Here is a 57671-nt window from a genome sequence, read left to right as displayed (position 1 = left end):
CCATGCTGCAATCTCCGCTCCGACATTCCGGCCCATACCGACTATGTGATTGGCAAGCTGACACAGCAACCAGATCTGTTCTTGCAATATGCCAGCCGCTTCGCGGCAAACTTTCGTGCCAGTCTCATCAAGAATGGAGTGAAAGAAGGCTTGTGCCGCAACTGCCATTACGCTGAGGAACGGCCTAGCCAAGAACAAACCATACAACTGGCGAATTTGCTAGCAGCAAGGGGGACGTGATGGATATAACCCAGCTTGTTTGCCTGTCCAATTTTTTTTCCAGCTACCGAGCTGCTCCGGAAAGTTTTTTCGCTTTCGTCCAAGAACCGATACGCCAAGGCTGCGGCATTGATCCCGGCTGGCTACCAACGGCAAAAAAGCCATCCGCCTTGTTGCCAGGGTTCAATTTGCAAAAGTTTCGCACGCTTGCAGGTTGGAGCACGATGCATGCCACCCATTTTTGGATGCAGACTTGGCATACTGCGCCAGCATCGGCAGTGGATTATTTATTTGCATACGTGCCGCAAGGAACCTTGATCCTGTCGTACGACATGCCACCCTGGCTGGCTCAAGCATGTGAACAACGCGGCTTTGACTGGCTCGACATGCGCCCTTCGCCCTTGGCTTTCGGGCGTGACTTATATGTGGCGCTACATGCCTCAAATGCCGTTTTGCAACAGCATCTCGTCCGCTGGAGCGTGTCAGATGAAGAACTACGATTGGAAGCTGCGCTACTAGCAGCCAACTTGCACGCACATCGGTTGGACATCGAAGAAGGGTTTCATTACAAGTTCAATTTAGATGGGTGTTTGGTGTTCGTGGGACAGCACCCAGAAGACGCCGCACTCCTTTCACCAGATGGGCACTCCTTGCGCTGTACTGATTTTTCGGAACAACTGCGTGAACTAGCCAAGGGGAAAACCATGCTTCACCTGCTGGACAGGCGCAATCTTGGACGTGCAGCCCTGGCACCGCATATTTCAGATCTGTGGACCCATGTCAAGCGAGAGTGCGAGACTCTGAAAAAAATCGTGAATGCTCCCGTACAAATATGTCAGCAAAATATTTATCAGATTCTCAGTTCAGATGACGATGTACAGCTAGTCGGCATCTCTGCACCCGCTTTGCAAGAAGCCGCATGGTTTGACAAACCAGCCCATGAGTTGTTTCGCCCGCGCACCCCTTTAGCCACTATGCATGCATCGCCGGATGCTGGTGAGAGGAAATACGTGCAAGTGCATTTCACTGATGTGCTGAAGCCCGCTTTCTGGCATGCGGTACTGACTCCCGACGCCCCATACCCAAAACTACCGGCTTTACCCGAACTGGAGCGCAATCAGGCGCGTACGGGACTCAACAACTGGGGGGATTACGAAAAAGTGATGACTTGGGAGCGTCCCTTGCACACTGCAAGTTTCGAGCGATCTGGCGGTGGCCTGCTGCGCAAACGTATTGAAAAACTGGAGCAGTCTCAAAACTCAGTGGCCACCGCCAGCAGCATGGACGATGCGGCTATGCAAGCTAAGATTCGCACCTTAAAAGACACAAAAAAAGGCTTGACGGCTTATGTGCTCGGCAATGGTCCTTCCCTGAACGAACTCAATGCTGTGGCTTTGTTGAAGGAGGAGTCATTCTGGTGCAACCAAGCGTACGAGCTAGAGCGGCAGAACATTTCTTTCACACCCAAATACTATTTCGTAGGCTCTCCTACTGGTTTCCAGGAGTTTGGCCACCAAATGATGGCCGTGAAAGCAGAAAAGAAATTCTTTCGAGATGAAGTGTATCGATTGGCTCAGGCTCGTTTTCCACAATCCTTCCCAGATCAGAACGTAATCAAGTATGGAGGCCCCCCTCGTCCCTTAATGTTTGAAGAGGGAGAGCACTTCTCGGCAGACCCATCTTTATTCGTAAATGCCGGAGCAACGATTCTGGTTGAAGCAATTCAGTTTGCTTTTTACATGGGATACGAACGAGTTTATGTTGGTGGTGTGGATTTAGACTACTCCAGCACTCCCTATTTTTTCGGCGGCCAATCACTGGACTATGTACCTCGTGATGCATGGTCAGAAAATATGCGTCAATCTTTTATTGTCGCCAAGCATTATTTCGAGAAGCATGGCCGTATACTGGCAAAAATCACAAAATCGCCTAATCTCCCTCTGAATTATGTAAAAATACAGGAAATGTGGGCCAAACCATGAATAAAATCAAAGCCCTGATCTTTAATGACACACGCCCGGCAATTCATTTCGGATGCGAGCGTGTTATGGACAACTTATTACTACTACTGAAGCAGTGTAATATCGAGCCGATACATTTACACTCTACATTTGACTTTTGGGAAAATAAAGAGAGCTTCGTTCGAAGCAAAATCAAGGAATGCGACCTTGTGATTGTAAATGGGGAAGGCTCGATTCACCATTCAAATGCAAAAGCTGCATCGCTGGCCGCCATTGGTCCTTTAGCAAGGTCCCTGGGTAAGCCTGCCATTCTTTTGAATACCACATTTTATAAAAATAATTCAGCTATCTACTCCAACATCGCGAAATATAGCTCCATCTATGTCAGAGACGCTTATAGCGCATCTGAATTTATAAAACATGGTGGAACAGCCTTTTATGCTCCAGACCTTACATTCTTTACCGACATCCCTCTCTTACGATGCTCTTCCGATATCACACGCTCTGACAACAGTAGATTACGAATATTAATCGGCGAAAGCGTACTCAAGGACACCAGTACACAGCTTTCACAGTTGGCTGAAAGAAAAGGCTGGGAGCGACTCTACATTCATCATACAGATGATCTTAACCTTTCAATCGACACACATTTCAAAGAGATGCAGCGCACTGATCTCATTATCACTGGACGGTTTCACACAGTCTGCTTTTGTATTAATATGGGCATTCCTTTTATTGCACTGGAATCCAATACAAACAAAATCTCAAATTTACTCAATGATTGCTTCCAATCAACTAGCAGGTTATTAACACATGACTTGCTAAACTGTCCTGATTTGAATACTTTTTCAACATGGACTGCACTTGAAAAAAGATCTATCTTTGAATTTAAAGAACGAGGAAAAAGTAGATTCAATACACTAACAGATGATTTAAAGATGCTAGCATCAACAACTGCATGAATAATTCGCAATATTTATTTGTACGTCCTGACCTCAATAATTCATCTGCGGAGAACCCTATCATTCTTCGTGCTTATGATTCAGGGTTTACAGGCACAACAGCTTTTTTCAGAAACCGGATATTTATCGAGACTTTCTCGGAAATACTAGGAAACTTGAAAAAGGATGTCCGTATTATGATCCATGCCTGCTCAATTGGAGCAGAAGCGTACTCTCTGGCCGCATGGTGGCAACATGAAATTACGCCTCGATTCGGATTTGGCTTGCAAATTTTCGCAAGCGACATGAATAGTCATTTTCTGGCCTATGCACGCGAAGGCCGCTATCCGCGAGAAATTCTGCAAGGAATGACACCAAAGGAACGAGCTTGGTTTCATACCGAAGGTGATCTAGTTGTTATTCCAGCCTCGCTCAAAGCAATGGTGAAATTTTGTGAACCATCGAATTTCATCACTGCCTCCCCTCCCCTGGGAGGAAAGCACTTCGATGCAACACTTCTGATGAACGCACTGACCTACGTTACACCAGCAGAGCAGTCCACTGCAATTATGAATATCGCTTCCTGCACCAGATACATCATGTGTCTAACAGCGTTCCACCCAGATCAGATTAAATCTGATATTTCTCACTCCGGATTCCATCCCTTAAAATTAAATCATCGTGAGATTCACAATGGATGGAGTGAGCGGCTTTCAAGTATTCCATTAAAAGCAGGTGCGCCAGATTACTCATGGAAACTACCCCCATATGAAATTCAATCAAAAGATTATGAATGGCGATACGCTTCTATTTTTATAAAAGACAAATAAATTGATAGATTTTTACTATGAATAAAGCAGCAGAACCTGCCTACTCACTTAAAGATATCCAAGGATTTCGGCAACGATCTGATATTGTCAAGTTGTTAAAGCCGGGTGCTATCGGCGTTGAACTCGGTGTGGCGGAAGGCAAATTCTCCGAGACCCTCCTTAAAACTGGATATTTTACCCACCTCTACAGTATCGACATGTGGGCTGGTGACCGTAATCATGATACGAAAGAATACAAAATCGCATTAAGCCGTTTATTATCTTTCCGTGAAATAAACACCACGCTACGCATGAAATTTGATGAAGCACTGGAATTATTCCCGGATGCATTCTTCGATTTTATTTATGTCGATGGCTACGCGCACACCGGTGAAGAAGGTGGAGCTACATTCGAAAACTGGTGGCCCAAACTCAAGCCAGGCGGCATAATGGCCGGAGACGATTACTCTCCCAAATGGCCACTAGTCATTAAAGCAGTTGATACCTTTATTGCCAATTACCATTTAGAAATGGCAGTATTAGATTTTCAGAAATCGGATGATCGATGGTCACAGTATCCCTCATGGGTAACGGTTAAACCCTTGGAGAATTAACCTCTGCGCAATGCAACGTTCTTTCATTCAGCACTACTATTTACTGATTCAGTGCACGACCTGTTGTAGTACGGCCAGTATTCTCTGACGCTGTACTGCCGTTAAGCTTAAAAAGAACGGCAACCCAAGCAGGGTCTGCGCCAGTTCCACCGCATTCGGCGTCTCCAATGACAAGCACCGCTGCTCCAGCGCCCCCATATGCTGCAGCAATGGCTGGTACCATCGTCGTGTGGTGATATATGCCTGCTTACAGGCTTGCTCGAGTGCATCACGAATCTCGGTATTCGGCAACCGTGTACACAACAGGGTGGGAGCCATCAGTGGGCCACCTGTACCTTGATTCTGCCAAGCCAGGGTGTGACCACTAGCTTGATCCATTTCATGCATCAAATTGTCCTGTAACGCACGTCGTTTCTTCGCATAAAGCTCCCATTTTTGCAGAGAAATCAACCCAAGAGCTGCATGATATTCACTCATCTTGGCATTACTGCCCAGGCTGGCTAAGGCACCCACGGGCATATTGCCCGCGGGGTCCAGATTGATACCGAAGTTGGAGAGCTGGCGCACCTTGGCAGCCAAGCCTGGACGCGTGGAGACGACCAAGCCACCCTCGCCCGCCGGCAGGCTTTTGGTGGTATGCAGGCTGAAGACCAGGGTGCCTTGGGCCCCTTGCAACCATTGGCTTCCGTAGGCTGCTGCCGCGTCAATGACGACGGGTAAGCCCGTGTCCAACTCAAATTGCTGCCAGGCCCGCATATCGTGCGGCATACCGAAGGTGGCGACGGGCAGAACGGCGTCAATGCGCATGCACTCGCAAGCGGCGCGTGCGATTTCAGGGGTGAGCATCCATACCTGGGCGTCTACATCAGCTAGCACGGGCTGATAGCCCACACGTATCACAGCCGTGGCTGTGGCAACAAAGGTAAAGGCGGGCAGCAGAACGCGGGCACCAGGTGCCAAGCCCAAAGTCTGCAATACCAGCTCCAGCCCCTGCGTGGCATTGGCCACTGTGGTGAGTTGCTCACTCGCCATACCGAACTGCTGCGCGAATGCAGCTTCCAACGTCCGCACCAGCGGGCCGAAATTGGAATAGTGCCGCGCCGCATGCATGCGCTCCAGCCAGGGGAGCAACTCTTGCGGAGAAGGCATGTCAGGCACCAGCAAAGGCACCCACTCCCCTTCGCAGACATCCGTCATGCGGCGTTCTCCGATTCAGCGAGCAATTGCTCAAGATCGGCATCGGTATCGCCAATTCCCAGATTCCCGCGCAAATGATTGAGCCACATGAGACGATAGGCTTTTTCCAACTCTGCCGTGCGTGAGGCGTAGTCCATCAGTCCGCAGTTCTGAAGACGATCACGAACTACGGCACGTAACCGAAGCAAACGTTCGGTATCCCTCATGTAATCTAAAGCACGTTCCACATACTCCTGCTCGCTATGAGTGGCCGCTCTCTCCCAACCTAACGCATCCAGAATACGCGCTGAAGACGCCCCCACCCCACGCTCAGCATCCAGCGTAACGATTGGCAGCCCCATCCACAGCGTATGCAAGGTTGTCGTACCGCCCGAGATAGGTGAAGTATCTAGGGCAACATCCGCGATATGCCCCATTTCCATAAACTGGTCGAGTGGCTGCCGGTGCAGCACGAAGACACGATCTAACGGCATACCGGCTGCTTCCACGCGCGGCTGCATATGCGCTTGGGCGGCATCGGCATTTTCTTCCTTGACCATGATAATGAGACGTGCATCCTCACGCGCCTGCAGAATACGCGCCCAGATACGTAGCATCTCATCGGTGATTTTGGCCGAGCTGTTGAGCGATACCAGCGTGGGGTAGCCGTTGCGTAACATAGGCAGTTCTTCGCACAACGGGGCATAGACAGGTGGTGCATAACTGGCCATAGAAGACACTCGAAACAGTGTTTCGCTATAGTGAGATTCATGGCCAACGGGGGCAATACCGTAATCCACCATCCGGTAATCCATCGCCTTCATCCCCAAAGGCAGCATATACCCCAACCACGTCACCTGCACCGGTGCAGCACGGCGGGCAAATACGCCCAGGCGATGGCCGTGGGTAAAGCCGGACAAATCAACCAAAATATCAATTTGATCTTCCCGGATTCGTTTGCAGACCTCCTCGTCGCTCATTTCCATGATATCGAGCCAATGGGGCACCAATACCCGCAATTGCGGGGTAATGTGATCCCAGTGCCCGTTGAAATAGACGTGAACCTCCACGTTGTCGGGGTTGTGGTGCTGTAGCACGGGCAGCATGAAGAAGGCTACCGAATGCTCCCGGAAATCGGCTGTGACGTAGCCGATTTTTAATTTTTTCCGAGGATTGCGGTCTTGCACCTTTAAGGGCTTGGCATTGCGCGTGAGCGGGTCGGCAAAGCGCTTGCCCCAATCGCGGGCGGTTTGCAGCGCTTCCAGCGGGTCGCTGGAGGTGTGGGCGTGGATGTAGGCCCGCAGCATCCAGTCGCCGCTTTCATTGGAGTGCTTGACCACCTTGTCGATCAGGGTACAGGCTTCTTGCTTGCGCCCCAGGCTGAACAGGGCCAGCGCCTTGATACGGTGCGCCTGCCATTGCAGGGGGTCAAGGGCAATGGCGGTGTCCAGCGCCCCCAATGCGTCCGACCAGTTGGCGATGCGGGCATAGACATGTCCGATCAGCATCCACAACTGCGCATTGGTAACGTGGTCTGCTGCCAGCACCATGAGTTGCCGCAGTGCCTCGACAAACTTGCCTTTGGCGACCAGCCCCGTGCTGATTTCATGCAGCTTCTCTTCTACCGAACCAGGCTGTGGGGGGATGGGCTGTTTCTTTTTGGACATAAGCGTGCTGCGGCTCCAACAGGACAACGGGGGTGGCAAACAAAGGGGGTTAAGTCGCCAGCCGCGCCAGATCGGCCACTTGGTTCATGGCCTGGTGCAGGCTGGCGAGCAGGCCCAGGCGGTTGGCTTTGAGCGCGGCATCGTCAGCATTGACCATGACCTGCTCGAAGAAGGCATCCACCGGGCTGCGCAGGGCGGCCAGGGTTTGCAGGTGGGCGGTGGTGTCGCCCGCTTGCAATTGCTGCTGCGCCTGGGGGGCGATGCTTTGCAGGGCCGCAAACAGGGCTTTTTCGGCGTCTTCCAGCAACAAGGCTTCGCTGACCTGGGGCTGCACTGCCGTTTCGGCTTTTTTCAGGATGTTGCCCACGCGCTTGTTGGCGGCAGCCAGGGCGGGGGCTTCGGGCAGGGCGGCAAAGGCGCGGACGGCGGCCAGGCGCTTGGCCACGTCGGCCAGGCGCTGCGGGCGCAAGGCGAGGACGGCATCGACTTCCTGGGCACTGAAACCTTGTTCGCGCAGGTTGACAGCCAGGCGGTCGTACATGAAGTCGGCCAGGGCGCTGCTGGGGTCTTGGATTTTGTCGCCAAAGGCGGGGATGGCGCTGGTCAGGAGCTGGCCCAGGTTCAGCGGCAGATCGCGCTCGACCAGCATACGGATCACGCCCAGGGCGTGGCGGCGCAGGGCGAAGGGGTCGCGGTCGCCGGTGGGCAGGTTGCCGATACCGAACATGCCGACCAGGGTTTCCAGCTTGTCGGCCAGGGCGACGATCAGGCCGACGTTGTCGCGCGGCAGTTCGTCGCCGGCGAAGCGGGGTTTGTAGTGGTCTTCGATGGCGTGGGCCACGGTGTCAGGCAGGCCGTCGTTCAGGGCGTAGTAGGCGCCCATGGTGCCTTGCAGTTCGGGGAATTCGCCCACCATGTCGGTGACGAGGTCGGTCTTGGCCAGCAGGGCGGCGTTGTCCACGCAGGTGAGCAGCCAGTCCTCGGCCACCTCGCCTTCGTGGCTGTTCAGGCTGGCGTGCCGGGCGCCGAGGTTGTCGAACAGTTGCACGGCAATGGCCTTGGCGATGGCACGCACGCGCTGCACGCGCTCGCCCTGGGTGCCCAACTGGTTGTGGTAGACGACCTTGTCCAGTTGCGGCACGCGGCTGGCGAGGGTCTTTTTGCGATCCTGGTCGAAGAAGAATTTGGCATCGGCCAGACGCGGGCGCACCACGCGCTCGTTGCCGCCCACCACGGCGCTGGCATCCTGCGGCGCAATGTTGCTGACGACAAGGAACTGGTGCGTCAGCTTGCCCTGCGCATCCAGCAGCGGGAAGTATTTCTGGTTGGCCTTCATGGTCAGGATCAGGCACTCCTGCGGCACTTCCAGAAATTCCTTTTCAAACTCGCACACCAGCACGTTGGGGCGCTCGACCAGGGCCGTCACTTCGTCCAGCAGGGCAGCATCTTCAATGGGCTGCACGCCGCCGCCGACCTGGGCCGCTGCGGCTTGCAGTTGCCGGGCGATAAGGGCGCGGCGTTCGGCAAAGCTGGCAACCACTGCGCCCTGGTCACGCAATTGGCCGGCGTAGCTGTCGGCGTCTTGCAGCACCACGGGGTGAGCGCTGGCCTCGAACCGGTGGCCCTGGGTGCTGTTGCCCGCCGCAAGGCCCAAGGCAGTGACGGGCACCACGGCGGCCCCATGCAGCGCCACCAGACCATGCGCCGGGCGCACGAAGTGGACGCTGCTCCAGCCATCCTGCAACTGGTAGGTCATGACCTTGGGGATGGGCAGCTTGGCAATGGCCTCGTCCAGCGCCTTTTGCAGGCCTGCAGCCAGGGTGGCGCCCTGGGCGATGCTCTCGAAATACAGCACTTCCGCCTTGCCATCATCCACGCGCTGGAGGCTGGCGACGGCACTGGCGTCCGCACCCAGAGCCGCCAGTTTTTTCAGCAGTGCGGGCTTGGGCTGGCCGTCGGCCTCCAGCCCGACGGCCACGGGCATGAGTTTTTGCGACACGGCCTTGTCCGGCGCCTGCGCCAGCACGGCGGTGATGTGCGCAGCCAGGCGGCGCGGCGAGGCGTAGGCCGTCAGTTGCGAGGCGGCGCTGGTCAGCCCCTGCGCGGCCAGTTGGTCGCGCAGTACGCTGGCAAAGGCATCGCCCAGCTTTTGCAGGGCTTTGGGGGGCAGTTCTTCGACGAACAGTTCAACAAGGAGGTTGGCAGTAGTCATGGCAATCTTGATAGCTTCCAGCGCTTGTTCAGCAAGCCCTGGAGGGTGATTTTTTTAAAAATTTTTCAGGCAGCTTTTTTCTGCTTTTCGGTAGCCTTGGCCAGTTCGGCCAGCACTTCGTCGGCGTGCGCTTTGGGGGCCATGGGGAAGCCCAGGCGGGCGCGGCTGTCCAGATAGCTTTTGCCCACGGCGCGGGCCAGATTGCGGATGCGGCCAATGTAGGCAGCACGCTCCGTCACGCTGATGGCGCCGCGTGCGTCCAGCAGGTTGAAGGTGTGCGCGGCTTTCAGCACCTGCTCGTAGGCGGGCAGGGCCAGTTGCTCGGCAATCAATTGGTTGGCGGTTTGCTCGTGCGCGGTGAAGGCGGTGAACAAAAAGTCCACGTTGGAATGCTCGAAGTTGTAGGTGGACTGCTCCACCTCGTTCTGGTGGTAGACGTCGCCATAAGTCAATTTGGAGCCATCAGGCCCTTCCGTCCACGTCAGGTTGTAGACGTTGTCCACGCCTTGCAAATACATGGCCAGGCGCTCCAGGCCATAGGTGATCTCGCCGGTGGCGGGCTTGCAGTCGATACCGGCAACTTGCTGGAAGTAGGTGAACTGCGTCACTTCCATGCCGTTAAGCCACACTTCCCAGCCCAGGCCCCAGGCGCCCAGGGTGGGGTTTTCCCAATCGTCCTCGACAAAGCGGATGTCGTTTTTCTTCAGGTCGAAGCCCAGGGCCTCCAGGCTGCCCAGGTACAGCTCCAGAATGTTCGCCGGGGCGGGCTTCAACACCACCTGGTATTGGTAATAGTGCTGCAGGCGGTTGGGGTTGTCGCCGTAGCGGCCATCCTTGGGGCGGCGGCTGGGCTGCACGTAGGCGGCCTTCCACGGCTCGGGGCCGATGGCCCGCAGAAAGGTTGCCGTGTGCGACGTGCCCGCGCCCACCTCCATGTCATACGGTTGCAGCAACGCGCAGCCCTGGTTGGCCCAGTAGGTCTGCAATTTCAGGATGATGTCTTGGAAGGTGAGCATGTGCGGTTCTATGTTGATCGTTCTGCCGAGGGGCGGAAGCACCCGCGCTAGGCAAAACGCCCGATTTTAGGCCCGCACACCCCCATCTGCCACACCCAACGACTTTTCAATATTAAGAGCGTCTACCGAAAAGCCTTAGACATTTTCAGGATGTTTATTACCTGAAAATGGCTATATTCAAGCGGAAACAGCTATCAAGATTGCACAACCGCAAAGCTGGTGGTGATCTGCGCGGTTTTGCCCAGCATGATGCTGGCCGAGCAGTATTTCTCGTGGCTCAGGGCAATGGCACGCTCCACCGCCGCTTCGGGCAAATCCTTGCCGGTCACGGTGAAGTGCAGGTTGATGGTGGTGAACACCTTGGGTTCGACCTCGGCGCGTTCGGCCTGAATCTGCACCGTGCAGCCCCGCACGTCATGGCGGCCACGCTTCAGGATCAGCACCACGTCGTAAGCCGTGCAGCCGCCCATGCCCGCCAGCAGCAGCTCCATCGGCCGCGCCGCCAGGTTCTGGCCGCCGTTGGCAGGGGTGCGCTCATCGGGCGCACCGTCCATGTTCACGATATGGCCGCTGCCGGTTTCCGCGACAAAGCCCATGCCCGAACGGGTACCGCTGGCGCCCGTCCAGCTCACTGTGCATTCCATGCAATCTCCTTGTGAATTAAATTTGTTGCAACGCAACACAAATCTACTTAGAATCCCTGACATCGCGAATGTATCGCACCTGTTGTCTCCTCCACCCTCCAAAGGTGGATTCCAACCCTGGGTTTCACGACCCGGGGTTTTTTTTCGCCCATTCCTGCCAATAGAGACTGGCGATGCCCGGCCTCGTACTGCGTTCGCGCAGGCGCCGGGCGTAGTGCCTATGATGTTTGGCTTTGCGGACGGGCACCGGCCCGCCCCCCGTATTCCGAATACTTATGACGACCTTGCCCCCTGAATCTACCGCGCTCACACCCGCCGACTATCTGACCCGCATCCTGAACGCCCGCGTCTACGACGTCGCCCTGGAAACCGACCTGGAAGTCGCCAAAAACCTCAGCCGCCGCCTGTGCAACAAAGTTCTGCTCAAACGCGAAGACCAGCAGCCGGTGTTCAGCTTCAAGCTGCGCGGCGCGTACAACAAGATGGCCAATCTCACCCCCGGCCAGCTGGAGCGCGGGGTGATCTGCGCCTCTGCCGGCAACCACGCCCAGGGCGTGGCCCTGGGTGCCCGCAAGCTGGGCTGCCGCGCCATCGTCGTGATGCCCACGACCACGCCGCAACTGAAAATCGATGCCGTGGCCGCGCTGGGGGGCGAAGTGGTGCTGGCAGGCGAGAGCTATTCCGACGCCTACCAGCACGCCGTGGTGCTGCAGGAAAAGCAGGGGCTGACCTTCATCCACCCCTTTGACGACCCGGACGTGATCGCCGGCCAGGGTACGGTCGCCATGGAAATGCTGCAACAACTGCAAAAGCTGGGCAGCCCCCGCCTGGATGCCGTGTTCGTCGCCATTGGCGGCGGCGGCCTGATCGCGGGCGTGGCCAACTACATCAAGGCGGTGCGCCCGGACATCAAGGTCATCGGCGTGCAGACCAAGGATTCGGACGCCATGCGGCAATCGGTGCTGGCGGGCCAGCGCGTGGAGCTGCCGGATGTGGGCCTGTTCTCGGACGGCACCGCCGTGAAACTGGTGGGGCAGGAGACTTTCCGCATTGCCCAGGCGCTGGTGGATGACTTCGTGGTCGTCGATACCGATGCCGTCTGCGCGGCGATCAAGGATGTGTTTGTCGATACCCGCTCGATCGTCGAGCCGGCAGGTGCCCTGGCCGTGGCGGCCATCAAGCAATATGTGGCCGAACACAAGACGGAAGGCGAAACCTACGCCGCGATCTTGTGCGGTGCGAACATGAATTTCGACCGCCTGCGCTTCGTGGCCGAACGCACGAATGTCGGCGAAGAGCGCGAAGCCCTGCTGGCGGTGACCATTCCCGAGGAACGCGGCAGCTTCCGCCGCTTTTGCCAGCTGATCGACCTGCTGCCGGGCGGGCCGCGCAGCGTCACCGAGTTCAACTACCGCATCAGCGACCAGACCCGCGCCCATGTGTTCGTGGGCCTTTCCACCAGCGCCCCCGGCGAATCCACCCAGATCGTCGAACACTTCCAGACCCACGGCTTTGCCGCGCTCAACCTGACCCACGACGACATGGCCAAGGAGCATCTGCGCCACATGGTGGGCGGTGCCTCCACCCTGGCGCAGGATGAGCGCCTGCTGCGCTTTGTCTTCCCGGAACGCCCGGGCGCCCTGCTGAAATTCCTGAGCCTGATGCACCCCAGCTGGAACATCTCCCTGTTCCACTACCGCAACCAGGGTGCCGACTATGGGCGCATCCTGGTCGGTATCCAGGTGCCCGCCCAGGACAATGCCCAGTTTGCCGCTTTCCTGGACAGCCTGGGTTACCCTTGGGTGGAGGAAACCAGCAATCCAGCCTACCAGCTGTTTTTGCGCTAAACCCGCCACACACAAGAAAAAAGCCCGGATAGACAAACTATCCGGGCCACAAGAACACCTTGGAGGGCGTTAAAACAGGCAGTACATCAATGCAAGGCCGAGCCTGCCGGCGCTGTCCCCATATATTCCAGGGTAGCCAGCCACGGTTCAGCCAGCAGGCGGATTTGGGCATCATTGCGCAGGATGCGCTGCATGATGCGTGTTTTTTCCTTGCGCTCTTGCGACGATAGCGCCTGCTGCTCACCTTGCGCCCGCAGTTCACCGATCAACACGGAACAGGCCTTCTCGCAATCCGCCACCGCATCCCAGTTGCTGTCCATGGCCGCCTGCAACATGTCTGTGCTCTTGTTCTCGATAGCTTTGTAAAAATCCAGCAATTGCATCTCCCTCACTCCTTGGCGCTGTCAGGCGCCAGCAGTTGTGCTGCCCTGTGGGCCAATTTCTTTCCAACCTTGTGCTACGGGCTGCAGCACCCCCATGACTTCCTCGACCAGGGCCGGATCGTTGCGCACGTTGGCCTGGGTGAGCTGTTTGACGCAATAGTCGTACAGCAGCTTCAAGTTGCCAGCCAGCTCCCCGCCCTTTTCCAGATCGAGGCCCGCCGCCAGCCCTTCCTGCAAGATACGCACGGCCTTGCCCAAATGGCGTCCTTTTTCCTCCACCTCGCCACGCTGTATCGCACCGCGAGCAGCATTCAGGCTTTGAAACAGGCCATCGAACAACATTTGTATCAAGGCATGGGGCGAGGCGCTTTCCACCCCCGAATGCGCACCTACCTGGCGGTAGGCATTGGCCCTGTTGAATCCTGGAGAAGAAAACATGCGAATCCTTGGCAATCGTAAAAAGTACAAGCGCGGTGCCGACCTGAATGGGGGTATTAGCTCTTCGAGTTATTCCACGTAGTCACCATTTGCGAGACATAGGAATTCAACGCATTCAGCGAAGACATTTTCACGTCCAGCGCCGAGTACTGCGCATACAACCGTGTCTCCAGCGCTTCGGCGCGTTTATTGACCTTGTCCTGCTCGGCAGTGTTGCTCTTGAGCGTGCGCTCCAGCGAGTCGGTCTTCGTGTTCAGCGTCCCGTCAAACGACAGCAGCTTGTCGGTAAAGTTCTTGAAGTTCACGGCAATCCCGCCGCCCTGCCCCAGACTGTCGGCCTTGTTGGCAAACAGACCTTTCAAACCGTCCAGATTGGTCAGCGCTTTATCCAGCTTGCTGGTGTCCATGCTGAGCTTGCCGCCCTCCTGCATCTGGATGCCGATATCGGCCAGGCGAGTCAGGCCATCCTTGCTGCCTGAAATCCCCTGGGGCAGCATACGCAGCGAGTTCTGCAAGCTCACCGTGGCGCTATCCCCCTGGAGCGCACCAGCCATCTTGGTTTCTTCAGTGTACTTGGTGGATTTACCCAACAGGTCGTTGAGTTCGTTATAGGCGTCGACAAACTCCTGAATGTTCTTTTTCATGGCCTCGGTATCGGCCTTCACCGCCAGAGTAGCGGTGTTTGTGGTCACTTCGGACACGGTGAAAGACATGCCAGGAATGGTTGCCGAAAAGGTGTTGCTGTTGGATTCCACCGCCACGCCATTGAGTTCCACCTTGGCGTTCCGCGCCTCCTGGGCCTCGGTCTGCTCCAGTTTGTTCAGGGCGGAATCAATATCGACGGCGAATCTTTTGTCAGTACCGGTCTCCTTGGAGCGCAGCATCAGGCGCTCCTTGCCGTCTACATCGGTCACCACCGAAGCCTGAATGCCCATCCCCGTCTCGTTCACCTTGGCAGCGATCTTGGTCAGCGTATCGGAACTGGAAATACTCAGTTCCTTGACCTGATCGCCCATCTTCAATGTGATCTTGCCACTGGCCCCCATGGTTTCATCCTTGGCCAGAGCGGCAGCATCAGCGCCACCAACGACAGTCGTTTGCGCCTGTGCCAATTGCGTGACCTTGATGTTGTACGTGCCAGGCGTGGCAATTCCGGTCATGGTGCCGGAAATGGTGCTGTTGCTGGAACTGATGTTCACCCCGTTCCAGGCACTGTCACGCGTCAGCTTGGAGACGATATCGCCCAGCTTGGAGGTCAGCGACTTGATCTCGCCATAGGTGGAGATCTGCGTCTGGATGCCTTCGGCCTTCACCTCCAGCTTTTTCAGCGGTGTTTTCTCGGCCGCAACCATCTGTTCGACGATCTTGCCGACATCCAGACCGCTGCCAATACCTGCGGATGAAATTGCCATGATGAATACTCCTCAAACCGCTATGCAGAACCACAGGCCATGCATGCACTAATGTCTATTGTGGCGCTATTGGTCTTGAAGCAAAAGCCTAAAAACTGCCGCTAGCACCAGCCAATCCTCTTGACCCCAACTACCTGCGCACCTCGGGCTTAGCCCTTTATCGGCAGGTTTTCCGCAAACTTGAACGCTTCAATGCAAACGCATCTTGGTGCGCAATCGGGCAATCGCCTGGCTGTGCAGCTGACTGATCCGCGACTCGGTGACGTCCAGCACGGCAGCGATTTCCTTGAGGTTCATGTCATGCTCGTAATACATGGACATGACGTACTTTTCACGCTCGGGCAAGTTTTCAATCGCCTGCACCAACGCCTGGCGCAAGCGGTGATCACGCAGTTGGGCAAAAGGATCGGCCTCGGCGTCGGCCACATGGCGATCAAGAAAACTTTCTCCCTCATCACCACCTTGCCCGATATCTTCCAGATAAATCAGCTGGGTACCACGTACCCTTCCCAGCAATTCCTGGTACTCGGCCAGCTCCAGCGCCATTTCCTGGGCGATTTCAGACTCCTTCGGAGGTCGCCCCAAAATTTGCTCCAGACGGTGGATCGCTGCTTCGATATCTTTCTGACCTTTGCGGGCACTGCGACTCATCCAGTCATTGCCACGCAACTCATCGAGCATCGCACCCCGGATGCGCTGGCTGGCAAAGGTCTCGAATTGCACGCCCTGGCTGGCCTCGTAGCGCGACAGTGCATCGGCCAGACCGATCATGCCCACCTGAATCAAGTCGTCCAGTTCGACACTGGGGGGCAGTTTGGCCATCATGTGCTGCGCAATACGCCGCACCAGCGGCGCGTGCTGGCGTATCAGAGCATCAAGACTTAACTGTCCGTGAACGGTGTACATCAACTCAATGATTCCACACTGAAGATAAAGCGGGAGAAGGGGCAGAAAATGGGAGCGGCGCAGCCGCCTGCCCAGGCATGGCGACGATCTGGCTTTGCTCTAAGCATTGTAGCGCCCAGCGCTGCAATCCCCGTGGATCGCCCGGATCGACCTGCTGGGCCAGCGGTTCGGTACGCAAATGATGATGCGCACACTGCGCGATCGATTTCAACAAGGGGTCGAGCCCGGTATGGGCCGGACGCAAGGCCAGCAACTGCGGCATGACCCCCGTATGCATGAACATATGCTTGAGCGCCCGGTAGCACGGAACGACACTGCTGCGCCGCCCCGGCACCAGCACCCAGGGCGCTTGCTGTATTCCCTGCAATACCGGTGCCAGCAAGGGCGCAGGGGCCAACAGCACGACCAGCGCATGGTTGCGCAAATGCCGATACAGCAGACTCAACGGGCGCTGGCCGCTCGCCAGCCCCAAATGTGCCAATTGCACCAATCCCCGCGCGGCCGGCAAGCTGGCAATCGCATGGGGACGCGTAATATCTGCCGACAATGCGGTCGAGCCGCAATCGGCATGGCCTTGCAGGATGTCCTGCAGTCCAGGTGCCTGGTCTGTTTCTTGTTCCAGGCCATCCAGGATCACCACTGGATAACCTTGCTCCTGCAGCACGGCACAGGCACTCCAGAGGGCAGACAAGTCTTCTGCCTCCCCAGATGGAATGATGCTCAAAACCCGCAAACCACGGGTGTACCAGCGCAGGCTGCTGCCTTGGTGCAAGCTGCTCTCAAGCATGGAAACCTCCCGTCGCGGCCCCCAATGGAGAATCTGCGTAGAAAAAATCCAAATCCAGGCTGCTGGGATCAAAAGCCGATTTGCTGTGTGTACGCATCGAAGTAGCAATCAACTCGCTGGCCACGGCACGCTCAAAGTCTTCTGGCACCCGTTGCCCCGTAGTGACACCCCGCAGCACCATCTGATGGCGGATCAAGGCATCGAGTGCAGGCCCAAGCTTGACGGCCTCATCGACCTTGGAAAGGATGGCCTGACGGCAGTTGCCATGTTTGAAGGCGGCCAGCGACTCATCCAGGGTATCGCCATGGCAACCGGCATTGGTCACCAGCAATTGCTGGACGCCCGGGAGATCCAGCACCTGCAGGATGTCGTCCTTGCGAGGGTCGCGGGGAGCCACGCCCGTCGTGTCGATGATGACCATCTTCTTGCCAGAGAGCAGGCCCAGCAAATCTTGCAATGCAGCCTTGTCGTGCGCCAGATGGGCGACCACGCCCAGCATCCGGCCATAGGCACGCAGTTGCTCATGGCCGCCAACGCGGTAAGTGTCCAGCGTAATCAGGCCCACGCTTTGCGGGCCATGCTTCTGGGCACACAGGGCTGCAAGCTTGGCGGCGGTGGTGGTTTTGCCCACGCCAGTAGAGCCGATCAGCGCAAAGACGCCGCCCACTTCGTAAATCGGGGACGCAGCAGCGTCGGTGCGCAAATTGCGCTCCAGCACCTGCATGAGCCAGCGCAGGGCTTCGGCCGGGCCGCTGTTTTGCGGTACCCGTTCGATCAGCGTGCGGGCCAGGGCAGGGGAAAAACCGGCGCGGATCAGCTTCAGAATCAGGTTGGACTGCAAGGGATTCTGCCGCGTCTGCCCCAGCCAGGCCAAGGTATTGAAGCGCTCTTCAATCAGGCTTTTGACCGATTGCAGCTCGTGCAACATGCCCGGGCTGACGGCAGGCAGCGCCTGCAGCGCTTTGGCCTGGGGTTGCTCGGTCGTCATGGCTCGCAGGGGGTTCTGGCGCACGGGCTGAGGAGCCGCCGCCGCTTGCAAGCTTTCCTGGCGGGCCTTGCGGGCAAAAGTGGGCAATTGCGCGTCGGGCAAGTCTGTTGCCTGGATGCCCTCGCTGCGGCGACGCAACATGCGCTCGCGCACGTAGTCCTGAAACGACAAGGTACTCATCGCCAGTTGCTCGGTATCCTCGGCCACGCTTTGGCGTGGGCTGACTTGCACGGGGGCTGCTGGCCGTACCGGTGCTGCCGGGGCGGCCACCGGGGCCGGGGCTTTGCGCAGGGGGCGTGTTTCCTCGGCTTCCCGGGCCTGGATGGCGGCCCGCAGGCCGGAACTGGTCGTCTGGCCACTGTCCATGTGGTGCAGGTTGTCTTCTGCCGTGGCCATCACCTCGACCCCTTGGGCCGTCGCGCGGTTGGACAGGATCAGGGTGCCTTCGCCAAAAACAGACCGTGCTTTGGCTAAAGCTTCACGCGAGGTGGGAGCAATAAAGCGTTGGATGTTCATAGTCATGCACCTTTAAGAATCGGGCCGATGCGGATGGAATGCGTTTCGGGAATTTCACTGTGCGCCAGCACTTGCAGGCGCGGGGCCACGCGCCGCACCAGGCGGGCAATGGCATTACGGATTTGGTCGGGCACCAGCAGGCAGGCCGGCATACCCAGCTCTTCCTGCTGATTGGCCACTTCGGCAGCACGCTGGGTGAGCACATCGGCCACGCCAGGGTCCAGAGAGGGGCCGTTGGCATTGGTCAGTGCCTGCACCAACAGGCGCTCCAGCCCTGGTTCGATGGCAATCACATTCAGCTCGCGGGTCGGCCCGTAGATTTGCTGGACGATGGCCGGTGCCAGGGCAATGCGCACGCGCCGCGCCAGCTCCGCCGGGTCTTGCGTCACGCCAGCGTTTTCTGCCAGCGTCTCGATGATGGTGCGAATATCACGGATGTGCACCGCGTCCTCCAGCAGCAGCTGGAGAACTTTCTGGAACACGGTAATAGGCACCATCTTGGGAATCACTTCTTCAATCAACCGGGGAGCGGACTTGGCCACATGGTCCACCAGTTGCTGCACCTCGGAACGGCTCAACAACTTGGCAGCATGCATTTGCATCAAGTGTGACAAATGTGTCGCCATGACAGTTTCCGAATCAACGACGGTAAAACCCGCCATTTGTGCCGCTTCCTTCTGGCGCTCATCGATCCAGTGCGCAGGCAGGCCGAAAGCAGGGTCGGTGGTGGGTGTGCCGATCAGCGGCGTGGTGATGCCACCCGGATTGATCGCCAGGTACATGCCGGGGAAAGCTTCACCCTCGCCAACCATCACGCCGCGCAAGGTGATGCGATAGGCACTGGGCTTCAGTTCCAGGTTGTCACGCACATGCACCGCAGGCGGCAGGAAGCCCACTTCCTGGGCAAATTTGCGACGCACCCCCTTGATGCGGGTGAGCAGATCCCCCTGCCGTTTTTTATCCACCAGGGCAATCAGGCGGTAGCCCAGTTCCAGACCCAGCAAGTCCACAGGCTGCAGATCGTCCCAGGTCGCCTCGGTTTCCTGCTGGGGAGCGGCCAGCGCCTCCTGAGCGGCGGCAACCTGCGCCTCTGTCTCCTGCGGCTTGTTCTGGGCCTGCATGGCAAGCCAGGCGCCATAGCCGAAGACGCTGCCCATCACCAGGAACACCGTGTGCGGCATACCCGGAATGCAGCCCAGCAGAATCAAAATTGCCGCCGTAATTCCCAGGGCACGGGGCGACATGAACATCTGGGCAGCAATCTGTTTGCCGGTATCGTTGTCCTTGCCGACGCGGGAGATCACCATGGCCGCCGCCACCGAGATCAGCAGGCCAGGAATCTGTGCCACCAGGGCATCGCCCACCGCCAGCAGAATGTAGCTGTTGGCCGCTTCCCCAGCCGACAGCCCGTGCTGGGCCATGCCGATGGCAAAGCCGCCAATGATGTTGATGATCAAAATCAGAATCCCGGCCACCGCGTCCCCGCGCACGAACTTGCTGGCACCATCCATGGAGCCGAAGAAATTGGCCTCTTCCTGCACTTCCAGACGACGGCGCTTGGCCTCGGCTTCATCGATCAGTCCTGCATTCAAATCGGCATCGACGGCCATTTGCTTGCCGGGCATGGCATCCAGGGTAAACCGGGCCGACACCTCGGCAATCCGCTCGGCCCCCTTGGTCACGACCATGAAGTTGATGACCACCAGGATGGCAAACACGATCAAGCCCACGGCAAAGTTGCCGCCGATCAAAAAATGGCCAAACGCCTCGATCACCGCCCCTGCAGCGCCGGGGCCGGTATGCCCTTCCATCAGCACCACCCGGGTCGAGGCCACGTTGAGCGACAGACGCATCAGGGTCGTCAGCAGCAACACCGAAGGGAAGGCGGCAAAGTCCAGCGGCTTGATCATGTACGCGGCGACCATCATCACCATCAGCGCCACGGCAATGTTCAAGGTGAAGAAAGTGTCCAGCAACCACGGCGGAATGGGCAGCACCATGAGCGCCAGAATCGCGATCACCAATACCGGTGCAGCCAGCCCTTGCGCAGCCAGTCCACGCTGGCCGACCCATTGCTGGAGATTTTTCAGACTTGCGGTACTCATAGCACGACCACCTTCTTCGATTTATCAAACGTTCTGCGCCGGGGGGCGCTTTTTGCTGTGCGGATCCAGCTCTTGCGGCACGTCCGGCTGCACCAGCACCCCCGGCGCAGGGGCATCCCCACGCAGGCTGGCTTTCAGGCGATAGACATAGGCCAGCACCTGGGCGACGGCGGTATAAAGCTGTGCCGGTATGGCCTGGTCCAGCTCGGCATGGGCATACAAGGCCCGGGCCAGCATCGGTGACTCCAGCACCGGCACGCTGTGGGCCTTGGCCACTTCACGGATTTTCAAAGCGATCAAATCCGCCCCCATGGCCACCACTTGAGGCGCTGCCATGGTCGCTTCGTCGTAGCGCAAGGCCACGGCATAGTGGGTCGGGTTGGTGACCACGAAGTCGGCCGTCGGCACGCGGGAGACAGAGGCACGGTGCGCCATCTCGCGCTGCTTTTGGCGAATCTTGCCCTTGACCTCCGGGCTGCCTTCGGACTCCTTGTGTTCCTGTTTGACTTCCTGGTGGCTCATCTTCAAGCGCTGCAGGAACAGGAATTTCTGCAAGGGCACGTCAATCAGGGCAATGATGAACACGACCAGCATCAGCATGGCAAGGCCGGACAGGATCCAGTTGCCCACCATGGCCAGCGCCATCGGACTGCCCTGGGCGGGCAGCTTGGCGACATAAGGGATGCCATCGCGGATATGCAGCCAGGCGACAAAACCCAGAATCAGCGTGAGTGCCACGTTTTTCAGCGCCGTTATCAGCTGCTGCTTGGAAAACACATTGCCCAGCCCGGCCAGGGGATTGAGCTTGCTGAACTTGGGCATGATGGGCTTCCAGCTGAAGACCCAGCCGCCAGACATCAGACTGAGCAAGATAGAGGCGATATTGATGCACAGGGCAAACACGCACACCCCGACAATGCCAAGGCCCATCATGCTTGCCAGGCGTTCCAGCATCAGCTGCGGCACCAATACGCTGGCCCCATCAAAGGTCAGTTGCCGCCCCATTTCAATACGCATGTGCTGCAGCAAAGTCGGCCCCCCTGCCAGTACCACGGCACAGCCGACGCCCAAAACCGCCAGATGCGACAGATCCCGCGAACGTGACGTCTGTCCGTTCTCGCGGGTTTTCTGCAGCTTCCTGGCGGTTGCTGGAAGGGATTTATCTTGGCTCGATTCCATGGTGGCATGAGAGGTAAGGTCTCATGCCATTGTCCGGATCCGCCTTCCCGGTAAAGCAGGAATAAGCGCTTGTTAAGCGGCGCTTATTCTTTCACCCGGATACAAAAAAGTCCGAAATAGCTTAAAAACAGGAGCTTATACCGCTTGCTCCACAAGGGTTTAAGGCGCTTTTTATTAAAAACCCAAGCTGGCAAGCAAATCGTCCACTTCGGACTGCGAGGACACCACATTGGGCGAGCCTTGCGGGTCGACCACCGGGCCGCTGAGTTCCGGGTGTGCCGGTGACGCCACTTCCCCGGAAGCGCCTTCTGCAAGGGCTGCGGCCCAGGCATCCTCGGCATTCGCCGCTTCCGGCACAGGCTCGGTAGCCGGTGTCACAGGCACCGCACCAGGAGGCGCGGTTTGCAGCAGCAGCTCGACCAGTTGACTTTCCAGGTTCGAGGCAAGGCTAACCACCTTAGCAATAACCTGTCCGGTCAGGTCATGAAAATCCTGCGCCATCATGATGTCGGTGAGCTGCTGATCCACGATTTCCGTGGATTTTTCCATCTCCTCCAGGTAATTCATGATGTGGCCCTTGGCCACAGCCGCCACAGGATCGGCAATCATGGACTGCCGCATCCGTTTGGTTTCACTGACGATAGTAGTTTGCCGTACCTTCGCGTCATCGACCAGGGTGAGGACTTTTTCCGCCGCTTCGCCTGTCAGGCGGGCGATATAGGACAAGCGATTCTGGGCGTCGGGCAGCTTGTCGGCAGAACTGCGCAGGCGGTCGGCATACCCCAACTCACGCAGAGCATCGTGCAACTGGCGCGTCAGCAAACCCAGTTTGTTGTGCACCCCGCCTTGGCCCAGACTGGCTGCGGGGGCATCCACAGGGGGGGGAGGGGACTGTTCTTCTTGCATAACGCTTTACGCCAGACCCTGCTTTTTCAGGATCAGGTTTACTTTCTCTTCCAAGGTCGCCTTGGTAAAGGGCTTGACGATATAACCGGCCGCTCCGCCCTGGGCGGCAGCAACGATATCCTCCTTGCGGGCTTCGGCCGTCACCATCAGCACCGGCAGGTGCTTGAGCTTTTCGTCCGACTTCACTTCAGCCAGAAGCTGAAAGCCGTTCATGTTCGGCATGTTGATGTCGGTTACGACAAAATCGAACTTGCTGCTGCGCAGCTTCTGCAGGGCAACGACACCATCTTCGGCTTCATCAGCTTCGGAAAACCCGCTTTCCTTCAGCAGGTTGCGCACAATACGGCGCATGGTGGAGAAGTCGTCGACGATCAAAAAACGAAGGGCAGTATTCGCCACACGGGCCCCTTTCGGTCAAAAGTTATTAGTCAAGGTGCAGTCGAACTGGTCGCAGTCGGCTGCGCTGCCAATCCATCTGCCAATGCCGGTATTGTCTCCGGTTCAGAGGGTGGATTGTCCGGGGTTTGCCCTGCCAGCACTTGCGGCACGGCGGTTTCCTGGGTAACGACCTGGGGGTTTTTCCCCAGGAGTCGCTCCTCGGCCTCGCGCGTGAGGACGGTAATCGTGATGCGCCGGTTTTGCGGCGCACGCGGTTGATCGGGCAACAGCAAATCCGTAGAGGCCAACCCGACGACCCGGGCCAGCTTGTCGTCCGGCATGCCGGCAGCCACCAATTCACGGCGTGAAGCATTGGCACGGTCTACCGACAATTCCCAGTTGCCATAGCCACGCTCACCATTGCCGTACGGAGCGGCATCGGTGTGGCCCGCCAGGCTGATACGGTTTTCCACGCCCCCCAACGCTGCCCCCACTTCACGCAGGATGTCACGCATATACGGTTTGACGATGGCGCTGCCGATGTCGAACATGGGACGGTTCTGCTCGTCAACGATCTGGATTTGCAGGCCATCCGGCGTGACGTCCATGCGGATTTGCGAGCGGTATTCGTTAAGGGTGGCGTTGCTGGAGATCACGGCATCGATCTTGGCCCGCAGCGCCTTGATACGCTGCGCATCTTCCTGGGCACGTCGGGCCTTGGCGTCAATGTCCTTGCGTCGGCTGGTATCGGCGTCGGATTCCGAGCGCTTGACCTGACCACTGATACGGGCCAGGTCGGTACCGCCGCCCGGAATGATGCTGGAGCTGTTGCCAGCACCGTCGCCACCTTGCATGGCCACTTTCAGCGGGGAATTGAAGTAGGCAGCGATCCCTTGCAAGTCCCCCTTGGCCGTAGAGCCGAGCAGCCACATCAGCAGGAAAAAGGCCATCATGGCCGTCACAAAGTCGGCATAGGCGATCTTCCACGCGCCGCCATGGGCGGCATGACCGCCCTTCTTGATGCGCTTGATGATGATGGGCTGGAGCTTTTTCTCGCTCCCACCCGCCTGACCCTGGGGAGAGGTTGCCATTTACTTCTTGCCCTTGACGTGGGACTCCAGCTCCAGGAACCCGGGGCGCTCGGTGGAGAACAGCACCTTGCGGCCAAACTCGATGGCAGTGGGCGGGTTGTAGCCTTGCATACTGGCAATCAAGGTGCATTTGACGCAGTCAAACTCTTTCGAGGCATCTTGCACGTTGTGTTCCACCAAACAGGCCATGGGCTCCACCAGGGCATAGGCAAGCAAAATCCCCAGGAACGTGCCGACCAGTGCCGATGCGATCATCCCCCCCAGCACCGAGGGCGGCTGCCCGACGGAACCCATCGTATTGACCACCCCCAGCACGGCAGCGACGATACCGAAGGCCGGCAGGGCACCCGCCAAACGCTGCAAGGCCATCACCGGACGATGTGCTTCCTGATGGTGAGCCTCGATCTCATTGTCCATAAGGGATTCGATCTCATGCGAATTGAGATTGCCGGAAACCATCATGCGCAGATAGTCGGTCATGAAGTCCATCAGATGATGGTCTGCCAACAGGTTGGGGTATTTCTGGAACAGGGGCGAGTTTTGCGGTTCTTCCACATCCCCTTCAATGGACATCAGCCCTTCTTTCCGGGCTTTTTGCAGGATGTCGTAGAGCAGCGCCAGCAAATCCATGAAACGGGCCTTGTTCTGCCGCGCTCCTTTGAAAGCACCCAGAACCGCCGCTATCGTGGCCTTGAGCACTTTGGGCGGATTGGAAACCAGGAACGCGCCAAAGGCCGAACCACCAATGGTGGCCATTTCGAAGGGCAGCGCCTCGGCCAGGACGGCAACGTTGCCGCCGTGCAAGATATACACGCCGAACACGCAACCGAAAGCGATGGCATAACCAATAAGGGCAAACATAGGAGATGGATTTTGTCAGACTGCCGGGCAGTCAAAAAAAGGAACTAAAGGGGCAATACCGTATTTCTTGTCGGCTCGAATGCGGCAATCTTGAGGCCTGCACTGTATCTTGCCCCGCAGATCACAGTACGAAGGCGGTGTTTACCGCAGGCAACGTAAAAAACAGCGGCCCCCATCATCGTGGGCATGCAACGCTTCAAAAGACCGGCCAGACCGCGCCGTAGTCGTTCAGGATGGTATCCAGGGGCTGGTCGTGCGCTTCCGGCTCAAAGCAATCGATGTACCCTGCTGCGAACCCCAGGCCCACGGTAAACGGCTTGGGCTGCAGCTGTGCCAGGGTACGGTCGTAAAAGCCGCCGCCATAGCCCAGGCGGTAGCCCCCGGCGCCGTAGCCGACACAGGGGACGAAGAGCAGGGTCGGCTCGATCACCTCGGTATCCTTGGGTTTGGGAATGCCGTAGGCATCCTCCTCCATCGGGCAGCCGGGGTACCAGACGTGAAAGCGCATGGTTTTGGTGACTTTGTCGATCACCGGCAGGCCGATGCGGCGCAGTTGCGGCTTGTCGAGCAGTTCGCCGTCTTCCTTCCAACGGTGCAGCACCGGCAATGGATCGAACTCGCCCTTGATCGGCCAGTACGCGCCGATCACCGTATCGGTACGTCCGACCAGCCAGATGCGCATGGCCCTTTGCAAGGCCTGGTTGCATTCCTGGCGGTCGGGCATCTGCAAACGCGCTTGCACCAGGCTGCGACGAAGGGCTACTTTGTCCATCAGATAATCCACACAATGAAACGGCTTGCAATTCTGACACCGCTGGTGGCTTTGGCCGCCACATTCTCCCTCCCTGGCGTTGTTTTCGCGCAGCCTTCGGGCGACGATGTACTGCTGCAGATGCAGCAGGCCGCCCGCAAGCAGGACAGCAAGGCCCTGGCTGCCCTGCTGCCCGCCACCCAGGGCCACCCGCTGGAGGTCTGGGCCCAATACTGGGCGCTCAAGGCCCGGCTGGACAGCGCCACCAGCCAGGAAGTGGAAGACTTCCTGCAGCGCTGGCGCGGCACCTACCAGGAAGACCGGCTGCGCAACGACTGGCTGCTGTTGCTGGGCCAGCGCCGCGACTGGGCGGAATTCGAGCGCCTGCACACCGACTTCCGGATGCAGGACGACAAGCAGTTGCGCTGCTACGACCTAGCCATCGCCAGCATGGAAGGCCGCCTGCCTGCCCACGCCGGCACGCAACTGCAGCAGCTGTGGCTGGACCAGCCGGCCAGCGACGATGGCTGCACCTACGCGGCCAGCACTCTTTACGCGGCCCAGCAACTGCCCGCTCAGACCGTATGGCAACGCGCCCGCCTGGGGGCCGAGCGCAACCAGCTCGGCACCGCCCGCGATGCGCTGGCCATTGCCGCCCCGCAGCACGTGGGCCCGCTGGCCACGCTGTTCAAATCCCCGCTGCAATACCTGACCACCGGCAAAACCACCCCGCCTGCGGCCCTGGCGACGCTGGCCCTCATCCGCCTGGCAGCCAGCGATCCCGACCAGGCGGCCCAGTTGCTGCGCACGCGCTGGCAGAAGACCCTGTCCGCCGAGGAACGCGACTGGGTCTGGGGCGTGATCGGCAAGGTTGCCGCGCGGCGCCTGTCCGATGACGCACTGGACTACTTTGCCGAAGTCCAGCAGCTCGCCGACCTGAACGACGACAGCCTGGCCTGGCTGGCCCGCGCGGCTTTGCGGGCGGGCCAATGGGGTCTGGTGCAGCAGGCGATTGCCGCCATGTCCACCGCGCAGCAGCAGGACAGCACCTGGGTCTACTGGAAGGCCCGCACCCTGCTGGCCCAGGGCACGCCGCAAGGCCAGGAACAGGCCCAGGCGCTGCTGGACAGCATTGCCGGCGTCGACGGCTTCTATGAGCAGCTGGCCCGCGAAGACCTGGGGCAGGCCGTGCTGCCGCCGCCCGAACCCCAGCCGCCCACCGCCGAGGAAGCCGCCCGCGCCCGCGCCAATCCCGGCCTGGCACGGGCGCTGTACGCCATCCGCATCGGCCTGCGCAGCGAAGGCGTGCGCGAATGGAACTACACCACCAACCTGCACCAGCCCGGCGGCATGAACGACCGCGAGCTGCTGGCCGCCGCGCAACTGGCCTGCCAGGCCCAGGTCTGGGACCGCTGCATCAACACCAGCGAACGCACGCGCGGCTTCGCGAGCTGGCAACAGCGCTACCCGATGCCATTCAAGGACGAGGTGGTGACCCGCGCCCGCAACATCGGCCTGGACCCGGCCTATGTCTACGGGCTGATCCGCCAGGAAAGCCGCTTCATCATGGACGCCCGCTCCCACGTCGGCGCCTCCGGGCTGATGCAGGTGATGCCCGCCACGGCCAAGTGGACGGCGAAGAAGATCGGCATGACCGATTTCCAGCCGTCGATGATCAACCAGCACGATGTGAACATCACCATCGGCACGGCCTACCTGAAGCTGGCGCTGGACGATTTCGACGGTTCGATGGTGCTGGCCGCTGCCGGCTACAACGCCGGGCCGGGCCGCCCGCGCAACTGGCGCAACGGCCCGGTGCTGGATGCCGCCATCTGGGCCGAGAACGTGCCCTTCACCGAAACACGCGACTACGTGAAGAAGGTGCTGGCCAACACCACCAACTACGCCGCCGCCATCACCGGCCAGCCGCAATCGCTGCGCTCGCGCCTGGGGCAGGTGGGGCCGAAAGATACGCCCGTGGCGTACAACAAGGCGCTGCCCTGAGGATGAATAAATAAAAATAGCGTCTACCGCTGGTATTCATTGGATTTCAAGGTGTTTTTCTATTGAAATTCAATGAATACCAGCGGTAGAAGCTATTTATTTCATACTAAACATCCACCAGCCACTCCTCCTCGCGGCGCAATGCGTTGCTGGCGATCAGCTCCTGCACCAGCGCCAGCGTCCAGGCCGCACTGTCCTGCTGCGCAAAATAGCGCTCGCGCAGCAACTGCATCAGGGACGTGGCGGCGCACCAGTCCTGCGCGTGTTGCAGGCTGGCGCGTTGCCATTCCAGAAACTTGTATTTCAGCAGCACCTTGGCGGCATAGCGGGCATGGCGCAGCGGGTCGGCGACGAAATCGGCCAGCCGCTTGCGGGCCACGGCCAGGGCGCCGGCCACGTCGTCGAACATGGGGCCGTGGCCGGGCAGTACCCAATCGGGTTGCAACCGCTCGATCACGTCCAGCGTGGCGGCCACGTCGGCAAACGCCTGCACGCCTTCGATTTCCGGGAACACGATGCCAAAGCCGCGCTGCCACAGCGCATCGGCGGAAATCAGCAGACGCCGCTGCGGCTCGAACAGCACCACCGAGTGCGGGTCGTGCCCCGGCGCGGCATGGACTTGCCAGGCATGTTCGCCCAGCAGCACCTCGCTGCCGGGCGCCAGCACGCCATCGGCCCGAAAACGCGGACAGTCCTGGCCGGTGGGGGTGTAACTGAGCGCCTCGGGGTTCCAGTCATGCACATGGGCCGCCTGCCCCGGCGCAATCAGCGTGCGGGCCTGCGGCCAGGCGGCCTGCAAGGCGGCATTGCCGCCGCAGTGGTCGCTGTGCAAGTGGGTATTCACAATCTGCGCCAGCGGCTGCCCGGCCAGCGCCTCGCGCACCAGGGCCACGGTCTGCGCCGACTGGGTGCAATAGCCGGTATCGACCACGCTCGCCTGGCCCTGGTTGAAGACGATGTTGTTGGCACTGAGCCAGCCACGCTCCAGGAAGCGCATTTCCGGCCACAGCGGGCCAGGGGTGGAAAAAGCTGTCATGGGCCATGATTGTCTTTTACGTAAACGTCAATTAATCTAAGGGAAATCCCAAACAATGGATTTCACCGATGACGCAAGAAAATTGCAGATACTCCAGGAAAGGCTTGATAAAAGTGCAGCATCCTGATTAAAACGCCAATTTTCGAAAAAAACATGCCATGACCGACAGCCACAACATTGACAAACTCGACCGCGCCATCCTGCGCCGCCTGCAAGAAAATGGCCGCCAGACCTACGACGTGATCGGCGAGCAGGTGGGGCTGTCGCCCAGCGCCGTGCTGCGCCGTGTCAAGCGCCTGGAAGACGTGGGCATCATCGAGCGCTATGTCGCCCTGATCGCCCCGGCCAAGGTCGGCCTGGGCCTGACCGCCTACCTGAACGTGCGTCTGGAAAAAGGCGCAGGCATCCACAAACGCAGCCCGATGGACGCCTTCCGCGAAAGCGTGCAAGCCTGGCCGGAAGTGGTCGAATGCGCCTCGCTGACCGGCGAGATGGACTACCTGCTGCAAGTCGTGGTCAGCGACATGGGCCACTACAGCCGCTTCATCATGGACACGCTGCTGCAACACCCCAGCGTGCAGGACTGCAAGACCAGCTTCGTCCTCGACCGCGTCAAGGGCACCACCTCGGTGCCGCTGTAGCCGCAGCGCCCATCTTAGAACGTGTTTACGATCTCGGCGCGAAGGGGTGCGGGATGCGGATCGGGATGATCTGCTAGGCGCAAACCGCAGCCATAGCGGTGCTATGGCGAGGATTTGCAACGACGCAGACCGCCCGAGGCCGCGACTGCATACCCGCGCGGAGATCGTAAACACGTTCTTAGTATTTACCCTAGGATTCTTGCGGACGTTCATTGTGTGTTGCAATGCACAAATTAAGGGTTTACCCCTGGATTTGTGCCATGTTGTTTGCTGCCTTCAAAAAATTCTTCCTGCGCCTGACCGGCCGCCCCCTGCTGCCCAAAGTGGTGCCCATTCGCACCCTCCAGGCCCGCCACCGTCCCCTGGTACTGGCGCACCTGTTGCAGTTGAGCGATGCCGACCGCTTCCTGCGCTTTGGCTATATCGCCAACGACGCGCAGATCGAGCGTTACGTGGCCAAGCTGGATTTCGAGCGCGATGAAATCTTCGGCGTCTTCAACCGCCGCCTGCAGCTGATCGCCATGGCCCATCTGGGCTACGGCCCCACGCCCCAGTCCGGGGCGGAGTTCGGCGTCTCGGTGATCAAGGCCGCCCGGGGCCTGGGGCTGGGCGCCCGCCTGTTTGCCCGCGCCGGGATGCACGCCCGCAACCGCAACGTCAAGACCATGTTCATCCACGCGCTGACGCAAAACAGCGCCATGCTGAAAATCGCCGCCAATGCCGGCGCTCGCGTGATCTACCACGGCACCGAGGCCGAAGCCTACCTGCAGCTGCCCGCCCCGGCCCTGGACACCCGTCTGGCCCAGCGCCTGGAGCAGCGCTTTGCCGAAGCAGACTACTTCTTCAAGAAGCACCTGCTGCGCGGCAGCGCCCCAAGCCAGCGCGGATAGTCCCTAAGCTGTCAAGCCCTATAAGCACGGCAGCGGCGCTGCAATCGGCTATTCTTGGCAGCTTGTTCGACTTGTTCACTGACCACTGTGTCCGACTCCCATCCAGAGCGGGAAGACAAACGCTCTTTCTGGCAAAAATTCCTCGAATTTCTGCACCCCAGCCCCGATACGCCCGACGCCCTCATCGAAACCCTGGTCGAGGCCGAGGACAAGGCCATCATCAGCCCCGAGGCGCTGGCCATGCTCGAAGGCGTGATCCGCATGGCCGACCGCACCACCGGCGACATCATGGTGCCGGCCCCGCGCATGGATGCGCTGGACATCCATGCGCCCTTCGAGGCGTTGCTTGACCAGGTCATCCGCACCGCGCATTCGCGCTTTCCGGTCTACGAAGGCACGCGCGAGAACATCATCGGCGTGCTGATGGCCAAGGATCTGCTCAAGCTGCAGCGCTCCCCCACGCTCAAGCTGCGGGCACTGCTGCGGCCCGTGAACTTCATCCCCGAAACCAAGGGCCTGCACGACCTGCTGCGCGAATTTCGCAGCAACCGCTACCACCTGTCGATCGTCGTCGACGAGTTCGGCAACATCGCCGGGCTGGTGACGATGGAGGACGTACTGGAGCAGATCGTCGGCGAGATCGAGGACGAATTCGACACCCCCGACGAAGAGGGCGACATCTTCGCCCTGGCCGACGGCAGCTACCGCGTGGCCGGCGACCTCGACCTGGCTCGCGCCGTGCAGGCGTTCGACCTGCAGCTCCCGCCCCAGGCCGTGGAAGACTTCGACACCCTGGGCGGTTACCTGGCCCACACCCTGGGCCATGTGCCGCGCCGTGGCGAGGTTCTGCAGTGGGAAGGCCTGGAACTGCGCGTCCTGCTGACCAAAGGCGGCGCGGTGCGCTGGTTCCAGGTGCGCCGCCCGGGCAACACCGCCAGCGAAGCGGCAGAAAGCACCCCATCTTGAAACCCCTGGCTTGGCAACTTCGCCCCTGGCAATGGCAGCTGGCGGTGCTGCCTGCCGGTGGGCTGCACGCCGCCTCCCTGGCGTGGCCCGGCAATGGGACGGCGCTATGGTGGCTCCAGCTATTGAGCCTGGCCGTGCTGTGCAAAGCCTTGCTCGCAGCACCGCGCCGGCGCGATGCCGCGCTGCTGGGCCTGCTCTTTGGCACCAGCTGGCTGGTGGGCACTTTCTGGTGGCTGTTCACCTCCATGCACACCTATGGCGGTTTGGCGGCCCCCCTGGCGGCGGCGGGCGTGCTGGCTTTGGCGGCTTTTCTCGCCCTGTATTACGCAGCGGCTTGCGCTCTTTTCAAGCATTTTTCCTTCACCCATCGGGCGGGCAATGCGCTGGTCTTTGCGGCCTGCTGGCTTCTGGCCGAATTGGCCCGGGGCGTGTTGTGGACCGGCTTTCCCTGGGGTGCCAGTGGCTATGCGCATACGTCCGGCCTGCTCTTTCCCCTGGCCCGCTGGGTCGGTGTCTATGGCATCGGCGCAGCTGCAGCCGGCCTGGCCATGCTGGTGGCACAAGCTCGCCGCGACGATCTGCGCGACCCCAAGATCTGGGGCCTTTGCGGTTATGGCGCTATGGTGCTGTTCGGCTTCCATGCCCAGCGCCAGCTCACGCTGAACAACTACCGCCATGAGGTTGCACCCATGTCCGTGGCCCTGCTGCAGGGCAATATTGCGCAGGATGAAAAATTCCAGCCCGGCAGCGGCATTCCCCTGGCGTTGGAGTGGTACAGCCGCCAGCTGTACGCCAGCCAGGCCGATCTGACCGTCGCCCCCGAAACAGCCATCCCCTTGCTGCCCCACCAGCTCAGCCACGGGTATCTGGACGGGCTGCGCTCCTGGTTCTCCACCTGGGGCGGGCACCAGGCCGCCCTGGTGGGTATCCCGCTGGGCAACGAAGTGCAGGGCTATACCAACTCGGCCGTTGGCTGGTCGCCCGACGAGCGCTCGGCCTACCGCTACAACAAGCACCATTTGGTGCCATTCGGGGAATTCATCCCGCCGCTGTTCCAGTGGTTTGTGCGCCAGATGGAGATTCCCCTGGGGGAATTTACTGCCGGCACGCCCCTACAGGCACCCTTTGTCTGGGCAGGCGAGCGCATTGCCCCGCATATCTGCTACGAAGACCTGTTCACCGAAGAGCTGGCGGCCTACTTTGCCGATCCCGCCCAGGCGCCCACCGTCCTGGCCAATCTGAGCAACATCGCCTGGTTTGGCAACAGCGTGGCCATTGACCAACATTTGCACATCAGCGAAATGCGGGCGCTGGAGTTTGAACGCCCCATCCTGCGTGCCACCAACACCGGCGCAACGGCCATCATCAACCACCGTGGGCAGGTTGTGCAGCGCCTGCCGGCGGCCCGGCAGGGCGTGCTGACGGGCCAGGTGCAGGGGCATCGCCCGCTCACGCCCTATGCCCGCTGGATGTCGGTCACCGGACTGTGGCCCCTGGCCGGGGTGGGCATCGCCGTCCTGGGGATAGCCCTGTGGCAGCAACGCCGCCAGCGGCTGCGCTGTGTCAAAACCCAATGACCGCTGCTGCAGTGCAAACCCTTGATAATGTGCCCTACACGTAGAAAGAGGGCCAGCGTTTACACTGCGGCCCAATTTATTTGCAGAGCACGTCCGCGCTAACACGGAGTAATTTGACCCATGCCCGAATCCTTTTCCTATGAACAACTGATTGCCTCTGGAGAGGGCAAGCTGTTCACCCCCGACAGTGGCCGCCTGCCGCTGCCGCCGATGCTGATGTTCGACCGCATCACGCACATTTCCGAAGACGGCGGCGCCCACGGCCTGGGCCGCATCGAGGCCGAGCTGGACGTCAAACCCGACCTGTGGTTTTTCGACTGCCACTTCCAGGGCGATCCGGTGATGCCCGGCTGCCTGGGGCTGGATGCCATGTGGCAGCTCATCGGCTTTTACCTGACCTGGCTGCGCCTGCCCGGCCGGGGCCGCGCCCTGGGCGCCGGCGAGGTGAAATTCACCGGCGAAGTCGGCCCTGACGTGAAGCTGGTGAAGTACGAGATCGACATCAAGCGCGTCATCAAGCGCAAGCTGTGCATGGCCATTGGCGACGCCCGCCTGCTGGCCGATGGCAAAGAGATTTACGTGTGCAACGACCTGCGCGTCGGCCTGTTCCTGCGCGAAGGCGATAAGGCAGGAGGCCAGGCATGAGCAAACGGCGCGTTGTCATTACCGGGGCCGGCATCGTGTCGTGCATCGGCAACGATCTGGCCACCGTCGAGGCGGCCCTGCGCAACGGCACCAGCGGCATCCGCGCCGTGCCGGAAATGACCGAAATGGGCCTGCGCAGCCAGGTGGCCGGCGTCCCTACTATCGATATCGAAGCACGTATCGACCGCAAACAGTTGCGTTTCATGGGTAATGCTGCTGCATACGCCCAGATTGCACTGGAAGACGCTATCAAACAAGCAGCACTGACGCCCGAACAGGTCAGCCACCCGCGCACCGGCCTGATCATGGGTTCGGGCGGCGGCTCCCCGGCCAACCAGATCGAAGCGGCAGACACCCTGCGCGAAAAAGGCATCCGCCGCGTCGGCCCTTACCAGGTCACGCGCTGTATGAGCAGCACCGTCTCGGCGTGCCTGGCGACCAACTTCAAGGTCAAGGGCATCAACTACTCCATCACCTCGGCCTGCTCCACCTCGGCCCACTGCATCGGTGCTGCCGCCCAGCAGATTGCCTGGGGAATGCAGGACATCATGTTCGCCGGCGGCGGCGAAGAACTGTCCTGGGGCATGTCGCTGCTGTTCGACGGCATGGGCGCCATGTCCAGCAAATACAACGCCACCCCGGAAACAGCCGCCCGTGCCTACGATGCCAACCGTGACGGCTTCGTCATCGCCGGCGGCGGCGGTGCCGTGGTACTGGAAAGCCTGGAACACGCCCAGGCCCGTGGTGCCACCATCCTTGCCGAAGTGGTCGGCTTCGGCGCCACCAGCGATGGCGAGGACATGGTTGCCCCCTCCGGCGACGGTGCCATCGCGTGCATGCAGCAGGCCATGGCAGAGCTGGACGGCCCGATCGACTACATCAACACCCACGGCACCTCCACCCCCGTGGGCGACATGCAGGAAGTCCGCGCCATGCAGGCCGTGTTCGGCGATGCCGTGCCGCCGTTCTCCAGCACCAAATCGCTCACTGGCCACTCGCTGGGCGCCACCGGGGTGCAGGAAGCCATCTACTGCACCATCATGCTGAACAAAGGCTTCATCGCCGGTTCGGTCAACGTGGAAACGCCCGACCCTCTGCTTGGCGACATGCCGCTGGTGACGCAAACGCGCGATGCGCAGCTCACCCAGGTGCTGTCCAACAGCTTCGGCTTTGGCGGCACCAACGCCAGCCTGGTGCTGCGCCGCTGGACAGGCGTCTGACCTGCCGGGCACCGGTATGAAAGTGGCGGTATTCGATTACCTGGGACTGGTCGACCCCGACGGGGTCGGTGCCGTCATGGACGCCCGACTGTGGCAGCCCCAGCCCGGGATCGTCGATGCCATCGCCCACCTGCACCACCACGGCTGGCACGTCGTGCAGGCCGTCAACCAGCCCGGCCTGGGGCGCGGCAGCCTGGAGATCGGCGAGCTCAACGCCCTGCAACAGCACGTGCTGCGCTGCCTGAGCGCCGCCGGTGCCCGCATCGAAGCCTTCTTCTTCTGCCCCCATACCCCCCAAGATAACTGCACCTGCCGCAAGCCGGCCCCGGGCCTGCTGGAGCAGATTGCCGCCCGCTACGGTGCGACGCCCCAGGAGATCTGGGTCGTCGGCCCGTCCGAATCGCACATCCAGGCCGGTTTGGCCATCGGCGCCCACGTGGCCCTGGTTGCCCCCGATCCCGGTTTGCCGCCTGCCGACACGCCTGCTGGCCAAGGCCCGCTGCCGCGCTACGCCGACTGGCAGGCCCTGGCCCAGGCATTGGCGCCGAATTGATCGGGCTGGCCCGCGCCCCAGCCTTTTCCCCTCTCTCCCCCCGCTACCGCCATGCTGTTTTTACGTTCTTGTCTGCACACACTGTGGATGGGGGTCACGGTGATCCCCTACACCCTGGGGGTTCTGCTGGCCCGCGTCCTGGGCCTGCCGCTGATGGTGCGCTGGCGCATCGGCTGCGCATGGCTGATGCTCAGTATCCGCGCTGCGGGCTGGTTCTGCGGCGTCCGTTACCGCGTGCAAGGACTGGAGAACCTGCCCACCGACCCGCAACAGGGCGTCGTTCTGCTGGCCAAGCACCAATCGACCTTTGAAACCTTTCTGCTGCCCAACATCCTGCCCCGGCGCATCGCCTACGTGTTCAAGAAGGAGCTGCTGCACATCCCCTTCTTCGGCTGGTCGATCGGCAGCATGGACATGATCCACATCGACCGCAAGCACGGCAGCCGCGCCTTCCACAAAGTGGTGGAGCAGGGCAAGCGCCTGCTGAACCAGGGCGTGTGGGTGGCCATGTTCCCCGAGGGCACCCGCGTGCAACGGGGCGAAGTCGGCGATTACAAAAGCGGCGCGGCACGGCTGGCCATCATGTGCAGCGTGCCCGTGGTGCCGGTGGCCATCACCTCGGCCCGCTGCTGGCCGCGCAACGGCTTTCTGCGTTACCCGGGGATCGTGGACATTTCCATCGGTGCCCCCATCCCCACCACCGGGCGCAAGCACGAAGAACTGACCGTTCAGGTGCAGCAGTGGATCGAGGCCGAAATGCGTCGCCTCGACCCCGAGGCCTATCCCCAGGACGGAGCCACGCCAGCGCAGCCATGACGGCCAGCACCGGACAGATCACCCTGCACAGCGGGCAACCTACCCCCTACACCCTGGTGCGCAGCCAGCGGCGCAGCATCGGGCTGGAAATCGGCCACCAGGGCCTGACCGTGCGGGCGCCCCTGCGGGCCAGCCAGGCGCAAATTCACCAGGTGCTGCTGGACAAGTCCCGCTGGATACAAACCAAGCTGCATCTACTGCAGCAGCGCCAGGCCGCACAGGAACACATCCACTGGCACGCCCGGGCCACTCTGCCCTACCTGGACGGCCAACTCCAGCTTGAACTGCATCCCAGCGCCCCCCGCCCAGGGCTGCTGGTGGCCGTGGCGGCGCAGCGCTGGGTGCTGCACCTGCCGGGCGACCCGCAGGCATTGGCCCCGGCCATTCGGGCGCTGGTCTGGGCCTGGTGGCTGCGCCACGCCCACACCTTGTTTACCCAACGCCTGCACCACTACGCCCCCCAGCTCGGGGTGGCCTGGCGCAGCCTGCGCCTGACCAACGCCCGCACGCGCTGGGGCAGCGCCAAGCAGGACGGCAGCATCATGCTCAACGCGAAACTGCTGCACTACCCGCAGCCGGTGCTGGACTATGTGGTCGTGCATGAACTGGCGCATCTGCACGAGATGAACCACAGCCCCCGCTTCTGGGCCTGGGTGGGCCGCGTGTGCCCGGACTATCTCGCCTTGCGGGCAGCGTTGCGCCAGCAGGCCGCGCCGATCTGGTGACCCCGGTAACGGCCCATCACACCCGCACCTGGGCATCGTAGGCATCGATGATCCGCGCCACCAGCAGGTGGCGCACCACGTCCTGGCTGCCGAAGCGCGAAATGGCGATGCCGCGCACGCGCTTCAGCACCCGCTCGGCGTCGATCAGCCCGCTGGCCGTGCCCTTGGGCAGGTCGATCTGGCTCACGTCACCGGTAATCACCGCCTTGGCACCAAAGCCGATACGGGTCAGAAACATCTTCATCTGCTCGGGCGTGGTGTTCTGCGCCTCGTCCAGGATGACGAAGGCGTTGTTCAGCGTGCGCCCGCGCATGAAGGCCAGCGGGGCAATTTCCAGCACGTTGCGCTCGAAGGCTTTCTGCACCTTCTCGTAGCCCATCAGGTCGTACAGCGCGTCGTACAGCGGGCGCAGGTAGGGATCGACCTTCTGCGTCAGGTCGCCGGGCAGAAAGCCCAGGCGCTCGCCCGCCTCCACCGCCGGGCGCGTCAGCACGATGCGCTGCACGGCGCTTTTCTCCAGCGCATCGACAGCGCAGGCCACCGCTAGGTAAGTCTTGCCCGTGCCCGCCGGGCCGATGCCCAGGGTGATGTCGTGCTGGGCGATGTTGTCCAGGTACAGCGCCTGGTTGGGCGTGCGTGCCCGCAGGCTGCCACGGCGGGTGTGCAGGCTCAGGGCGTCGGGGTCGGCCTGGAGCATGTCCCTGTCCCCGGCCAGCAGCAGTTGCACGGCGTCCTCGGTGATCGGATCGTCGGCCATCTCGTACAGGGCTTGCAGCACGTCCAGCGCCTGATGGGCCTTGGCCTTGATGCCGTCGATCTTGAACTGTTCGTGACGGTGGGCGATTTTGACCTGCAAGCCGTTTTCGATGGTGCGCAGGTGCTGGTCGGACGGGCCGCACAGGTGTGCCAGGCGGGTGTTGTTGTGCGGGGTAAAAGTGTGGCGCAGGATCACGCGGATAATTCCAGGACAGAGAAGCGATAAAAAAGGACGAACCAGCCATGATAGGCAAATTAACCGGCACCCTGACCGACAAACATCCCCCCGAGGTCATCGTGGACTGCCACGGCGTGGGTTACGAGGTGCAGGTGCCGATGAGTACCTTCTACCACCTGCCCGCCCTGGGGCAGCCGGTCAGCCTGCTGACCCACTTCGTCGTGCGCGAGGATGCGCAGCTGCTCTACGGCTTTGCCACCGCGCAGGAGCGCCAGGCGTTTCGGGCGCTGATCAAGGTCAGCGGCGTGGGGCCGCGCACCGCCCTGTCCATCCTCTCGGGCCTGAGCGCCGACGATCTGGCCCAGGCCGTCAGTCTGCAAGAGGTGGGGCGGCTGGTCAAAGTCCCGGGCATCGGCAAGAAAACCGCCGAGCGCCTGCTGCTGGAATTGAAAGGCAAGCTCGGCGATGCCATCGCCACGGCCAGCCAGCCCCAGGCCAGCAGCGCCGAACGTGCCGACATCCTGCAGGCGCTGCTGGCCCTGGGCTATAACGACAAGGAAGCCAACGCCGCCCTCAAGGCCCTGCCCGCCGACGTGGGCGTGAGCGAGGGCATCAAGCTGGCGCTCAAAGCCCTGGCAAAATAAATATCAAGTTCAGTAGCTGTTACCGCACGAATACTATGATTTTCAGATACTTTTATATCTGAAAACCTGTAAATACCAGCGGAATAAGCTATGTTTTCAGGACCAAGTCACTGCAAGGCGACAGATTTAACAAAACCATGAGCATCCACACCGAAGATTTCGGCCTGGGCCACGACAGTGCCGCCGCACCGGCCCCGCGGCTGATTGCCGCCACCAGCGCCTCGCGCAGCGAGGAGGCGCTGGAACGCGCCCTGCGCCCCAAGCTGCTGGAGGAATACGTCGGCCAGGCCAAAGCGCGGGAGCAGCTGGAAATCTTCATCGGCGCCGCCAAGAAGCGGGCCGAGGCGCTCGACCACGTCCTGCTGTTCGGCCCGCCGGGGCTGGGCAAAACCACGCTGTCGCACATCATCGCCGCCGAACTGGGCGTTCAGCTTCGCCAGACCAGCGGCCCGGTGCTGGAAAAGCCCAAAGACCTGGCCGCCCTGCTCACCGGCCTGGAAGCGGGCGACGTGCTGTTCATCGACGAAATCCACCGCCTCTCGCCCGTGGTGGAGGAAATCCTCTACCCCGCGCTGGAGGATTACCAGATCGACATCATGATCGGCGAAGGCCCGGCGGCCCGCTCGATCAAGCTGGACTTGCAGCCCTTCACCCTAGTGGGTGCCACCACCCGCGCCGGGATGCTGACCAACCCGCTGCGCGACCGTTTCGGCATCGTGGCGCGGCTGGAGTTCTACACCCCGCAGGAGCTGGAACGCATCGTCACCCGCAGCGCCCGCCTGCTGCACGCGCCCATCGACGCCGCCGGGGCAATGGAAATCGCCCGCCGCTCGCGCGGCACGCCGCGCATCGCCAACCGGCTGCTGCGCCGCGTGCGCGACTTTGCCGACGTGAAGGGCGACGGCAGCATCACCCAAGACATCGCCGCACAGGCGCTGGCCATGCTGGACGTCGACCCGGAAGGCTTCGACGTGATGGACCGCAAGCTGCTGGAGGCCGTCATCCACCGCTTCGACGGCGGCCCGGTCGGGGTGGACAACATTGCCGCCAGCATCGGCGAGGATGCCGGCACCATCGAGGACGTGATCGAGCCTTACCTCATCCAGCAGGGCTTTCTGCAACGCACCCCGCGCGGGCGCATGGCCACGCAGGCCGCGTGGCGGCATCTGGGACTGACCGCCCCGCAACGCAGCGAGGGCTGAACCCGGAAAAAACAAAGCCACCGGTGCAGAACACGGGTGGCTTTGTTGCAAGGCGCAGCGGTCTGCGCAGCATCCATCAGGATTTCAGGATGAAATCGATGGCGGCCTTCAGGTCGGCGTCGTTGATCTTGTCAGCGCTGTTGGGTGCCATGGGCACGGGGCCGAACGAGCCGGCACCGCCTTTGCGCACTTTTTCGAACAGAGTGGCTTCCTTGCCTTGGCCCTTGTACTTGGCGGCGATTTCCTGGAACGAAGGACCGACCAGTTTTTTGTCCTTGGCATGGCAGGCCATGCAGCCCGCCTTGGTCATGTTGGCCATGGGGTCGGCCATGGCGGGGGTAGCAGCGAAAGCGCCGGCTACCAGAGCCGTCATCAGAGCAAGCTTTTTCATACGGAAGCTCCTAGTAATAAGTGAAAGAAAAAGGACGGGTGCGACAAAACCTGCCTTCCCCGTCCTTCAGACACCGTGATTAGTACACGTCGTGCTGAGTGTTGTAGACGTTGAACTTGCCGGTCGGGGTAATCAAGCGCTGGTCTTTGATCACCGTCTTGCAAGTGCGGGTTTTGTCATCCACGACAACGATAGCAGATTCTTTGTCCTTGGCGCTCCAGACAGAGAACCAGACTTCGTCACCAGCCTTGTTGTATTCAGGCTGCACCACGCGCTTGGCGCCATCGTCCTTCAACCCGGCACAGGCGGCGATGTCGATGATCTGCGAGCCCTTGGCCAGGTTGTTGATGTCAAACACGGCCACGCTCTGGCTGATCTTGGCATCGGGGTTCAGCGTGGTGTCCACCCACAGGTTGGTGGATTTCGGGTGGGTCTTGATGAACAGCGAACCGCCGCCCTGGCCCTTCAGCGTTTCCACCACTTTCCAGGCGTTGGCCTTGTGCTTCTTCGGATCGGTGCCGATCAGAGCAATGCTCTCGTCGCCCAGACCCGAGGTTGCCCAGACGGGGCCGAACTTCGGATGCTTGAAGTTGGCGCCACGGCCCGGGTGGGGGATCTTGCCCACGTCCACGATGGCTTCGAGCTTGCTTTCCTCGGTGTCGATCACCACGATCTTGTCCGAAGCGTTGGCAGCGGTCAGGAAGTAGCGACCCGAAGCGTCAAAGCCGCCGTCGTGCAGGTACTTGGCCGTGTCGATCTGCTTGGTCTTCAGATTGGTCAGGTCGGTGTAGTCCACCATCCAGACCTTGCCGGTTTCCTTGGCATTGACCAGGAACTCGGGCTTCTTGTGGCTGGAGACGATGGCTGCCACGCGCGGCTCGGGGTGGTACTCGTTGTTGATGTCCATGCCCCGGGTGCCGACGACTTTCTTGGGCTTCAAGGTGTCGCCGTCCATCAGCACGAACTGGGGCGGCCAGTAGGTACCGGCAATGGCGATCTTGTCTTCCCAGCCCTTGAACTTGGAGGTTTCCACCGAACGGGCTTCCAGACCGACCTTGATCTCGGCGACGTTGTCGGGTTTTTCCATCCACAGGTCGATCAGGTTCAGGCGGGCGTCGCGGCCGATCACGTACAGGTAGCGGCCCGAAGCGGACAGGCGCGAGATGTGCACGGCGTAGCCGGTCTTGATGATGTTGATGATTTCCTTGGTGTCGCCGTCGATCAGGGCGATCGTGCCGTCGTCACGCAAGGTCACCGAGAAGATGTTCTCGATGTTGTAGTTGTTCATCTTCTTGGTCGGACGCTTGTCCACAGGGATGTATTCCTTGCGGGAAGCCTCCATGTCCGCTAAGGAGAACTCGGGCGGCGTGGGCGCATCGTGCTGGATGTAGCGGGCCATCAGGTCCACCGTGGCTTCGTCGAACTCGCCCGAAGTCAGCCAGTTGGGCATGCCGGCGGGCGAACCGTAGGCGATGAACACCTTCAGGTAGTCCGTACCCTTTTCGTTGGTGATGTCCGGGGTCAGCGGTTTGCCGGTGGCGCCTTTGCGCAGCACGCCGTGGCAGCCTGCACAGCGCTCAAAATAGATTTGGCGGGCACGGGCAAATTCCTCCTCGGTCATCGGAGGGGCCTTGGGGTTGCTCGATTGGTGCATCTTGGCATCGGCCAGGGGCGAAGCGGCGCCCTGGTATTGCGCCTCGGCAGCTTTGGTGGATGTAGTGGGTGCGCCCGGTTTGGCAGGCTGCGCCACCGCTGCAAGCGCCATGGAAGACAGCGCCAGAGCGATAAGACTGGTCAGTTTGCGGGTTTTCATGCAGGAAACTCCTTGTTATGCCGCCGCCCGAAACTCCCTCCCGTCCTAGGGGATACCCTACCGTGGGCTGCGACAAAGCGGTAGGGTTTTCGGTCATTGTGTATACCGAGGAAGTGGTTTCTATTGATTTATCTCAAATACAAACGTGGCATAGATCTTTCACAACATTTTTTCCAATTCCCTCGATAATTTGCGGGAAAACCCCTAGACTTTTCTCACCCTTTTGCCATGGCTTTTTCTTCTTCTTTTGCACCTTCCCGTGCGGGGGCGCAAAGCGCCCGCTGGCACACCCTGAGCCTGGGCATTGCACTGGCCTACGGCCTGCTGCCCACCGCGCAGGCCCAGCTTGCGCCGGCCTCGGCCCATGCCACGCTGCCCACCGTCGTGGTCAGCGGTTCGCGCCACGAACAGGCCAATGACGACCTGCCCCTGTCGGCCGACATCGTCAGCGAAGAAGGGCTGCGCGACCAGCAAAGCCGCAATCTGCGCCAGGCCCTGCAAGACCTGCCCAATACCGAAGTGCGCAGCAGCCCGGCACGGCTGGCGGTGGGCGCAGGCTCGGCAGCATTCGCACGCGACGGCAACATGGGCATCCAGATTCGCGGCCTGGGCGGCAACCGGGTGCTGATGACGGTGGACGGCATCCGGATGCCGCGCAGCTACGTTTCGCGCTCGGCCATGTTCGACCGGGAATACCTGACGCTGGAGACCTTCAAGCGCATCGAGCTGGTACGCGGCCCGGCCTCGGCGCAGTACGGCGGCGACGGCATGGCGGGGGTGGTGAATTTCGTCACCCACGACCCTGGCGACTTCCTGAAAGCCGACGACGGCAGCACCAAAACCGTGGGCGGACGCATCGCCGCAGGCTGGAGCGAGGAAGACCGCAGCACCACCCTGACCGGCACCGTGGCCGCCCAGGCCAGTGACCGCGTGCAATGGATGCTGACGGCCTCCGGCCGCAAGGGACATGCCATGCAGACCATGGGCGACAACGGCGCGGCCAACAACCACCGCACCAAGGCCGACCCGCTGGATACCGAAGACCGGGCCGTGCTGGGCAAGCTGGTGTGGAAGCCCGATGGCGTGCAGCGCCACACTTTTACCGTGGAGCATTCGCAGAAAAAGCTCGACGCGGATTTGCTCTCCAGCCGCATTGCCACACCGACCAAGCCCAACGACGTGGTAGACGAATACACGGACAGCCGGATCGAGCGCAACCGCCTGGCATGGGATGGGCGCTTTGGCCTGCAAACCGCGTGGGCCGACCATGTTCGCGCAGTTGTTTCCGTACAACACGCAAAGTCGCACCGCGTGGGCGACAGCTTTTTGAACAGCGGCGTCCACCGCATCCGCGACAACCGCTACCAGGAAAAAACCTGGCAACTGGGGCTGCAAGCGGACAAGGTGCTGCGTGGCAAGGACTGGTCATCGCGTTTTGTTTACGGGCTGGATTACGTGCGCAACGACATCAGCAACCTGTATACCGGCCAGGCGCCCCTGGCCCCGGAGGTGTTCCCGCTCAAACGCTTTCCCGATACGCATGAAATCAGCGCGGGCCTGTTCGTGCAGAACGAAACGGTGCTGGGCGACTGGACGATCACGCCGGGCCTGCGCATCGACCACTTCCGCATCGACGTGCAAAACCAGGATTTGTACTTTCCGCCCGCGCCCCAGCCGGCCAAGGATATGTCGGGCAGCGCCGTGCTGCCCAAGCTCGGCCTGCTCTACCGCGCCACGCCCGAGTGGAGCGTATTCGGCCAGTACGCCACCGGCTACCGGGCGCCCGAAGCCGGGCAAGTGAATGACCGCTTCCGTGCCCAGGCACCGCTGCCGCCGCCTTCCAGCATCGTGGTGGACAACTACATCATCGCCAACCCCGACCTGAAACCCGAGCGCAGCCGGGGCATAGAACTGGGGCTGCGTGGCCGCATGGAGCGCCTGAGCCTGGACCTGGTCGGCTTCTACAACCGCTACAGCAATCTCATCGAGGATGCCCGCCTGGTCGAACGCACCCCGACCAAGCAGGTCTTCCAGACCGTCAACATCTCCCGCGCCAAGATCTACGGCTTTGAACTCAAAGGCATTTACGACTGGGGCCAGATCGGCGGATGGGCCGACGGGCGCCTGCGCACCTCGTTTTCCTACGGCCAGAGCCGGGGCCGGGACCTGGAAAGCAACGCCCCATTGAATTCCATTTCACCGGCGCAGCTTTCGATGGGCCTGCGCTACGACACGCCGCAATGGGGCGTGTACGCCAATGCCCGCCATTACGCGGCGAAGCGCGACAAAGACATCGATTTGGTGTCGATTGGCAACAACAAGGCCGGCACCACCCAGTTCGCCACGCCGTCGGCCACCACCCTCGACCTGGGGCTGCAATGGCGTGCCCGCAAGGATGTGCGGCTGAACCTGTCCGTCCATAACGTGACCGACCGCAAATACTGGCGCTGGGCCGATGTGTACGGGCAGGCGGCCAACTCCGCAACCATCGATGCCTACAGCCAGCCGGGGCGCAATGTGCGGCTGTCGCTGGTGGCGGATTTCTGATCCCGGGCCGGAATCGGCCTGCCGCCTTCAAGCTATCAAATAACTAGCTGATTCCGCCTTTGAATAAACGATTTCAAATATAAATCATATTGGAATTCTTTATTTAAAGGCGGAAACAGCTATTTTTTTCAGAAATTCAGCCCATGTGCAGCAGCGCCTCGCGCACGACCACGGCGTTGTTGTGCGCCTCGTCGCGGGCCGCATAGACCAGGGTCACCACCTGGGCGCGGGCGAGTTCGCGCAAGGCGGCCAGGGCGGATTCCTGCGCCGCCAGTTCGGCCCGGTAGCACCGGCGAAATTCCTCCCACCGGGCCGGGTCGTGGCCAAACCATTGGCGCAGCGCCGTGCTGGGGGCCAGCTCCTTGTGCCAGCCGTGCAGGGCCAAAGCTTCCTTCTTCACGCCCCGGGGCCACAAACGGTCGATCAGGATGCGGGCGCCGTCCTCGGCGGCGGGCGGCACATAGGCCCGCCGGATACGCAGGTGGCTGGCAGGAATCGGGGGAAGGATCGGCATGGCGGCCTCTTTTTTTGGTTCACGCGCACGGTTATATAGACATCTTTTTAAGATAAATCAAATCTCGTTATTAACCATGATGCTAGCGCCAGAAGATCAAAGCCCTTCTGACAGGACGGCACAACAGGCATCCAATTGGCTAAGAACCTGTTCACAATCTCGGCGCGAAGGTGTGCGGGAAGCGGATCGGGATGGGCTGCTAGGCGCAAACCGCAGCGATAGCCGGAGCTATCGCGAGGATTTGCAACGACGCAGAGCGCCCGAGGCCGCGACTGCACACCCGCGCGGAGATCGTGAACAGGTTCTAAGAAAGCACCCGCCCTGGGTGCAAAAAAAGAACCCCTGGAGCCTGACATGAACAGCACCGTCCTGAGTCTGCTGGCGGCCTTTCTGCTCTCCCTCATAGGCTTGTTCGCCTTCATGTGGTCGATGCGCAAGGGCCTGCTGGTGGAGAACCCCGGCGCCGCATCGGCGATTTTCACGCCCGGCGAGATCGGCCTGGCCGACGACCCGACGCTGACCGCGCACGACCGCGAGCGTCTGCAAAAGGCGATCAACGCCACCAACGCCAGGACGCCGGACGAGCGCTGGCAGAACGAGCCGGACACCGACTTCACCCGCGAGCAGCGGATGCTGGCCGACGAGTCCTCGCGCTGGCCGACCTTGCTGCTGATCGTGTTCGCCTGTCTGTGGCTGGTGCTGGGGTCGATCGCCGGGCTGACGGCATCGCTGAAGCTGCACATGCCCGACTGGCTGGTGGCCGAGGCGTGGCAGACCTTTGGCCGGATGCGCACCATGCACCTGACGGCGGTGTTCTACGGCTGGATCACCAATGCCGCCCTGGCCGCCATCGTCTGGCTGACGCCGCGCCTGATGCGCACGACCTTGCACGGTGCGCCGTGGATCGTGCTGGGCGCCATCTTCCTGAACATCGGCGTGGCCAGCGGCATCGGCGCCATCGGCATTGGCTGGACGGCGGGGATGGAGTACCTGGAAATCCCCTGGCAGATCGGCATCTTCGTCGGCCTGGGGCTGGTGCTGATTGCCGTGAACGTGTTCAACACCGTGCGCCACCGCACGGCCAAGCACCTGTACGTCACCAGCTGGTACCACCTGGCGGCCCTGCTGTGGATCATCCTGCTGTTCACCATCGGCAAGCTGCCCGGCGTGCACTACGGCGTGCAGCAGGCGACGATGAACTGGTGGTACGGCCACAACGTGCTGGGCCTGTGGTTCACGCCGGTAAGCGTGGGCATCATCTACTACTTCCTGCCCAAGGTGATCGGGCGGCCCGTGCGCTCGTACAACCTGTCGATCCTGGGCTTCTGGACGCTGGCCTTCTTCTACGGCCAGGTCGGCGGCCACCACCTGGTGGGCGGGCCGGTGCCGGGCTGGATGGTCACCCTGTCCATCGTGCAGAGCATGATGATGATCGTGCCCGTGCTGGCCTTCACCATCAACATGGCCTGCACCATTCGCGGGCGGGCGCACCTGGTGAAGTATTCGCCCACGCTGCGCTTCATGGCGTTCGGCGCGGTGATGTACATGCTGTCCTCGCTGCAAGGCTCGTTCGAGGCGCTGCGGGCCGTGAACCAGGTGGCCCACTTCACCCACTTCACCGTGGCGCACGCCCACCTGGGGGCCTACGCCTTCGTCACCATGGTGCTGTTCGGCGCCATCTACTTCATGCTGCCGCGCGTGCTGCACCGCGAATGGCCGTGCCCGCGCCTGATTGCCGTGCACTTCTGGCTGGCTGCGGGCGGGGCGATGATCTACTTCGTCTTCCTGACGATCGGCGGCTGGCTGCAAGGCACCTACATGCTGGACGCGGCCAAACCCTTCATGGATTCGGTGGCCGTGACCATCCCCTACCTGCAATGGCGCAGCGTGGGCGGCGCCCTGATGGTGACCAGCCACCTGGTGTTTGCCGGCCACCTGCTGGCCCTGCTCCTCAACACAAAATCGCAGCGCACCGGCCCGGCCCTGTGGGGCGACCCTGCCACCGCTGCTGCTGCCCTGGAGGTTCGTCATGGAAAGTGAAGTCAAACTCGCCTCGGGCGCCCTGGCGACCCTGGCGGTAGCCACCGCCGCGCTGGTCGTGCTGCCCTATGTCCAGGTGCGCGACATCCAGGCCCCGGAAGGGCTCAAGCCCTACACCAGTGCCGAGCTGCGCGGGCGCAACAGCTACATCGCCAACGGCTGCGTCTATTGCCACTCGCAGCAGCCGCGCGACAAGGGCTTCGGCCCGGACGCCGAACGCGGCTGGGGCCGCGCCACCGTGCCGGCCGATTACGTCTACGACAAGCCCCACTTGCTGGGCAGCATGCGCACCGGCCCGGACCTGATGAACATCGGCGTGCGCCAGCCCAGCCAGGACTGGCACCTGGGCCACCTGTACCAGCCCCGGGCCTACGTGCCGGGGTCGATCATGCCGTCCTACCCCTATCTGTTCGAGGTGAAGGACCAGGCCCAGGTCGAACCCAGCGAGGTGGAGGTCAAGCTGCCGCCCGGCCATAGCCCCGAGGGCAAGGTCGTCGTCGCCACGCCCGAAGCGCTCGACCTGGTGCAATACCTGCAAAGCCTCAAGCGCAACTACCCCGTTTTGCCGCCCGAACCCGAGGGCGCTGCTGCGCAGTGATGCTGCCGGAGGAAACCACCATGCCTGACAAACTCGAAATCCAGCCGCAGGAACTGCGCGAAAACGCCGACCCGGAGGAATCCATCCGCCCCATGCCCTGGCTGGCCGCCCTGGTCGCCGTGGGGATGGTGCTGTTCGGCATCGTCTACCTGCTGGTCAATCCCCCCATCGAGCGCACCGACCTGGGCGACATGCGCTCCCTGGCCGACCTGCGCCCCGGCACCCAGGCCGCAGCGGGCAGCGCAGGCGGGGCGGTCGATGGCGCCGCCGTCTTTGCCGCCAACTGCGCCGCCTGCCACCAGGCCAACGGCGAAGGGCTGCCCGGCGTCTTCCCGCCGCTGGCCGGTTCCGAATGGGTGGTGGGCGAGCCGAAGGTGCTGGCCAACATCCTGCTGCACGGCATCGTCGGCGAGATCGCGGTCAAGGGCCAGACCTACGCCGGCATGATGCCGCCTTTCCCGCAACTGTCGGACGCCGAGATCGCCGCCGTGCTCACCCACATCCGCAGCACCTGGGGCAACCAGGCCGATGCGATTGCCGCCGACCTCGTCGCTACCGAAAGAGAAGCTGGTAGCGCACGAACTGCGCCATTTGAAGGCGGTGAGGCATTGAAAGCCTTGCTGAACTGACGAAAACAGCTATCAAAAGGAGGTTCAGAACATGCTGCGCACCACGCTGCTCAGTCTGGCCCTGCTGCTGGGCGGCTACGGCGCCGCAGCGTGGCTGACGCACGACTTCCAGGTCTGGACGGACGAAGGCGCCCGCCGCCTGGAGGTGGCGCTGCGCCCCCTGCCCCTGCCGGACGTCGTGGTGGACGGCCCCGGCATCGCCCCCGCCGCCCTGCCCGGCCTGCTGGCCGCCAGCGGCCAGGTCACCATTGCCGACTTCTTCTACACCCGCTGCAAAACCGTGTGCCTGAGCCTGGGCGGCAGCTTTGGCGAAATGCAGGCGCAGTTGCAGCAGCAGGGGGACACTGGCGTGCAATTGCTGTCCATCAGCTTCGACGGCGCCTATGACAGCCCGCCCATCCTTGCCCGCTACGCCCAGACCATGGGGGCCAAGGCCCCACTCTGGCGCTTTGCCCGCGTGGCCGACGCCCGGCAACAACAGCAACTGCTGCGCGGGCTGGGCGTCGTCGTCATCCCCGACGGCATGGGCGACTACGAGCACAACGCCGCCCTGCTCGTCTTCGATGCCCGGGGCCGCATGGTGCGCATCTTCGATCTGGCCGAGCAGGAACTGGCGCTGAACTACGCCCGCCATCTGGCGCGGCAAGCCGCCACGCCGCCAACGGCCACGGCGCAGCCGGGGGCGGCATGAAGTCGATGGCTTTCTTTGATAGCTTGCAGCGCTTGCTGGATAAAGGACTACGCCTGTTTTCATTGCAAAGAACGGCGCTGCTCCTTGGTGTTGGCAACCTCTGCCTGCTCCTGGCCCTAGGCCTGCGCCCCTGGCTGGAAGCCAGCATGTGGCGGCACATGGTGCTGCAATTTTCCCTGCTGCTGCTGGCGGGCGCAGCCCTGGCGCTGGCTTTGCCCCCGCAGGCCCGCCGCTGGCTGGACGGCTGGAACCGGCACGGCATCGCCGGGCTGGTGCTGTGCGCCACCGTGCTGGCCGTGCTGATGGTGCCGCGCATCCTCGATCTGGCCCTGCTGCGCCCGGAAGTGGAAGCGGCCAAGTGCAGCGCCCTGCTGATGGCCGGGGCAGGACTGGCCCTGTCCTGGCGGCCTGCCGGGGCGGTGCTGCAATTTTTCTTTCTGGGCAACCTCCTGGGCATGACGGCGATTGTCGGGCTGCTCTATATCGACAGCCCCCTGCGCCTGTGCAACGCCTACCTGCAGGACGACCAGATCCGCCTGGGCCAGTGGCTGGTGGGCATCAGCAGCGCCCTGGCCGTGGCCTGGCTGGCCCGCGTCGCCTGGGACATGACCCGGCGCGAAGCCCAGGCGCTGGCCAAGGCGCGTTAGTTAGAACGTGTTTACGATCTCGGCGCGAAGGGGTGCGGGAAGCGGATCGGGATGGGCTGCCAGGCGCAAACCGCAGCCATAGCGGTGCTATGGCGAGGATTTGCAACGCCGCAGAGCGCCCGAGTCCGCGACTGCACACCCGCGTGGAGATCGTAAACACGTTCTTAGCGCGTCGCCAGCAACTGCTTCACCCATTGCTCCTGGTGCGGGCGCTGGTACTGTTCCTGCAGGTGGTTTTCGACAAACTTCTGCACCGTCAGCAACTGCTGCGCGTCGTGCGTTTGCTCGGCCTGGGTCAGCAGGCCGTCCTCGGCGGCGATGCGGGTGCGGGTAGTCTGCCGGTCGCGCAGCGTGTGCAGTTCGTAATTGCCGTTTTGCATGTCCAGCATGCCGTCGGGCAGCAGTGCCTTGGCGATGTGGCCGTCCAGCGCGGTATGCACGGTCTGCTCCAGCGCCAGACTGCCGGTGTCGGCACGGTAGCGGCTGTCGGTACGCTGGCTGATTTGGTAGTCGGTATGGCCTTGCTCGGTGACTGCGCCCCAGCGGTTGGTGCGCTGGAAGTCGCCGCTGAAGCTGGCCTCGAAATCGGCCAGCCCGCTGAGCAGCGGGGCCACCTGGGCGCCCAGGGCCGCAGGCATCAACGCCTGCGGCGCAGCGGAGGCGGGCAGGCCGTGCATCTGCGCAAAGCTGCTGGTAAACAGCGCCACCAAGTCAGCATCCGCATGGCTGCGCTGGGCAGCGGCGTGGATGTTTTGCAGGTGCTGATTCAGCGCCGCTTGTTTGTGTGCCGGATCAGCGCTGGCCAGGGCGGTAGCCGGGTTCAGATTGATGGCAATGTTGCCGCCCATGTCGGTTTTCAGCTCCAGCGACTGGCGCTGGTCGTCCAGGCGCAGGTGCAGCGCTTGCAGGCGGGTGTTGCTGCCTTCGGGCACGCTGACGGACAGGTTCAGGCCCGCGAAAGCCTTGCGGTCGTAGTCCATCAGGCCGGACAGGTCGATCTGCGGGCCGCCCTCCTGCCCCAGCCCGGCCAGGGCACGGTCCAGCCCCTCGGACAGCGCGGCCAGCGCCTCGCGTTCGGTGGCGCTCAAAGGGCCGCTGCTTTGAATTTCCACATGCAGACCTTTGCCGCTGTTCACGGCAATCTGCAACTGCACCTTCTGCCCGGAGCGGGTCGTAATCTCCAGGCTGGCCGTGGCCGCGCCAGAACGCACGCCGCGCATCTGCATGTCCAGATCGCCCGTGGCATCCGGGCGGGACAGCAGGGTTTGGCTGTAACCGGTGTTGCTGCTGGACAGGTGCGACAGCAACATGCCGCCCAACTGGCCCCACTGCCCGACCAGACTGCCCATGCTGCTATTGCCTGCCATGCGGGTGCTGATGGCATCCTTGAATGCCATGGCCCAGGCCGGCCCGCTGTAGGTGGGCAGGGCGTACACCGGCTTGGCTTTGGGAGTGGAGATTTCCAGCACCGTGGAAGGTGTCACGGGCGTGGCCGACGTGGTGTCTTTTGCGCTGCTGACCAGGGCGGCTTGCGCACGCGCCGTCGCGGCGGCCGCAGAAGCGGAGGAAGAAAGTACGGGGCTGACAGACAGGCTGGTCATGCTCACTCCAAAACGACAAGGCGAGGAGGCCAGTGAAAGAGAAAGAGGGGGGGTTGAAATACTTTTTTATATATCGTCTGATTGTCGGCCACCTTGAGGGAGCGCAGGCGGACATGCCGATGGAGGGAGCGAGAACGGCCAACCACTCTCAAAACAAAAGCTTCTTCCACACAAAAACAAAGGGTTTCAGGCTAAAAACAACCTGAAACCCTTATTTTCAGAGCGGAGAAAGCTCTTTATTTTGCATCACACCCCTGCGGCACAGGGGTCTAGGCAGGCGGCTTTTTCAGGCCACGGCCTTGCAGGTCTGCTCGAACTCGCGTTCGATTTCCTCGTTGCGCCTGTAGGTGACCAGGCTGACCAGCACCATCACCACCATGCTGACGATGAAGGCGGGCAGCAGCTCGTAAACGCCGGTGCCCAACTGCTTCCACACAAAGACCATGACGGAGCCGGCCACCATGCCGGCCAGTGCGCCGATGTTGGTCAGCTTGCGCCAATACAGACTGAGCAGCACCAGCGGGCCGAAGGAGGCGCCGAACCCGGCCCAGGCAAAGGCCACCAGGCCCAGGATGGTGTCGCTGGGGTTGGCCGCCAGCACCGCCGCGATGATGGCCACCGCCAGCACCCCGGCGCGGCCCAGCAGCATCAGCGTGCGCTGGCTGGGCGCGGTCTTGCGTGTGGCCAGGAACATGTCTTCCACCAGGGCGGAAGAACACACCAGCAACTGGCTGGACAGCGTGCTCATGATGGCGGCCAGCACGGCAGCCAGCACAAAGCCCGCAATCAGCGGGTGCAGCAGCACCTGCGACAGCAGCAGCACCACGGTTTCGGCATCGGCGGGGGCATTGCCGAACTTGCTGAAATACGCAATGCCGATCAGGCCGCTGCACACCGCGCCGCCCAGCGACAGGAACTGCCAGCTTGCACCGATGCGGCGGGCGCTGGCGGCCTCCTGCGGCGTGCGCAGGGCCATGAAGCGCACCACGATGTGCGGCTGGCCGAAATAGCCCAGCCCCCAGGCCAGGCCGGAGACGATGACCAGCGCCGCTGCGCCCGCCGTCATCTTGCCCGAGCCGATCAGCGACAGATTGCCTGCGCCCACGGTGGTGACGAGGCTGGCGGTTTCGCCCATGCCGCCCACGGCAAAAATCGCCACGGCAGGCACCACGATCAGCGCCACCACCATCATCAGGCCCTGCACCACGTCGGTCAGCGAAGCGCCCAGAAAGCCGCCGAACAGCGTGTACGCCAGCGTCACCGCCGTCACCAGCAGCAGGCCCGTCATGTAGTCGCCGCCGAAGGCGCTTTCGAAGAACTTGCCGCCCGCCACCATGCCCGAGGAGCAATACAGCGTGAAGAACACCAAAATGATGATGCTGGAGACGCTGCGCAGCAGGCGCGTGTTGTCGCGCAGCCGGTTCTCGAAGAAGCTGGGCAGGGTGATGGAGTTCTTGGACACTTCGGTGTAGGCCCGCAGCCGGGGCGCCACCAGCCGCCAGTTCAGGTAGGCGCCGATGAACAGGCCCACGGCGATCCAGCCTTCGATCAGGCCGGTGGTGTAGATGGCCCCGGGCAGGCCCATGATGAGCCAGCCGGACATGTCCGAAGCGCCCGCACTGAGCGCCGCCACCCAGGGCGGCAGGCCGCGCCCGGCCAGCATGTAGCCCTCGTGGTCGCTGGTTTTGAGAAATGCCAGATAGCCGATCAGCAGCATCAGGCCGAAGTACAGCGCCAAGGCGATGTAGGTGTAGAAATTACCGGACACGTTTGTCTTTTTCCTTCCGTTGAAACGGGCTTCAGGCCATGGTCATCAGCTGGGCATTGCCGCCCGCTGCTGCCGTATTGGTGCTGATGGACTGTTCATGCAGCAGGGCGGCCAGGTCATAGCCCTGGCCGGCGTGCAGCGCCTCGCTGCTGCGGCTCTCGATGCGCACGATGGCGCCAGCACGCGCTGCCACCCTGGTGGTGATGGCCACCAGGGCATCGCCATCGCCCTCGAAAAGCAGGGCGCTCATGGGCACGGCGGCGTCTTCCAGGCTGGCGCTGTCGGCGCTGTGCAGCCAGGCCGTACCGGCATCGCCGGCAGCCGCACGCACGGCGTGCCAGGCGGCGGCGCAGCCGTTGTCCTGCGCGGGCAGCACCACATGGCAGGGGTTGCCGGTGGCCAGGGCGGCGGCCACCTGGTGGACCAGGCCCAGCGGCGTGCGCGGCAGTGCCCAGACAGCACCGCGCGGCAGCAGGCGGTAGCGGTTGCTCTCCCCGGTCGGGCCGGTCAGCAGCAGGCTGGTGCCCAGGCGCGAGGCGGCCAGCGCTTCGGCACAGATGCGGCCCGACTGCTCCACCCCGGCGATCACCGTGGTTTGCAGGCTGGCCAGCAGTTGCGGGGCCGGGGCACTCTGCTCGGAGCGCGGCAATGCGGCCAGGGCCGTATTGGGCTGCCCCTGCACCAGGCGGTACAGGTACAGCGGCCCGCCCGCCTTGGGGCCGGTGCCGGACAGGCCCATGCCGCCAAAGGGCTGCACGCCGACCACGGCGCCGACCACGTTGCGGTTCACGTACACGTTGCCGGCGTGGATGCGGCGGGTCAGGCGGTCGATGGTTTCGTCGATGCGGCTGTGGACGCCGAAGGTCAGGCCGTAGCCGGTGGCGTTGATGTCGTCCACCAGCGCATCCAGCTGGTCGCGCTGGAAGCGGATGACGTGCAGCACCGGGCCGAAGACTTCGCGGGTCAGGCGCTGGGCGCTGTCGATTTCGATGATGGCCGGGGCGACGAAGTGGCCGTTGAGCGCACCGTCGGCCCGCTGCACACGGGTGACTTTCTGGCCCGCATCCTGCATCTGCCGGATGTGCGCCTCGATCTGGGCGCGGGCTTCTTCGTCGATCACGGGGCCGACATCGGTACTCTGGCGGTCGGGGTTGCCCAGGCTCCATTCGTGCAGGGCATCGCGCAGCATGGTGAGCTGACGCTCGGCCACGTCTTCCTGCACGCACAGCAGGCGCAGGGCCGAGCAGCGCTGGCCCGCCGAGTCGAAGGCCGAGGTCAGCACGTCGCCCACCACCTGTTCGGCCAGGGCGGACGAATCGACGATCATGGCGTTCTGCCCGCCGGTTTCGGCAATCAGCGGAATCGGCTGGCCTGCGGGCGACAGGCGCTGCGCCAGTTGCCGGGCAATGATGCGGGCCACCTCGGTGGAGCCGGTGAACATCACCCCCGCCACCTGCGGATGCGCCACCAGGGCGGCGCCCACGGTTTCGCCCTGGCCGGGCACGAATTGCAGCGCATCGCGCGGCACCCCGGCCTCGTGCAGGATGGCGACCATGGCTGCTGCCGTCAGCGGCGTCTGCTCGGCGGGCTTGGCCAGCACGGTGTTGCCCGCTGCCAGGGCGGCGGCCACCTGGCCGCAGAAAATGGCCAGCGGGAAGTTCCACGGGCTGATCGCCAGGATGACCCCCAGGGGACGTTCGCGGGCGTTGTCGAACTGGTCGGCCACCATGGCGCCGTAGTAGCGCAGGAAGTCCACGGCCTCGCGGATTTCCGCCACGGCGTTGGGCAAGGTCTTGCCGGCTTCGCGCACGATCAGCCCCATCAGCACCTGGCTGCGCTGCTCCAGCAGATCGGCAGCGCGTTGCAGCACGTCGCCACGGGCGGCGGGCGGGGTGCCCGCCCAGATGGGCGCGGCGCGGGCGGCGCGTTCGGCGGCCACCTGGGCATCGGCAGCGCTGGCTTCGCGCACCCAGCCCACGGTGTCGGACAGCTCGGCCGGGTTGCGCATCGCGGCCCAGCCTTCGGTCTGCGCCGGGTCGGCGGGCAGGGGCACGTCCGCCGGGGCGGCCAGCCAGTGCTGCGTGGTGCTGCTGAGCAGCGCGGCGGCCAGCGAGGCCAGTTGCTGCTCGTGCGCCAGATTCACCCCGCGCGAGTTGGCGCGGCCCTGCGCCCCCTGGGCCAGCAGGTGGGCAGGCAGCGGGATTTTCGGGTGCGGTGCGCCCAGGCGGCCCTCCTGGTTGGCAATCTGCATGACTTCCTCGACCGGGTCGGCCACCAGTTCGACCACCGGCACGCTCGGGTCGCCGATGCGGTTCACGAACGAGGTGTTGGCGCCGTTCTCCAGCAGGCGGCGCACCAGGTAGGCCAGCAGGGTTTCATGGTTGCCCACCGGGGCATAGACGCGGCAGGGCCGGGCCAGCTTGCCGTCGGCGATGGCGCCCGTGACCTGGGCGTACAGCGGCTCGCCCATGCCGTGCAGGCATTGAAACTCGTACTGGCCGCTGTAGTAGCTGCCGCCCACGCTGGTCGCCAACTGGTAGATGCTGGCCAGCGTCTGCGCGTTGTGCGTGGCGAACTGCGGGTAGATCGCGTCCGGCACTTCCAGCAGCTTGCGGGCGCAGGCCAGATAGCTCACGTCGGTATACACCTTGCGGGTGTAGACGGGGTAACCGGCCAGACCGTCGAGCTGGGCGCGTTTGATCTCGCTGTCCCAGTACGCGCCCTTGACCAGCCGCACCATCAGGCGGCGGCGGCTGCGGCGGGCCAGATCGATCAGGTAATCGATGACGTGCGGGCAGCGCTTCTGGTAGGCCTGCACGACAAAGCCGATGCCGCTCCAGCCCTTGAGCGAGGGCGCGGCGCACAGCGCTTCCATCAGGTCGAGCGACAGCTCCAGGCGGTCGGCCTCCTCGGCGTCGATGTTCATGCCGATGTCGTACTGCTTGGCCAGCTCGGCCAGACGCAGCACGCGCGGCAGCAGCTCGGCCATCACGCGGTCGTACTGGGCGCGGCTGTAGCGCGGGTGCAGGGCCGAGAGCTTGATCGAGATGCCCGGCCCTTCGAAAATGCCGCGCCCGGCCGAGGCCGCGCCGATGGCGTGGATGGCCTGCTCGTAGTCGCGCAGGTAGCGCTGGGCATCCGCCTCGGTGGTGGCGGCCTCGCCCAGCATGTCGTAGCTGTAGCGGAAGCCCTGGGCCTCGTACTTGCGGCTGTTGGCCAGCGCCTCGGCAATGTTCTGGCCGGTGACGAACTGCTCGCCCATCAGCTTCATGGCGTGGTTCACGCCCTGGCGGATCAGCGGCTCGCCGCCCTTGCCGATGACGCGGGTCAGCGCCGACGAAAGATTTTTTTCACTGTTCGTGCTGGTCAGCTTGCCGGTCAGCACCAGCCCCCAGGCGGCGGCATTGACGAACATCGACTGCGAGCGCCCGACGTGCGCCTTCCAGTCGCCGTGGCTGATCTTGTCGCGGATCAGCGCATCGCGCGTCGCCTTGTCGGGGATGCGCAGCAGCGCCTCGGCCAGGCACATCAGCGCCACGCCCTCCTGGCTGGACAGCGAAAACTCCTGCACCAGCGCGGCCACGCCGCTGGTCACCGGGGCATCGCGCAGCCCCTGCACCAGCTTGGCGGCCAGGGTGTGGATCTTGTCCGCCTGCTCGGCATCGCTCGCCCGCGCCAGGGGCAGCAGGGCGGGCAGGCACTCGGTCTCGGGCCGGTGCCAGGCGGCGGTAATGGCAGCCCGCAGCGGTGTCTGCGGCAGGATGGACTGGGCAAAGTGCAAGAATGGTTGCACCTCTTGCGCGGCGGCAGGTTGCACCTCTTCGACACCCTCGTCCCCCGGCATGGCATCGGTGCCCAGCAGGCGGATGCTGGGCAGGCCGCGCTCCAGCGCATCGACATACTGGACAACGGCCTGCTTGAGCAGCCAGTGCGGGGTGCGCCCAAGATTCTGGGCAGCCGTGCGGATGCGCTCGCGCAGCGCTTCATCAACTTTGATACCAATGGTGGTGGACATAACGAACAACCTCAAAACAGAAAAGGGTGCACCAAGGTGCAACCCTAGAAGGTCTCGAAATGTCGCAGAGGTAGCACCTTTTAAATTACAGGGAAAACCCTAGATTCTTTCGCAAAATCGCCCGGACACCCTGGAATCATTATTTTTGATAGCTTTTACCGCGCTCAAACATTGAATTTCAGATATGAACAATCATAAAAACATTTGTATATCATCGGAAAAAGCTTCTATTTTTATAGCTATCACGCATCAAGTTGCGCCAGAGCCTGCCCGGCCAGCCAGTCGAGCAGCCCCGGCCAGCGCGACAGCACCGGCCAGGTCTGCACCTGCAGGCCGGGGAACTGCTGCTGCGTCTGGTCGATCAGGGCCGGCAAATCGCGCAGCACATGGCCGCCTTCCGACCAGAACACCGGCAGCACCGCCACCGCCGTCACGCCCTGCGCCCCCAGTTCGGCCAGCACCTGGGGCAGGCGCGGCTCCATCAGCTCCAGAAACGCCTGGCGCACCACGCAGGCGCGGCCCTGTGCGGCGGCCTGCTGCTCCAGCGCCGCCTGCAGGTGGTCGAGCGTCTGCGCCCAGCGCGGGTCGCGCGAGCCGTGGGCGAACAGGATGATGGTGGTGGGGGGCATGGCGGGGTGGGCGATGGCAGCAGACATGGCGCGATTGTCACGGCAAAAGTCACGGCCAAAATCACAGTGAACCCCGGCCCGCACCGGGGCAGGGCGCGGCACATGCGCCCGCGTCACTCCCCCGCCAG

At 61.9% G+C, this 57671-nt stretch carries 52 protein-coding genes (2 of these 52 running past the window's edge); 24 read left to right on the top strand and 28 right to left on the bottom strand.

Features of this window, described 5'->3' with window-relative positions; translation table 11 throughout:
- The 5 genes in view from ACFO3A_RS08540 to ACFO3A_RS08520 are tightly spaced (at most 17 nt apart) and all read left to right on the top strand, a layout consistent with a single transcriptional unit that may run on beyond the window.
- A protein-coding gene (locus ACFO3A_RS08540) for a radical SAM/SPASM domain-containing protein (protein ID WP_377725632.1) crosses the window boundary here: on the top strand, positions 1-240 show its end. The gene continues 1992 nt to the left of window position 1, outside the view; only the last 240 of its 2232 coding nucleotides appear in the window; its start codon lies off the left edge, out of view; the stop codon is at positions 238-240.
- Positions 237-2201, top strand: coding sequence for a hypothetical protein (locus tag ACFO3A_RS08535; protein ID WP_377725630.1), 1965 nt, complete (start codon positions 237-239; stop codon positions 2199-2201). The genes ACFO3A_RS08540 and ACFO3A_RS08535 overlap by 4 nt, the downstream gene beginning before the upstream one ends.
- A complete protein-coding gene (locus tag ACFO3A_RS08530; RefSeq protein ID WP_377725627.1) occupies positions 2198-3142 on the top strand; it encodes a polysaccharide pyruvyl transferase family protein in 945 nt (314 codons plus the stop codon). Before ACFO3A_RS08535 ends, ACFO3A_RS08530 begins: the two co-directional genes overlap by 4 nt.
- Positions 3139-3951 (top strand): CheR family methyltransferase, encoded by an 813-nt coding sequence (locus ACFO3A_RS08525; protein ID WP_377725624.1) that lies wholly within the window; start codon positions 3139-3141, stop codon positions 3949-3951. The genes ACFO3A_RS08530 and ACFO3A_RS08525 overlap by 4 nt, the downstream gene beginning before the upstream one ends.
- A gap of 17 nt (positions 3952-3968) precedes the next feature.
- Entirely contained in the window at positions 3969-4544 is a 576-nt protein-coding gene (locus tag ACFO3A_RS08520) for a class I SAM-dependent methyltransferase (RefSeq protein WP_377725622.1), read from the top strand.
- A gap of 48 nt (positions 4545-4592) precedes the next feature.
- On the opposite strand, the gene ACFO3A_RS08515 is transcribed toward ACFO3A_RS08520, so the two are convergent.
- The 5 genes from ACFO3A_RS08515 to ACFO3A_RS08495 all read right to left on the bottom strand — a co-directional run bounded on the left by ACFO3A_RS08515 (position 4593) and on the right by ACFO3A_RS08495 (position 11259).
- Positions 4593-5741, bottom strand: a complete 1149-nt coding sequence (locus ACFO3A_RS08515) for a DegT/DnrJ/EryC1/StrS family aminotransferase (protein WP_377725621.1) — start codon at positions 5739-5741, stop codon at positions 4593-4595.
- Positions 5738-7387: an O-linked N-acetylglucosamine transferase, SPINDLY family protein gene (locus ACFO3A_RS08510; RefSeq protein ID WP_377725620.1), complete on the bottom strand. Its 1650-nt coding sequence runs from the start codon at positions 7385-7387 to the stop codon at positions 5738-5740. Before ACFO3A_RS08510 ends, ACFO3A_RS08515 begins: the two co-directional genes overlap by 4 nt.
- 49 nt (positions 7388-7436) lie before the next feature.
- Positions 7437-9599, bottom strand: coding sequence for a glycine--tRNA ligase subunit beta (gene glyS, locus ACFO3A_RS08505; RefSeq protein WP_377725618.1), 2163 nt, complete (start codon positions 9597-9599; stop codon positions 7437-7439).
- A 65-nt stretch (positions 9600-9664) separates the two neighbouring features.
- Complete coding sequence (glyQ, locus tag ACFO3A_RS08500; protein WP_377725616.1) at positions 9665-10615, bottom strand: glycine--tRNA ligase subunit alpha; 951 nt, start codon at positions 10613-10615, stop codon at positions 9665-9667.
- Between the two features lie 194 nt (positions 10616-10809).
- The gene (locus ACFO3A_RS08495; protein WP_377725615.1) at positions 10810-11259 is read right to left on the bottom strand and encodes an OsmC family protein; all 450 of its coding nucleotides are present in this window, start codon (positions 11257-11259) and stop codon (positions 10810-10812) included.
- A gap of 275 nt (positions 11260-11534) precedes the next feature.
- Between ACFO3A_RS08495 and ilvA the strand changes: the two genes are divergently transcribed.
- Positions 11535-13106, top strand: coding sequence for a threonine ammonia-lyase, biosynthetic (gene ilvA / locus ACFO3A_RS08490; protein ID WP_377725613.1), 1572 nt, complete (start codon positions 11535-11537; stop codon positions 13104-13106).
- Positions 13107-13192: 86 nt separating this feature from the next.
- Here the strand turns inward: ilvA and ACFO3A_RS08485 are convergent, their stop codons facing one another.
- From ACFO3A_RS08485 to ACFO3A_RS08425, 13 genes are all read right to left on the bottom strand, one after another.
- Entirely contained in the window at positions 13193-13489 is a 297-nt protein-coding gene (locus ACFO3A_RS08485) for a flagellar protein FliT (RefSeq protein ID WP_377725612.1), read from the bottom strand.
- Positions 13490-13510: 21 nt separating this feature from the next.
- Entirely contained in the window at positions 13511-13927 is a 417-nt protein-coding gene (fliS, locus tag ACFO3A_RS08480) for a flagellar export chaperone FliS (protein ID WP_377725610.1), read from the bottom strand.
- Positions 13928-13983: 56 nt separating this feature from the next.
- Complete coding sequence (gene fliD / locus ACFO3A_RS08475; RefSeq protein ID WP_377725609.1) at positions 13984-15339, bottom strand: flagellar filament capping protein FliD; 1356 nt, start codon at positions 15337-15339, stop codon at positions 13984-13986.
- A 189-nt stretch (positions 15340-15528) separates the two neighbouring features.
- A complete protein-coding gene (locus ACFO3A_RS08470; protein ID WP_377725607.1) occupies positions 15529-16245 on the bottom strand; it encodes an RNA polymerase sigma factor FliA in 717 nt (238 codons plus the stop codon).
- A 4-nt stretch (positions 16246-16249) separates the two neighbouring features.
- The gene (locus ACFO3A_RS08465) at positions 16250-17032 is read right to left on the bottom strand and encodes a hypothetical protein (RefSeq protein WP_377725606.1); all 783 of its coding nucleotides are present in this window, start codon (positions 17030-17032) and stop codon (positions 16250-16252) included.
- On the bottom strand, positions 17025-18536 hold the full coding sequence (flhF, locus tag ACFO3A_RS08460; RefSeq protein ID WP_377725604.1) for a flagellar biosynthesis protein FlhF: 1512 nt from the start codon (positions 18534-18536) through the stop codon (positions 17025-17027). Before flhF ends, ACFO3A_RS08465 begins: the two co-directional genes overlap by 8 nt.
- A gap of 2 nt (positions 18537-18538) precedes the next feature.
- Positions 18539-20641 (bottom strand): flagellar biosynthesis protein FlhA, encoded by a 2103-nt coding sequence (gene flhA, locus ACFO3A_RS08455; protein WP_377725603.1) that lies wholly within the window; start codon positions 20639-20641, stop codon positions 18539-18541.
- 24 nt (positions 20642-20665) lie between these two features.
- Complete coding sequence (locus ACFO3A_RS08450; RefSeq protein WP_377725602.1) at positions 20666-21820, bottom strand: EscU/YscU/HrcU family type III secretion system export apparatus switch protein; 1155 nt, start codon at positions 21818-21820, stop codon at positions 20666-20668.
- A 174-nt stretch (positions 21821-21994) separates the two neighbouring features.
- Positions 21995-22726, bottom strand: a complete 732-nt coding sequence (locus tag ACFO3A_RS08445) for a protein phosphatase CheZ (protein WP_377725601.1) — start codon at positions 22724-22726, stop codon at positions 21995-21997.
- A 6-nt stretch (positions 22727-22732) separates the two neighbouring features.
- On the bottom strand, positions 22733-23125 hold the full coding sequence (gene cheY / locus ACFO3A_RS08440; RefSeq protein ID WP_377725599.1) for a chemotaxis response regulator CheY: 393 nt from the start codon (positions 23123-23125) through the stop codon (positions 22733-22735).
- Positions 23126-23154: 29 nt separating this feature from the next.
- A complete protein-coding gene (gene motB / locus ACFO3A_RS08435; RefSeq protein ID WP_377725598.1) occupies positions 23155-24195 on the bottom strand; it encodes a flagellar motor protein MotB in 1041 nt (346 codons plus the stop codon).
- A complete protein-coding gene (gene motA, locus ACFO3A_RS08430; RefSeq protein WP_377725597.1) occupies positions 24196-25056 on the bottom strand; it encodes a flagellar motor stator protein MotA in 861 nt (286 codons plus the stop codon).
- Between the two features lie 196 nt (positions 25057-25252).
- Positions 25253-25828 carry a 5-formyltetrahydrofolate cyclo-ligase gene (locus ACFO3A_RS08425; protein ID WP_377725596.1) on the bottom strand — a complete coding sequence of 192 codons (576 nt, stop codon included), beginning with the start codon at positions 25826-25828 and terminating at the stop codon, positions 25253-25255.
- A gap of 15 nt (positions 25829-25843) precedes the next feature.
- Between ACFO3A_RS08425 and ACFO3A_RS08420 the strand changes: the two genes are divergently transcribed.
- Positions 25844-27811 carry a lytic transglycosylase domain-containing protein gene (locus tag ACFO3A_RS08420; RefSeq protein WP_377725595.1) on the top strand — a complete coding sequence of 656 codons (1968 nt, stop codon included), beginning with the start codon at positions 25844-25846 and terminating at the stop codon, positions 27809-27811.
- A gap of 106 nt (positions 27812-27917) precedes the next feature.
- Here ACFO3A_RS08420 and ACFO3A_RS08415 read toward each other — a convergent pair whose 3' ends face one another.
- Positions 27918-28847 (bottom strand): MBL fold metallo-hydrolase, encoded by a 930-nt coding sequence (locus tag ACFO3A_RS08415; protein WP_377725593.1) that lies wholly within the window; start codon positions 28845-28847, stop codon positions 27918-27920.
- A 158-nt stretch (positions 28848-29005) separates the two neighbouring features.
- Here ACFO3A_RS08415 and ACFO3A_RS08410 point away from each other — a divergent pair, with 158 nt between their 5' ends.
- The 9 genes from ACFO3A_RS08410 to ACFO3A_RS08370 all read left to right on the top strand — a co-directional run bounded on the left by ACFO3A_RS08410 (position 29006) and on the right by ACFO3A_RS08370 (position 36880).
- The gene (locus ACFO3A_RS08410; protein ID WP_377725592.1) at positions 29006-29488 is read left to right on the top strand and encodes an Lrp/AsnC family transcriptional regulator; all 483 of its coding nucleotides are present in this window, start codon (positions 29006-29008) and stop codon (positions 29486-29488) included.
- 260 nt (positions 29489-29748) lie between these two features.
- Positions 29749-30378, top strand: a complete 630-nt coding sequence (locus ACFO3A_RS08405; RefSeq protein WP_377725590.1) for a GNAT family N-acetyltransferase — start codon at positions 29749-29751, stop codon at positions 30376-30378.
- Between the two features lie 87 nt (positions 30379-30465).
- Positions 30466-31344: an HlyC/CorC family transporter gene (locus ACFO3A_RS08400; RefSeq protein WP_377725588.1), complete on the top strand. Its 879-nt coding sequence runs from the start codon at positions 30466-30468 to the stop codon at positions 31342-31344.
- Complete coding sequence (gene lnt / locus ACFO3A_RS08395; protein WP_377725587.1) at positions 31341-32921, top strand: apolipoprotein N-acyltransferase; 1581 nt, start codon at positions 31341-31343, stop codon at positions 32919-32921. Before ACFO3A_RS08400 ends, lnt begins: the two co-directional genes overlap by 4 nt.
- A gap of 120 nt (positions 32922-33041) precedes the next feature.
- Positions 33042-33566, top strand: coding sequence for a 3-hydroxyacyl-[acyl-carrier-protein] dehydratase FabA (fabA, locus tag ACFO3A_RS08390; RefSeq protein ID WP_377725585.1), 525 nt, complete (start codon positions 33042-33044; stop codon positions 33564-33566).
- Complete coding sequence (fabB, locus tag ACFO3A_RS08385) at positions 33563-34786, top strand: beta-ketoacyl-ACP synthase I (RefSeq protein WP_377725583.1); 1224 nt, start codon at positions 33563-33565, stop codon at positions 34784-34786. Before fabA ends, fabB begins: the two co-directional genes overlap by 4 nt.
- A gap of 16 nt (positions 34787-34802) precedes the next feature.
- A complete protein-coding gene (locus ACFO3A_RS08380; protein WP_377725581.1) occupies positions 34803-35339 on the top strand; it encodes a D-glycero-alpha-D-manno-heptose-1,7-bisphosphate 7-phosphatase in 537 nt (178 codons plus the stop codon).
- Positions 35340-35390: 51 nt separating this feature from the next.
- Complete coding sequence (locus ACFO3A_RS08375; protein ID WP_377725580.1) at positions 35391-36155, top strand: lysophospholipid acyltransferase family protein; 765 nt, start codon at positions 35391-35393, stop codon at positions 36153-36155.
- Complete coding sequence (locus ACFO3A_RS08370; RefSeq protein ID WP_377725578.1) at positions 36152-36880, top strand: M48 family metallopeptidase; 729 nt, start codon at positions 36152-36154, stop codon at positions 36878-36880. The genes ACFO3A_RS08375 and ACFO3A_RS08370 overlap by 4 nt, the downstream gene beginning before the upstream one ends.
- A gap of 16 nt (positions 36881-36896) precedes the next feature.
- Here ACFO3A_RS08370 and ACFO3A_RS08365 read toward each other — a convergent pair whose 3' ends face one another.
- The gene (locus tag ACFO3A_RS08365; protein WP_377725576.1) at positions 36897-37832 is read right to left on the bottom strand and encodes a PhoH family protein; all 936 of its coding nucleotides are present in this window, start codon (positions 37830-37832) and stop codon (positions 36897-36899) included.
- A 47-nt stretch (positions 37833-37879) separates the two neighbouring features.
- Here ACFO3A_RS08365 and ruvA point away from each other — a divergent pair, with 47 nt between their 5' ends.
- Positions 37880-38458: a Holliday junction branch migration protein RuvA gene (gene ruvA, locus ACFO3A_RS08360; protein ID WP_377725575.1), complete on the top strand. Its 579-nt coding sequence runs from the start codon at positions 37880-37882 to the stop codon at positions 38456-38458.
- 137 nt (positions 38459-38595) lie between these two features.
- Entirely contained in the window at positions 38596-39660 is a 1065-nt protein-coding gene (ruvB, locus tag ACFO3A_RS08355) for a Holliday junction branch migration DNA helicase RuvB (RefSeq protein ID WP_377725574.1), read from the top strand.
- A 76-nt stretch (positions 39661-39736) separates the two neighbouring features.
- Here the strand turns inward: ruvB and ACFO3A_RS08350 are convergent, their stop codons facing one another.
- The gene (locus tag ACFO3A_RS08350; RefSeq protein ID WP_377725573.1) at positions 39737-40051 is read right to left on the bottom strand and encodes a c-type cytochrome; all 315 of its coding nucleotides are present in this window, start codon (positions 40049-40051) and stop codon (positions 39737-39739) included.
- Positions 40052-40130: 79 nt separating this feature from the next.
- Positions 40131-41864 carry a cytochrome D1 domain-containing protein gene (locus ACFO3A_RS08345; RefSeq protein ID WP_377725571.1) on the bottom strand — a complete coding sequence of 578 codons (1734 nt, stop codon included), beginning with the start codon at positions 41862-41864 and terminating at the stop codon, positions 40131-40133.
- A gap of 228 nt (positions 41865-42092) precedes the next feature.
- Here ACFO3A_RS08345 and ACFO3A_RS08340 point away from each other — a divergent pair, with 228 nt between their 5' ends.
- The gene (locus tag ACFO3A_RS08340) at positions 42093-44411 is read left to right on the top strand and encodes a TonB-dependent hemoglobin/transferrin/lactoferrin family receptor (protein ID WP_377725570.1); all 2319 of its coding nucleotides are present in this window, start codon (positions 42093-42095) and stop codon (positions 44409-44411) included.
- A gap of 136 nt (positions 44412-44547) precedes the next feature.
- Here ACFO3A_RS08340 and ACFO3A_RS08335 read toward each other — a convergent pair whose 3' ends face one another.
- Entirely contained in the window at positions 44548-44925 is a 378-nt protein-coding gene (locus tag ACFO3A_RS08335) for a DUF488 domain-containing protein (protein ID WP_377725568.1), read from the bottom strand.
- A gap of 354 nt (positions 44926-45279) precedes the next feature.
- Between ACFO3A_RS08335 and ACFO3A_RS08330 the strand changes: the two genes are divergently transcribed.
- From ACFO3A_RS08330 to ACFO3A_RS08310, 5 genes are read left to right on the top strand one after another with little or no spacing between them, the layout of a single operon-like run.
- Complete coding sequence (locus ACFO3A_RS08330) at positions 45280-46965, top strand: cbb3-type cytochrome c oxidase subunit I (RefSeq protein WP_377725567.1); 1686 nt, start codon at positions 45280-45282, stop codon at positions 46963-46965.
- On the top strand, positions 46955-47563 hold the full coding sequence (locus tag ACFO3A_RS08325) for a cbb3-type cytochrome c oxidase subunit II (RefSeq protein WP_377725565.1): 609 nt from the start codon (positions 46955-46957) through the stop codon (positions 47561-47563). Before ACFO3A_RS08330 ends, ACFO3A_RS08325 begins: the two co-directional genes overlap by 11 nt.
- 20 nt (positions 47564-47583) lie before the next feature.
- The gene (locus tag ACFO3A_RS08320; protein WP_377725564.1) at positions 47584-48192 is read left to right on the top strand and encodes a c-type cytochrome; all 609 of its coding nucleotides are present in this window, start codon (positions 47584-47586) and stop codon (positions 48190-48192) included.
- A gap of 31 nt (positions 48193-48223) precedes the next feature.
- Positions 48224-48883 (top strand): SCO family protein, encoded by a 660-nt coding sequence (locus tag ACFO3A_RS08315; protein ID WP_377725563.1) that lies wholly within the window; start codon positions 48224-48226, stop codon positions 48881-48883.
- On the top strand, positions 48880-49530 hold the full coding sequence (locus ACFO3A_RS08310; protein WP_377725561.1) for a hypothetical protein: 651 nt from the start codon (positions 48880-48882) through the stop codon (positions 49528-49530). The genes ACFO3A_RS08315 and ACFO3A_RS08310 overlap by 4 nt, the downstream gene beginning before the upstream one ends.
- A gap of 164 nt (positions 49531-49694) precedes the next feature.
- On the opposite strand, the gene ACFO3A_RS08305 is transcribed toward ACFO3A_RS08310, so the two are convergent.
- The 5 genes from ACFO3A_RS08305 to ACFO3A_RS08285 all read right to left on the bottom strand — a co-directional run.
- Entirely contained in the window at positions 49695-51131 is a 1437-nt protein-coding gene (locus ACFO3A_RS08305) for a hypothetical protein (RefSeq protein ID WP_377725559.1), read from the bottom strand.
- A gap of 286 nt (positions 51132-51417) precedes the next feature.
- Positions 51418-52899 (bottom strand): sodium/proline symporter PutP, encoded by a 1482-nt coding sequence (putP, locus tag ACFO3A_RS08300; RefSeq protein ID WP_377725557.1) that lies wholly within the window; start codon positions 52897-52899, stop codon positions 51418-51420.
- 31 nt (positions 52900-52930) lie between these two features.
- Positions 52931-56914: a trifunctional transcriptional regulator/proline dehydrogenase/L-glutamate gamma-semialdehyde dehydrogenase gene (gene putA / locus ACFO3A_RS08295; RefSeq protein WP_377725554.1), complete on the bottom strand. Its 3984-nt coding sequence runs from the start codon at positions 56912-56914 to the stop codon at positions 52931-52933.
- Positions 56915-57156: 242 nt separating this feature from the next.
- The gene (locus tag ACFO3A_RS08290) at positions 57157-57570 is read right to left on the bottom strand and encodes a sirohydrochlorin chelatase (protein ID WP_377725553.1); all 414 of its coding nucleotides are present in this window, start codon (positions 57568-57570) and stop codon (positions 57157-57159) included.
- 86 nt (positions 57571-57656) lie between these two features.
- Positions 57657-57671, bottom strand: partial view of an ABC transporter permease gene (locus tag ACFO3A_RS08285; protein WP_377725743.1) — the end only. 1962 nt of this gene lie beyond the right edge of the window; 15 of the gene's 1977 nt are visible here — the last part of the coding sequence; its start codon lies off the right edge, out of view; its stop codon occupies positions 57657-57659.

Origin of the sequence: Comamonas nitrativorans (assembly GCF_042654765.1) — a bacterium.
GTDB classification, from domain to species: Bacteria; Pseudomonadota; Gammaproteobacteria; order Burkholderiales; family Burkholderiaceae_C; genus Comamonas; species Comamonas nitrativorans.
This window is presented reverse-complemented; position numbering and strand designations above follow the sequence as displayed.

Bases quoted from the DNA above. Each gene is read 5' to 3' on its own strand.
- ACFO3A_RS08530 (WP_377725627.1), top strand. From the start codon at position 2,198: ATGAATAAAATCAAAGCCCTGATCTTTAATGACACACGCCCGGCAATT.
- ACFO3A_RS08525 (WP_377725624.1), top strand. From the start codon at position 3,139: ATGAATAATTCGCAATATTTATTTGTACGTCCTGACCTCAATAATTCA.
- ACFO3A_RS08520 (WP_377725622.1), top strand. From the start codon at position 3,969: ATGAATAAAGCAGCAGAACCTGCCTACTCACTTAAAGATATCCAAGGA.
- ACFO3A_RS08515 (WP_377725621.1), bottom strand. From the start codon at position 5,741: ATGACGGATGTCTGCGAAGGGGAGTGGGTGCCTTTGCTGGTGCCTGAC.
- ACFO3A_RS08510 (WP_377725620.1), bottom strand. From the start codon at position 7,387: ATGTCCAAAAAGAAACAGCCCATCCCCCCACAGCCTGGTTCGGTAGAA.
- glyS (WP_377725618.1), bottom strand. From the start codon at position 9,599: ATGACTACTGCCAACCTCCTTGTTGAACTGTTCGTCGAAGAACTGCCC.
- glyQ (WP_377725616.1), bottom strand. From the start codon at position 10,615: ATGCTCACCTTCCAAGACATCATCCTGAAATTGCAGACCTACTGGGCC.
- ACFO3A_RS08495 (WP_377725615.1), bottom strand. From the start codon at position 11,259: ATGGAATGCACAGTGAGCTGGACGGGCGCCAGCGGTACCCGTTCGGGC.
- ilvA (WP_377725613.1), top strand. From the start codon at position 11,535: ATGACGACCTTGCCCCCTGAATCTACCGCGCTCACACCCGCCGACTAT.
- ACFO3A_RS08485 (WP_377725612.1), bottom strand. From the start codon at position 13,489: ATGCAATTGCTGGATTTTTACAAAGCTATCGAGAACAAGAGCACAGAC.
- fliS (WP_377725610.1), bottom strand. From the start codon at position 13,927: ATGTTTTCTTCTCCAGGATTCAACAGGGCCAATGCCTACCGCCAGGTA.
- fliD (WP_377725609.1), bottom strand. From the start codon at position 15,339: ATGGCAATTTCATCCGCAGGTATTGGCAGCGGTCTGGATGTCGGCAAG.
- ACFO3A_RS08470 (WP_377725607.1), bottom strand. From the start codon at position 16,245: ATGTACACCGTTCACGGACAGTTAAGTCTTGATGCTCTGATACGCCAG.
- ACFO3A_RS08465 (WP_377725606.1), bottom strand. From the start codon at position 17,032: ATGCTTGAGAGCAGCTTGCACCAAGGCAGCAGCCTGCGCTGGTACACC.
- flhF (WP_377725604.1), bottom strand. From the start codon at position 18,536: ATGAACATCCAACGCTTTATTGCTCCCACCTCGCGTGAAGCTTTAGCC.
- flhA (WP_377725603.1), bottom strand. From the start codon at position 20,641: ATGAGTACCGCAAGTCTGAAAAATCTCCAGCAATGGGTCGGCCAGCGT.
- ACFO3A_RS08450 (WP_377725602.1), bottom strand. From the start codon at position 21,820: ATGGAATCGAGCCAAGATAAATCCCTTCCAGCAACCGCCAGGAAGCTG.
- ACFO3A_RS08445 (WP_377725601.1), bottom strand. From the start codon at position 22,726: ATGCAAGAAGAACAGTCCCCTCCCCCCCCTGTGGATGCCCCCGCAGCC.
- motB (WP_377725598.1), bottom strand. From the start codon at position 24,195: ATGGCAACCTCTCCCCAGGGTCAGGCGGGTGGGAGCGAGAAAAAGCTC.
- motA (WP_377725597.1), bottom strand. From the start codon at position 25,056: ATGTTTGCCCTTATTGGTTATGCCATCGCTTTCGGTTGCGTGTTCGGC.
- ACFO3A_RS08425 (WP_377725596.1), bottom strand. From the start codon at position 25,828: ATGGACAAAGTAGCCCTTCGTCGCAGCCTGGTGCAAGCGCGTTTGCAG.
- ACFO3A_RS08420 (WP_377725595.1), top strand. From the start codon at position 25,844: ATGAAACGGCTTGCAATTCTGACACCGCTGGTGGCTTTGGCCGCCACA.
- ACFO3A_RS08415 (WP_377725593.1), bottom strand. From the start codon at position 28,847: ATGACAGCTTTTTCCACCCCTGGCCCGCTGTGGCCGGAAATGCGCTTC.
- ACFO3A_RS08410 (WP_377725592.1), top strand. From the start codon at position 29,006: ATGACCGACAGCCACAACATTGACAAACTCGACCGCGCCATCCTGCGC.
- ACFO3A_RS08405 (WP_377725590.1), top strand. From the start codon at position 29,749: ATGTTGTTTGCTGCCTTCAAAAAATTCTTCCTGCGCCTGACCGGCCGC.
- fabA (WP_377725585.1), top strand. From the start codon at position 33,042: ATGCCCGAATCCTTTTCCTATGAACAACTGATTGCCTCTGGAGAGGGC.
- fabB (WP_377725583.1), top strand. From the start codon at position 33,563: ATGAGCAAACGGCGCGTTGTCATTACCGGGGCCGGCATCGTGTCGTGC.
- ACFO3A_RS08380 (WP_377725581.1), top strand. From the start codon at position 34,803: ATGAAAGTGGCGGTATTCGATTACCTGGGACTGGTCGACCCCGACGGG.
- ACFO3A_RS08375 (WP_377725580.1), top strand. From the start codon at position 35,391: ATGCTGTTTTTACGTTCTTGTCTGCACACACTGTGGATGGGGGTCACG.
- ACFO3A_RS08370 (WP_377725578.1), top strand. From the start codon at position 36,152: ATGACGGCCAGCACCGGACAGATCACCCTGCACAGCGGGCAACCTACC.
- ruvA (WP_377725575.1), top strand. From the start codon at position 37,880: ATGATAGGCAAATTAACCGGCACCCTGACCGACAAACATCCCCCCGAG.
- ruvB (WP_377725574.1), top strand. From the start codon at position 38,596: ATGAGCATCCACACCGAAGATTTCGGCCTGGGCCACGACAGTGCCGCC.
- ACFO3A_RS08350 (WP_377725573.1), bottom strand. From the start codon at position 40,051: ATGAAAAAGCTTGCTCTGATGACGGCTCTGGTAGCCGGCGCTTTCGCT.
- ACFO3A_RS08345 (WP_377725571.1), bottom strand. From the start codon at position 41,864: ATGAAAACCCGCAAACTGACCAGTCTTATCGCTCTGGCGCTGTCTTCC.
- ACFO3A_RS08340 (WP_377725570.1), top strand. From the start codon at position 42,093: ATGGCTTTTTCTTCTTCTTTTGCACCTTCCCGTGCGGGGGCGCAAAGC.
- ACFO3A_RS08335 (WP_377725568.1), bottom strand. From the start codon at position 44,925: ATGCCGATCCTTCCCCCGATTCCTGCCAGCCACCTGCGTATCCGGCGG.
- ACFO3A_RS08330 (WP_377725567.1), top strand. From the start codon at position 45,280: ATGAACAGCACCGTCCTGAGTCTGCTGGCGGCCTTTCTGCTCTCCCTC.
- ACFO3A_RS08325 (WP_377725565.1), top strand. From the start codon at position 46,955: ATGGAAAGTGAAGTCAAACTCGCCTCGGGCGCCCTGGCGACCCTGGCG.
- ACFO3A_RS08320 (WP_377725564.1), top strand. From the start codon at position 47,584: ATGCCTGACAAACTCGAAATCCAGCCGCAGGAACTGCGCGAAAACGCC.
- ACFO3A_RS08315 (WP_377725563.1), top strand. From the start codon at position 48,224: ATGCTGCGCACCACGCTGCTCAGTCTGGCCCTGCTGCTGGGCGGCTAC.
- ACFO3A_RS08310 (WP_377725561.1), top strand. From the start codon at position 48,880: ATGAAGTCGATGGCTTTCTTTGATAGCTTGCAGCGCTTGCTGGATAAA.
- ACFO3A_RS08305 (WP_377725559.1), bottom strand. From the start codon at position 51,131: ATGACCAGCCTGTCTGTCAGCCCCGTACTTTCTTCCTCCGCTTCTGCG.
- putA (WP_377725554.1), bottom strand. From the start codon at position 56,914: ATGTCCACCACCATTGGTATCAAAGTTGATGAAGCGCTGCGCGAGCGC.
- ACFO3A_RS08290 (WP_377725553.1), bottom strand. From the start codon at position 57,570: ATGTCTGCTGCCATCGCCCACCCCGCCATGCCCCCCACCACCATCATC.